Annotated in this window: 51 protein-coding genes and 1 pseudogene (1 of these 52 running past the window's edge); 30 read left to right on the top strand and 22 right to left on the bottom strand. The window is 41.6% G+C overall.

Translation table 11 applies throughout. The annotated features are described in order from the left end of the window. A protein-coding gene (locus ACLOAU_RS23465) for a TraB/GumN family protein (RefSeq protein ID WP_427864362.1) crosses the window boundary here: on the top strand, positions 1-262 show its final stretch. It extends 1,022 nt beyond the left edge of the window; only the last 262 of its 1,284 coding nucleotides appear in the window; its start codon lies beyond the left edge, outside the window; its stop codon occupies positions 260-262. 42 nt (positions 263-304) lie between these two features. Further along, the gene (locus tag ACLOAU_RS23460; protein ID WP_427864361.1) at positions 305-1,099 is read left to right on the top strand and encodes a M90 family metallopeptidase; all 795 of its coding nucleotides are present in this window, start codon (positions 305-307) and stop codon (positions 1,097-1,099) included. Positions 1,100-1,167: 68 nt separating this feature from the next. Here ACLOAU_RS23460 and ACLOAU_RS23455 read toward each other — a convergent pair whose 3' ends face one another. Next, positions 1,168-2,379 (bottom strand): family 16 glycosylhydrolase, encoded by a 1,212-nt coding sequence (locus tag ACLOAU_RS23455; RefSeq protein WP_427864360.1) that lies wholly within the window; start codon positions 2,377-2,379, stop codon positions 1,168-1,170. Positions 2,380-2,714: 335 nt separating this feature from the next. On the opposite strand from ACLOAU_RS23455, the gene ACLOAU_RS23450 reads away from it, so the two are divergent. Continuing rightward, positions 2,715-3,950 carry an MFS transporter gene (locus ACLOAU_RS23450; RefSeq protein ID WP_427864359.1) on the top strand — a complete coding sequence of 412 codons (1,236 nt, stop codon included), beginning with the start codon at positions 2,715-2,717 and terminating at the stop codon, positions 3,948-3,950. Positions 3,951-3,953: 3 nt separating this feature from the next. Here the strand turns inward: ACLOAU_RS23450 and ACLOAU_RS23445 are convergent, their stop codons facing one another. The 3 genes from ACLOAU_RS23445 to ACLOAU_RS23435 form a co-directional block, all read right to left on the bottom strand. Beyond that, positions 3,954-4,859, bottom strand: coding sequence for a lytic transglycosylase domain-containing protein (locus tag ACLOAU_RS23445; RefSeq protein WP_427864358.1), 906 nt, complete (start codon positions 4,857-4,859; stop codon positions 3,954-3,956). A 97-nt stretch (positions 4,860-4,956) separates the two neighbouring features. Further along, positions 4,957-5,499 carry a DinB family protein gene (locus ACLOAU_RS23440; protein WP_427864357.1) on the bottom strand — a complete coding sequence of 181 codons (543 nt, stop codon included), beginning with the start codon at positions 5,497-5,499 and terminating at the stop codon, positions 4,957-4,959. Between the two features lie 44 nt (positions 5,500-5,543). Next, positions 5,544-6,083 carry a Crp/Fnr family transcriptional regulator gene (locus tag ACLOAU_RS23435; protein WP_427864356.1) on the bottom strand — a complete coding sequence of 180 codons (540 nt, stop codon included), beginning with the start codon at positions 6,081-6,083 and terminating at the stop codon, positions 5,544-5,546. Between the two features lie 73 nt (positions 6,084-6,156). On the opposite strand from ACLOAU_RS23435, the gene ACLOAU_RS23430 reads away from it, so the two are divergent. The 5 genes from ACLOAU_RS23430 (at position 6,157) to ACLOAU_RS23410 (ending at position 11,167) form a co-directional block, all read left to right on the top strand. Next, a complete protein-coding gene (locus ACLOAU_RS23430; protein WP_427864355.1) occupies positions 6,157-6,849 on the top strand; it encodes a Bax inhibitor-1/YccA family protein in 693 nt (230 codons plus the stop codon). A gap of 192 nt (positions 6,850-7,041) precedes the next feature. Next, positions 7,042-8,850 carry a translational GTPase TypA gene (gene typA / locus ACLOAU_RS23425; protein WP_427864354.1) on the top strand — a complete coding sequence of 603 codons (1,809 nt, stop codon included), beginning with the start codon at positions 7,042-7,044 and terminating at the stop codon, positions 8,848-8,850. A gap of 226 nt (positions 8,851-9,076) precedes the next feature. Further along, positions 9,077-10,204 (top strand): ATP-binding protein, encoded by a 1,128-nt coding sequence (locus ACLOAU_RS23420; RefSeq protein ID WP_427864353.1) that lies wholly within the window; start codon positions 9,077-9,079, stop codon positions 10,202-10,204. 19 nt (positions 10,205-10,223) lie between these two features. Beyond that, a complete protein-coding gene (locus ACLOAU_RS23415; RefSeq protein WP_427864352.1) occupies positions 10,224-10,436 on the top strand; it encodes a hypothetical protein in 213 nt (70 codons plus the stop codon). A gap of 116 nt (positions 10,437-10,552) precedes the next feature. Continuing rightward, complete coding sequence (locus tag ACLOAU_RS23410; RefSeq protein ID WP_427864351.1) at positions 10,553-11,167, top strand: hypothetical protein; 615 nt, start codon at positions 10,553-10,555, stop codon at positions 11,165-11,167. Between the two features lie 207 nt (positions 11,168-11,374). Here the strand turns inward: ACLOAU_RS23410 and ACLOAU_RS23405 are convergent, their stop codons facing one another. Next, positions 11,375-11,758: a VanZ family protein gene (locus ACLOAU_RS23405; protein ID WP_427864350.1), complete on the bottom strand. Its 384-nt coding sequence runs from the start codon at positions 11,756-11,758 to the stop codon at positions 11,375-11,377. A gap of 28 nt (positions 11,759-11,786) precedes the next feature. Beyond that, positions 11,787-12,164, bottom strand: a complete 378-nt coding sequence (gcvH, locus tag ACLOAU_RS23400) for a glycine cleavage system protein GcvH (RefSeq protein ID WP_114792445.1) — start codon at positions 12,162-12,164, stop codon at positions 11,787-11,789. Between the two features lie 256 nt (positions 12,165-12,420). Here gcvH and ACLOAU_RS23395 point away from each other — a divergent pair, with 256 nt between their 5' ends. The 4 genes from ACLOAU_RS23395 to ACLOAU_RS23380 all read left to right on the top strand — a co-directional run bounded on the left by ACLOAU_RS23395 (position 12,421) and on the right by ACLOAU_RS23380 (position 18,527). After that, positions 12,421-14,862 carry a TonB-dependent receptor domain-containing protein gene (locus ACLOAU_RS23395; RefSeq protein ID WP_427864349.1) on the top strand — a complete coding sequence of 814 codons (2,442 nt, stop codon included), beginning with the start codon at positions 12,421-12,423 and terminating at the stop codon, positions 14,860-14,862. 223 nt (positions 14,863-15,085) lie between these two features. Next, positions 15,086-17,533 carry an outer membrane beta-barrel protein gene (locus ACLOAU_RS23390; protein WP_427864348.1) on the top strand — a complete coding sequence of 816 codons (2,448 nt, stop codon included), beginning with the start codon at positions 15,086-15,088 and terminating at the stop codon, positions 17,531-17,533. A 166-nt stretch (positions 17,534-17,699) separates the two neighbouring features. Next, complete coding sequence (locus ACLOAU_RS23385) at positions 17,700-18,212, top strand: hypothetical protein (protein WP_427864347.1); 513 nt, start codon at positions 17,700-17,702, stop codon at positions 18,210-18,212. Positions 18,213-18,305: 93 nt separating this feature from the next. Next, positions 18,306-18,527 (top strand): hypothetical protein, encoded by a 222-nt coding sequence (locus ACLOAU_RS23380; RefSeq protein WP_427864346.1) that lies wholly within the window; start codon positions 18,306-18,308, stop codon positions 18,525-18,527. Positions 18,528-18,554: 27 nt separating this feature from the next. Here the strand turns inward: ACLOAU_RS23380 and ACLOAU_RS23375 are convergent, their stop codons facing one another. Further along, the gene (locus ACLOAU_RS23375) at positions 18,555-20,339 is read right to left on the bottom strand and encodes an AMP-dependent synthetase/ligase (RefSeq protein ID WP_427864345.1); all 1,785 of its coding nucleotides are present in this window, start codon (positions 20,337-20,339) and stop codon (positions 18,555-18,557) included. A gap of 230 nt (positions 20,340-20,569) precedes the next feature. Further along, positions 20,570-21,589, bottom strand: a complete 1,020-nt coding sequence (locus tag ACLOAU_RS23370; protein ID WP_427864344.1) for a tetratricopeptide repeat protein — start codon at positions 21,587-21,589, stop codon at positions 20,570-20,572. A 233-nt stretch (positions 21,590-21,822) separates the two neighbouring features. On the opposite strand from ACLOAU_RS23370, the gene ACLOAU_RS23365 reads away from it, so the two are divergent. The 9 genes from ACLOAU_RS23365 (at position 21,823) to ACLOAU_RS23325 (ending at position 36,246) form a co-directional block, all read left to right on the top strand. Then, entirely contained in the window at positions 21,823-23,523 is a 1,701-nt protein-coding gene (locus tag ACLOAU_RS23365; protein ID WP_427864343.1) for an NAD+ synthase, read from the top strand. A gap of 89 nt (positions 23,524-23,612) precedes the next feature. Then, positions 23,613-24,614 carry an AAA family ATPase gene (locus ACLOAU_RS23360; RefSeq protein WP_427864342.1) on the top strand — a complete coding sequence of 334 codons (1,002 nt, stop codon included), beginning with the start codon at positions 23,613-23,615 and terminating at the stop codon, positions 24,612-24,614. 62 nt (positions 24,615-24,676) lie between these two features. Then, positions 24,677-25,549 (top strand): DUF58 domain-containing protein, encoded by an 873-nt coding sequence (locus tag ACLOAU_RS23355; protein WP_427864341.1) that lies wholly within the window; start codon positions 24,677-24,679, stop codon positions 25,547-25,549. 24 nt (positions 25,550-25,573) lie between these two features. Beyond that, positions 25,574-26,521 carry a P-loop NTPase family protein gene (locus ACLOAU_RS23350; protein ID WP_427864340.1) on the top strand — a complete coding sequence of 316 codons (948 nt, stop codon included), beginning with the start codon at positions 25,574-25,576 and terminating at the stop codon, positions 26,519-26,521. Positions 26,522-26,556: 35 nt separating this feature from the next. Continuing rightward, entirely contained in the window at positions 26,557-27,570 is a 1,014-nt protein-coding gene (locus ACLOAU_RS23345) for a vWA domain-containing protein (RefSeq protein WP_427864339.1), read from the top strand. Between the two features lie 593 nt (positions 27,571-28,163). Then, positions 28,164-31,286 carry a SusC/RagA family TonB-linked outer membrane protein gene (locus ACLOAU_RS23340; protein WP_427864338.1) on the top strand — a complete coding sequence of 1,041 codons (3,123 nt, stop codon included), beginning with the start codon at positions 28,164-28,166 and terminating at the stop codon, positions 31,284-31,286. A 10-nt stretch (positions 31,287-31,296) separates the two neighbouring features. Next, complete coding sequence (locus ACLOAU_RS23335) at positions 31,297-33,252, top strand: RagB/SusD family nutrient uptake outer membrane protein (RefSeq protein WP_427864337.1); 1,956 nt, start codon at positions 31,297-31,299, stop codon at positions 33,250-33,252. Positions 33,253-33,292: 40 nt separating this feature from the next. Further along, positions 33,293-34,564 (top strand): DUF4959 domain-containing protein, encoded by a 1,272-nt coding sequence (locus ACLOAU_RS23330; protein ID WP_427864336.1) that lies wholly within the window; start codon positions 33,293-33,295, stop codon positions 34,562-34,564. Between the two features lie 23 nt (positions 34,565-34,587). Then, entirely contained in the window at positions 34,588-36,246 is a 1,659-nt protein-coding gene (locus tag ACLOAU_RS23325) for a DUF4998 domain-containing protein (protein WP_427864335.1), read from the top strand. 66 nt (positions 36,247-36,312) lie between these two features. Here ACLOAU_RS23325 and ACLOAU_RS23320 read toward each other — a convergent pair whose 3' ends face one another. The 3 genes and pseudogenes from ACLOAU_RS23320 to arfB form a co-directional block, all read right to left on the bottom strand. Then, a complete protein-coding gene (locus ACLOAU_RS23320) occupies positions 36,313-37,650 on the bottom strand; it encodes a Gfo/Idh/MocA family protein (RefSeq protein WP_427864334.1) in 1,338 nt (445 codons plus the stop codon). A gap of 44 nt (positions 37,651-37,694) precedes the next feature. Then, positions 37,695-38,477, bottom strand: a complete 783-nt coding sequence (locus ACLOAU_RS23315; RefSeq protein ID WP_427864333.1) for a 3-keto-disaccharide hydrolase — start codon at positions 38,475-38,477, stop codon at positions 37,695-37,697. 93 nt (positions 38,478-38,570) lie between these two features. Continuing rightward, a pseudogene (arfB, locus tag ACLOAU_RS23310) lies at positions 38,571-38,951 on the bottom strand (alternative ribosome rescue aminoacyl-tRNA hydrolase ArfB); the annotation flags it as partial. A 59-nt stretch (positions 38,952-39,010) separates the two neighbouring features. Between arfB and dtd the strand changes: the two are divergent. The 3 genes from dtd to ACLOAU_RS23295 are packed head-to-tail and all read left to right on the top strand — an operon-like array spanning position 39,011 to position 40,822. Further along, on the top strand, positions 39,011-39,463 hold the full coding sequence (dtd, locus tag ACLOAU_RS23305) for a D-aminoacyl-tRNA deacylase (RefSeq protein ID WP_427864332.1): 453 nt from the start codon (positions 39,011-39,013) through the stop codon (positions 39,461-39,463). Between the two features lies 1 nt (position 39,464). Beyond that, on the top strand, positions 39,465-39,815 hold the full coding sequence (locus tag ACLOAU_RS23300; protein WP_427864331.1) for a nucleotide pyrophosphohydrolase: 351 nt from the start codon (positions 39,465-39,467) through the stop codon (positions 39,813-39,815). Beyond that, positions 39,815-40,822 carry a YihY/virulence factor BrkB family protein gene (locus tag ACLOAU_RS23295; RefSeq protein WP_427864330.1) on the top strand — a complete coding sequence of 336 codons (1,008 nt, stop codon included), beginning with the start codon at positions 39,815-39,817 and terminating at the stop codon, positions 40,820-40,822. The genes ACLOAU_RS23300 and ACLOAU_RS23295 overlap by 1 nt, the downstream gene beginning before the upstream one ends. 309 nt (positions 40,823-41,131) lie before the next feature. On the opposite strand, the gene ACLOAU_RS23290 is transcribed toward ACLOAU_RS23295, so the two are convergent. From ACLOAU_RS23290 to ACLOAU_RS23275, 4 genes are all read right to left on the bottom strand, one after another. Beyond that, complete coding sequence (locus tag ACLOAU_RS23290) at positions 41,132-41,773, bottom strand: TetR/AcrR family transcriptional regulator (RefSeq protein WP_427864329.1); 642 nt, start codon at positions 41,771-41,773, stop codon at positions 41,132-41,134. Between the two features lie 339 nt (positions 41,774-42,112). Further along, positions 42,113-43,687, bottom strand: coding sequence for an NAD(P)/FAD-dependent oxidoreductase (locus ACLOAU_RS23285; RefSeq protein WP_427864328.1), 1,575 nt, complete (start codon positions 43,685-43,687; stop codon positions 42,113-42,115). A 105-nt stretch (positions 43,688-43,792) separates the two neighbouring features. After that, positions 43,793-44,341: a hypothetical protein gene (locus ACLOAU_RS23280; protein WP_427864327.1), complete on the bottom strand. Its 549-nt coding sequence runs from the start codon at positions 44,339-44,341 to the stop codon at positions 43,793-43,795. A 97-nt stretch (positions 44,342-44,438) separates the two neighbouring features. After that, entirely contained in the window at positions 44,439-45,611 is a 1,173-nt protein-coding gene (locus ACLOAU_RS23275) for a DUF3298 and DUF4163 domain-containing protein (RefSeq protein ID WP_427864326.1), read from the bottom strand. Between the two features lie 151 nt (positions 45,612-45,762). Here ACLOAU_RS23275 and ACLOAU_RS23270 point away from each other — a divergent pair, with 151 nt between their 5' ends. After that, positions 45,763-47,871, top strand: a complete 2,109-nt coding sequence (locus ACLOAU_RS23270; RefSeq protein WP_427864325.1) for a TonB-dependent receptor plug domain-containing protein — start codon at positions 45,763-45,765, stop codon at positions 47,869-47,871. A gap of 2 nt (positions 47,872-47,873) precedes the next feature. Here the strand turns inward: ACLOAU_RS23270 and ACLOAU_RS23265 are convergent, their stop codons facing one another. The 4 genes from ACLOAU_RS23265 to ACLOAU_RS23250 form a co-directional block, all read right to left on the bottom strand. Next, on the bottom strand, positions 47,874-48,236 hold the full coding sequence (locus ACLOAU_RS23265; RefSeq protein WP_427864324.1) for a TM2 domain-containing protein: 363 nt from the start codon (positions 48,234-48,236) through the stop codon (positions 47,874-47,876). After that, on the bottom strand, positions 48,202-48,516 hold the full coding sequence (locus ACLOAU_RS23260) for a DUF2752 domain-containing protein (protein WP_427864323.1): 315 nt from the start codon (positions 48,514-48,516) through the stop codon (positions 48,202-48,204). Before ACLOAU_RS23260 ends, ACLOAU_RS23265 begins: the two co-directional genes overlap by 35 nt. A gap of 207 nt (positions 48,517-48,723) precedes the next feature. Further along, positions 48,724-49,995 carry an ABC transporter permease gene (locus ACLOAU_RS23255; protein WP_427864322.1) on the bottom strand — a complete coding sequence of 424 codons (1,272 nt, stop codon included), beginning with the start codon at positions 49,993-49,995 and terminating at the stop codon, positions 48,724-48,726. A gap of 16 nt (positions 49,996-50,011) precedes the next feature. Continuing rightward, positions 50,012-50,947 (bottom strand): ABC transporter ATP-binding protein, encoded by a 936-nt coding sequence (locus ACLOAU_RS23250; protein ID WP_427864321.1) that lies wholly within the window; start codon positions 50,945-50,947, stop codon positions 50,012-50,014. A 186-nt stretch (positions 50,948-51,133) separates the two neighbouring features. Between ACLOAU_RS23250 and ACLOAU_RS23245 the strand changes: the two genes are divergently transcribed. Both ACLOAU_RS23245 and ACLOAU_RS23240 read left to right on the top strand, forming a co-directional pair. Continuing rightward, positions 51,134-52,123, top strand: a complete 990-nt coding sequence (locus ACLOAU_RS23245; RefSeq protein WP_427864320.1) for a zinc dependent phospholipase C family protein — start codon at positions 51,134-51,136, stop codon at positions 52,121-52,123. A 92-nt stretch (positions 52,124-52,215) separates the two neighbouring features. Continuing rightward, positions 52,216-52,710, top strand: coding sequence for a metallophosphoesterase family protein (locus ACLOAU_RS23240; RefSeq protein ID WP_427864319.1), 495 nt, complete (start codon positions 52,216-52,218; stop codon positions 52,708-52,710). A gap of 444 nt (positions 52,711-53,154) precedes the next feature. Here ACLOAU_RS23240 and ACLOAU_RS23235 read toward each other — a convergent pair whose 3' ends face one another. After that, entirely contained in the window at positions 53,155-53,613 is a 459-nt protein-coding gene (locus tag ACLOAU_RS23235) for a hypothetical protein (RefSeq protein ID WP_427864318.1), read from the bottom strand. 99 nt (positions 53,614-53,712) lie between these two features. Between ACLOAU_RS23235 and rpe the strand changes: the two genes are divergently transcribed. Continuing rightward, positions 53,713-54,360, top strand: a complete 648-nt coding sequence (gene rpe, locus ACLOAU_RS23230) for a ribulose-phosphate 3-epimerase (RefSeq protein WP_427864317.1) — start codon at positions 53,713-53,715, stop codon at positions 54,358-54,360. Between the two features lie 33 nt (positions 54,361-54,393). Here the strand turns inward: rpe and ACLOAU_RS23225 are convergent, their stop codons facing one another. Continuing rightward, positions 54,394-54,819: a DUF5684 domain-containing protein gene (locus ACLOAU_RS23225; protein WP_427864316.1), complete on the bottom strand. Its 426-nt coding sequence runs from the start codon at positions 54,817-54,819 to the stop codon at positions 54,394-54,396. A 345-nt stretch (positions 54,820-55,164) separates the two neighbouring features. Here ACLOAU_RS23225 and ACLOAU_RS23220 point away from each other — a divergent pair, with 345 nt between their 5' ends. After that, a complete protein-coding gene (locus ACLOAU_RS23220) occupies positions 55,165-56,145 on the top strand; it encodes a PhoH family protein (RefSeq protein ID WP_427864315.1) in 981 nt (326 codons plus the stop codon). Beyond that, complete coding sequence (locus ACLOAU_RS23215; protein WP_427864314.1) at positions 56,111-56,779, top strand: YiiX/YebB-like N1pC/P60 family cysteine hydrolase; 669 nt, start codon at positions 56,111-56,113, stop codon at positions 56,777-56,779. Before ACLOAU_RS23220 ends, ACLOAU_RS23215 begins: the two co-directional genes overlap by 35 nt. 52 nt (positions 56,780-56,831) lie before the next feature. Here ACLOAU_RS23215 and ACLOAU_RS23210 read toward each other — a convergent pair. After that, a partial coding sequence (locus tag ACLOAU_RS23210; RefSeq protein ID WP_427864313.1) for a maleylpyruvate isomerase N-terminal domain-containing protein occupies positions 56,832-57,671 on the bottom strand: 840 nt, incomplete at its 5' end.

Below are 57,671 nucleotides of genomic sequence, written 5' to 3'. Positions count from 1 at the left end.
ACCGTTGCCTTATTCGAACGATCAATCAAACCCGATGATGGAAAAAATGGATCGTATGGAAAGCCTGGTTGACCTCACGAAACCTTCATCTGTATACCTGTTTAAACTTAACCGGGATCATAGTCCTTTTCGAACTGAAAAAACATTTGCTGAAGTGAAAGGTATAATGGGACTAAAACTGAGCGATTCTTCAAATAGCACTACAGATGCATTCCAGTATCTTCTTTTATTCAGAAACCCCCAGGCTGCACCTCCTAAGTAATTATCAAACTGCACTTCCACCAGCTGAAATTTGTTCACCTTTATGATCGTTCAATTTATAATATTCCTGTTAGCTATTGGTTTTTTTGTGTATTTGACTTTGTCTGTACGTAAAAAAAAGAAAAAACCGTCCGAAGAGCCATTGACAATAAATTACAAAGAATTACTGCAGGAGCATGTAGCTTTTTACAAAGCACTGAGCGATGATGAGAAAGTTGCCTTTGAAAAGCGGGTGCAGCATTTTCTGGCCACTACTACAATCACAGGAGCCGGCACCAACGTAGAAGATCTGGACAGGGTACTTATCGGCGCCAGTGCTGTTATACCCATTTTTGCTTTTCCCGATTGGGAATACGTGAACCTGAGCGAAGTATTGCTGTATCCTGAAACCTTTAATGAGTCTTTTGAGCAACAAGGCGGAGGCAGAAATATATTAGGAATGGTAGGTACAGGAGTTATGAATAATACTATGATTCTTTCGAAGCATGCTTTACGTGAGGGATTCAGCAATAAAACCGACAAAAGCAATACGGCTATTCACGAGTTTGTGCATTTAATTGATAAAACAGATGGCGCTACAGATGGTGTTCCCGAGATACTGCTTCAGCATCAATATGTGGTGCCCTGGCTAAAACTGATGCATGAAAATATAAAAGAAATACGGGCTGATAAATCAGATATCAATCCTTACGCCAGCACTAATCAGCAGGAATTTTTCGCCGTGGCAGCAGAATATTTTTTTGAGCGCCCACAGTTAATGAAAACAAAACATCCCGAGCTTTATGCCATGCTGGAAAAAATTTTCAGGAAACCATTAGATGGTAAGGATTTAAAATAATTAAAACAGGGCAGCCTTGAGGTAGGCGGTTAAGCCCTGTTTAATTACCCGGCGGTTAAGCCGTTGATCTATTGTTCATATAAGAAAAAGTCGTCGCCGTAAGCCGTGCCTGAAGCAGGTTTGAAGAAAAAGATTCTTGATGAGGTATGGGTAGCCCCGGTGGTAAATGTAATAGTATTTTTTACGTAAGAGGTGCTGGTTACATCTTTTCTTAATTCCGTGCCGGCAGCGTCAAAAGCTTTTACACCCAATTTTACAGCCTGCCCACTACTGCTTACTTTAGCCGAAGCTCCGAACACATAAGTAGTGTTAGGCTTTAACCCGGAAATCACCTGTTCGGCAGCTGTTGAGGCATTGCCGGTGGCCTTCACTGCTTTTGAGCCACTTAAAGCATTCCCGTCTGCTACTACACTAATACCACCTCCCCAAGAGGTCCAGGGAGATAAGCTGCTGCTTTCAAACCCGGCATTGCTTACCAAAGATTTTTGATAGGCACGTACATAATCTACCTCGAGGAAATCGGGGTAAGTTCCATTGAACCTGTTGCCACCAAATCCCGTAATCTCCATGCTTAATAACATGAACTCACTACGTTGAGACACCGCGGAACTGGTTCTCCATCGCTCTACTCCATCAACATAAAAGATGTATTCCTGGGGCGTCCATTCTACACCAAATAAATGAAAACCGGTTCCCGACCCTGGAATAGTATTGATAGCTCCGGTAGATTGATGGTCAGCGCCGTAACCGTTCCAATGGAGATTATGCCTGATGATGTTGGCCCCGTTATTTAAATGATATTCAAAAACATCGATCTCTGTTCCATCTACCGCCGGGTTAAGGGTTTGTCCCATTGTAGGAGACTGAAGCCAGAAAGAACTATGGGGGCCTAAGCTTCCGTTCACCTTGCATCGGGCTTCAAAGTAACCATACTTTTGCAGGTAAGTAGCGTGCGTAGCTATCTGGCTGGCCGTAAAGTTATCGCCATTTCTCCTGGCTGCCAGTAGTACGGTTCCGGAGTCGCTCATTGTTACGTTGGATCGCAGGATGGTGGCATATCCCCTTACTGTATTCTCCGCCCGGTATCGCCATTTACTGGTGTCCAGAAACGCACCGTCAAACTGGTCCTCCCATAGCAATACATAGTTATTGCCATTGGGTATAGAGGGCGTCACCGCTCTGTTAACTGTTTTTATTGATGGAGTCTCCTGTAGTGTATGGCTTTTGGTGCACGACAATAATATGTATCCCGTAAAAGTAATGAGCAAGTAATGTTTCATGATGGTAGTTTTTATGTTTATAGATAGTATGTAGGCCCGTATAAAAATGGAAGCAGCGTAAATTGGGTTGACATAGACATACACTAATCAGCAATCATTAATGGGCGCGACCTCAACTCGTCATACCGCTTAAACAAATATAGACCGGGAAAGAATCGATCTGGGGCGAAAAGATCGACAAAAAGGGGTGAAAATTCTGAAGGAAAAAATCTTTTAAAGAAAATCATTTCTTTATAAATAAAGAAAAACGGTAATGCAGCTACCCGTTTGGTAACTGAAAGTTAAGGAAATTTCAAACTATTATAGATTTGCGTTGTTATACTGTTTCCAGATTTATGAATACCGCAGAAACTATTATCCGGCCCCGCACGTTTGAAAATGTAAAACAACTACCCGAAGCGAATAAGAAGATAGCCACCTGGTTGTCCTTTTTATTGATACCACTTTCAGGACTGATTACAGATATCTATATCCCTTCGATGCCGCACATGGCGCAGGACCTGCACCAGCCGGAGCATAGCATCCAGTTAACATTGACTTTATTTCTTATCAGTTATGGAGCATCACAGTTTATTACAGGAAGCCTGATTGACAGTTTTGGCCGCTTCCGGCTCACTTTGTTCTCGTTGGTGGTATTTATTTTGAGTAACCTGGTAATTGTATCTACAAGGCAAATTGAAATGATTTATGCCATGCGTATTGTGCAGGGCATAACCACAGGTTTTATAGTGGTAGCAAAACGGGCCTTTTTTGTAGATGTATATGAAGGGGAGAAGCGTAAGCACTACCTGAGTATTATGTCCATTGTGTGGTCCTCTGCCCCTGTTATCGCGCCTTTTATCGGAGGCTATCTCGAGAAGTATTTTAACTGGCAGGCTAACTTTTATGCATTAGCGGTTTATGCATTGGTAATGCTGGTACTGGAGTGGATCTTCTCAGGCGAAACCTTACAGAATAAGCGTCTTTTTAAAGGCGTTCAGATTGTGAAAGATTACAGGTTCATGCTAAAAGACAAAAGCTTTGCCTGGGGTATAGCCATGTGTGGTTTATCTTATGGAGCAACAATGGTTTTCAGCTTATCCGGGGCATTCATTATCGAACATCGGTTGCATTTTTCAGCTGTAGTAGCGGGCTACGCAGCATTGTTAATGGGACTGGCATGGATGGCCGGTGGTTTTATAGGTAAGGCATTACTTAATAAAGCATTCTTACCCAAACTAAAGGTCAGTAATGGCCTTCAGCTCATTTTTGCAATAGCTATGATTGGCATGGCTACCATCTCTTACAATATCTACACCTTACTGGCCTTTGCCTTTTTAGTGCATATCTGCGTTGGCTTTATTTTTAATAATTATTTTGCCTTTTGCTTAGGACGCTTTCCCGCTATGGCCGGGATGGCCAGCGGACTTACAGGCGGCGGAGTATATATTGTAACCTCAATAGTTAGCTATAGCCTAGCAGGGGCGTTGCAGCCGCAAAATCAGCAGGGGCTGGGCTATAGCTACCTGATCACCGGTGTCATCTCTTTCTTCGTCCTTCATTTTCTTTTAAGAAAAGTGAAAGCAAAGTAGCTCTTATTCAGGTAAAACCAATTGATAAGATTTACCTGCTTTTGGTGATAAAGAGTTGCCGCGTAGCCAGGGATTCAAAGTTTTTAGCACTTTATAGCTGGTGCCATTGTTGCGTGCAAAGCTTACCAGGTTAGGAATATTTTGGCTAACATTTATTGTACGCGTTTTAAGATCGGTATAACGGTAGCTGCCTGTTATATCGTACCCCAGTTCATCTGCATTGGACAGCAAATGTTTGAAAGTGAGAATCCGGAATATGTATCGGTTGGTCTCTTCCGGTAACACGAGGTCGTAATAAATATTAGATCCCTGTTGCGTAGCCCTTTGATTGTAACCGCCCATACCACAATTGTAAGAAGCGGCAGCAGCCGTCCAGTTGCCGAATTTATTATAAGCCTGTTTTAAATATTGGCAGGCGGCTTCTGTAGACTTAACAACATGATAGCGTTCATCCACCGTACCGGTTACTTCCAGGTTATAACCCGGAGCCGTACCGGCCATAAACTGCCAGAAGCCCGTTGCGCCCACTTTTGAAATAAGATTTTGCAGGTTGCTTTCGGCTACACATAAATACTTAAAATCATCAGGAATATTGTTGGCTTTTAGTATGGGTTCTATTTGTGGAAAGAAACGTTCAGCCAGCTTAATGATGTACACTACATTTTGTGGCTGGAAGTAATTATAGGTAAGCTCTCTGTCCAGTTGTTCCTTTACTTCCCAACGGTCCAACGGAACTGCTTCACCCGCAAAGCTTATACTTTCAGGAAGTGCGGGGGATTTATATAGTCCGGGCACAGCTATTTTTTCAATCCTTTCGGGTTTGCCTTTAAAGCCCAGCATACTCATTACGGTAAAGCAAACACCAACGCCTGCGAAGAATACCAAGCCGGCAACAGCAACTTTTTTCATTAGTTTATATTAAAGAATGATTGAATGAACCCGGACGGCCGTATAGGATGTCCCTCTTTCAAATATAAACATTCGCAAAGAATATGCCTTTCTGGCGCTATTGTATAGCTCTTGCTATTTGCTTTACATGTCTTTCGTTGTGGTAGATCACCACTCTTAATGTGTCTCCCAGCTTTAGTTTAATCAGGGAGGAGATACTGATAGAAGTTTTTATTGTATTGAGATTGACGCTCCGGCATTGTTGCAGTAAATCCAACATGGTTTGCAGCTGAAGCATAAAAGTGTCAATCACCGTCCGGTCGATAGGGCTATTCAAAGGATTCATTGCCGCGAATGTTTTCATTTTATTCAGCTTCTCTTTGGGTAGCATACTGTTGGCGAAATAGTTGCCCAGCCACCCGCTTTTGAATACAGGGACAGCCTCAGTCCTGGTTTCGGCTATCTGTCGGCTTATCTCCGGCAAATAAAAATGGCCATACCGGTTCAGATGTTCAATGCACTCCAATGCGCTCCAGCTGGTTGCATCGGCCTTTTGTGTTAACGCCTGATCCGGCAACGCTTTTAATTGTTGGATATAAGAAAGATGCTGCTTGGTTAAGTCGGTTAATTCATTTAATAATTGGGGTGACGCTATTTTCATACTGCAAAGATGAATGAGGCCGGGGAGGAAAACATTGACGGATATCAACGTTTTTTCAATCGGGATAATGTTTCAGGGCTCATGCGCAGGTAGGCAGCAATATATTTATTCGCTACCTCCTGGAATAGCTGCGGACTTCTCTTCAATACCCGCTCATAGCGTTCGCGGGGCGATTGTATCAGCAAATCCTTTTCGCGCTCCATCTGCTGAACCACCAGGTTCTCCAGCATTTTGGTCCATAATGCAGCTCCCTTTTCATTTTGCTCTATAAAGCGTATAAAAGATTTTTTGGTTACAATTTTAACCCTGCACTTTTTTATAGCCTGGATATAAAATTCAGAGGGGCTTTCTGTTAAAAATGAATCCAGCGATACAATGATATTGCCCTTATAGCCAAACCGAACAATACGTTCCTCTTCGCCATCTACAATATAGGCATATACAGTTCCTTCTTCTATATAATAAATATGAGTATCCGTAGAGCCTGCTTTCTTTAGGAAATCGCCCCTTTCCAGCATAATCGTCTTTTCGAATAAACCATTGGCATCCAATAATGCTGCTATATCGGCAGGAGAAAGTGACATCAGCAATCTTTTAATAATTAGTCTATTGTTGAATGAAATGTATTTTCTAATTTCACCAGCAAAATACTAATTTATGAATGAAGATGTAATGTTGGTATCAGAAGTCAGTGATGTAGAAAGAGCCGTTTTTTACAAAAAAACCTACCTGCATGTAGCAATGGCTATTCTATCTTTTATAGTGGTAGAAGGTTTTCTGTTAAGAGCCGTGCCTGAAGCACTTATTATGCAAATGATATCCGGTAAATTTATCTGGCTGTTTATTATCGGCCTGTTTTGGTTAGGTAGTATGCTGGCTGATAAGCTTGCTTTTTCTGTCAGCCGTAATACACAGTACCTCGGCCTTGGGCTATTTGTGCTGCTCGAAGCAGTTATCTTTCTTCCTATTCTCTATATCGCACTGGTGATGACTGATAGTGGCGCTATAGTTCAACAGGCAGCTGTAATTACCCTTTTTATGTTTGGCGGACTTACCGCGGTGGTTTTTATAACCAAAAAGGATTTCTCATTTTTAAGATCAGCACTGGTAATTGGCGGTTTTGTAGCTCTGGGGTTAATTGTTGCAGGCGCTATTTTTGGTTTTAACCTTGGTTTGTGGTTTTCTGTGGCAATGGTAGCGCTGGCTGCAGGTAGCATTTTATACCAAACCAGCGAGATAAAAAATAAATATGCTACGGGGCAATATGTAGGAGCCGCCTTACAACTTTTCTCCTCTGTAATGCTGCTGTTTTGGTATATTTTAAGAATTTTAATGTCTCGAAGAGACTAGCCGCCGGTTTTAAAATAACACAATGAAGCCCCGTTAGTTACGCTGGCGGGGCTTTAGCATTTAAAGTTATTTGTATATTAATAATGGGCTGTTTTAGGTTTAGCTCAATAAAAGCCGTACCTTTGCGGTTTTTTTGGGGGAGGTCTGTTTTTTCAATAGTTCTTTAAAACCCCCGAATTTCAACCCCAAGGCATGAATTTAAGAAACATAGCTATTATAGCACACGTAGACCACGGTAAAACTACCCTGGTAGATAAAATATTACACGCTACCAAGGTGTTCCGCGATAACCAGGATACAGGCGAGCTGATCATGGACAGCAACGACCTGGAACGCGAACGTGGTATTACTATTTTTAGTAAAAATGCGTCGGTTACTTATAAAGACATGAAAATCAATGTCATAGATACACCTGGTCACGCCGATTTCGGTGGTGAGGTTGAACGTGTATTGAAAATGGCTGATGGTGTAATTCTGTTAGTAGATGCTTTTGAGGGGCCTATGCCGCAAACTCGTTTCGTACTGCAAAAAGCTTTAGCCCTTGGATTAAAACCAATTGTAGTAATTAATAAAGTTGATAAACCTAACTGTCGTCCAGACGAAGTACATGATGCGGTTTTCGACCTGTTTTTCCACCTGGATGCTACAGAAGAACAGCTGGATTTTCCAACCTACTATGGTTCGGGTAAAAATGGCTGGTTCAACGACTCTTTAACAGAAATCGATAATATCAATCCTTTGTTGGATGGTATCATTAAATATGTACCACCTCCCCAAATTCATCACGGAACCCTGCAAATGCAGATCACTTCCCTGGATTATTCATCTTTCCTGGGGCGAATTGCTATTGGTAAAGTAGCCCGTGGTTCTATAAAAGAAAGTCAGCAGGTAGCTTTGGTACAGGCCGATGGAACTGTGAAAAAGATTCGTGTGAAAGAGTTGTATGTGTTTGAAGGAATGGGTAAGAAAAAAGTAGCTGAAGTACATGCAGGTGATCTGTGTGCTGTAGTTGGTATAGAAGATTTCAATATCGGTGATACCATTGCAGATGTTGAAAATCCGGAAGCATTACCGGTTATCAGCGTTGATGAACCAACAATGAACATGTTGTTTGGTATCAATAACTCTCCATTTTATGGTAAAGATGGTAAATTCGTTACCAGCCGTCACCTGCGTGACAGGTTAACTAAAGAAATGGAGAAAAACCTGGCATTGCGCGTTGAAGAAAGTGAAGGTGGTGAGAGTTTCCTGGTGTATGGCCGTGGTATCCTGCACCTGGGTGTATTGATCGAGACTATGCGTCGTGAAGGATATGAGTTAACCGTAGGTCAGCCGCAGGTATTGGTAAAAACAATAGATGGTAAAAAATACGAGCCATACGAAACTTTGGTAGTTGACGTGCCTGAAGAGTTTGCAAGTAAGGTAATCGACTTGGTTACACGGCGTAAAGGCGAAATGCTGATCATGGAAACCAAAGGTGAAATGCAGCATTTGGAGTTTGATATTCCTTCACGCGGATTGATTGGTTTACGTACACAAATGTTGACAGCTACCACAGGTGAAGCTGTAATGGCACACCGTTTTAACGACTATCAACCCTGGAAAGGTGCAATCCCAGGCAGAAACAATGGTGTATTGATCTCTAAGAACCAAGGTAAAACTACCGGATATTCTATCGATAAATTGCAGGATCGCGGTACCTTCTTTGTAGATCCGGGTGAAGAAGTTTATGCAGGTCAGATATTGGCAGAGAACATTAAGCCTGGCGATCTGATCGTTAATGCTACAGAAGAAAAGAAATTAACCAACCACCGCGCCAGCGGTAGCGATGATGCTACACGTATTGCTCCTAAAACATTACTTACTTTGGAAGAGTGTATGGAGTACATCCAGCATGATGAGTGTATTGAAGTTACACCTAACTTTATACGCATGCGTAAAGTAATACTGGATGAGATTGAGCGTAACAGGCAGGCGAAAAAAATGGCTGCTGAAGCATAATATTGTAATTCAAACTTTTATAAGTGAAATCCTGGCATTGGCCGGGATTTTTTTATGTTGTAAGATGTAAATTCCGTCAGTATGTTGACTGAATTAATGTAAATTCCGTCAGTTTGTTAACTGGATTAATGTAAATTCCGTCAGTTTGTTAACTGGATTAATGTAAATTCCGTCAGTATGTTGACTAAATTAATGTAAATTCCGTCAGTTGTGTTATCTTTGAATAATGTTACAACGTGCTTTGTTCGAGAAAATATTGTCTGACTGTTCCCGGCAAAAAGTGTCTTTGCTGGTGGGCGCCCGGCGTGTTGGCAAAACAGAGTTGTTATTAAAAATAAAAGAACATCTTTCCGGTGACTGTATCTGGCTGAACGGCGAAGATGAGGATACTGAACTTATTTTAAAGGAAAGGACAGTTGCCAATTACAGGCGACTTTTAATGAACAAAAAGTTGCTGATCATTGATGAAGCACAATATATACCCGATATAGGGAGGAAGGTAAAGCTAATGATCGATGAAATAAAACCCCTGCACATTATCATTACCGGCTCCAGCAGTTTTGATTTGCAGCAAACAGCCGGCGAGCCGCTGGTGGGGCGTACTATAACGAATATTATGTACCCGGTTGCACAAATGGAGTTGAGTGCAACGGAAAATGCCTTGCAAACCAAACAAAATCTTGCAGATCGATTGATTTTCGGCAGCTATCCCGAGGTGTTGGGTCTTTCATCCATCCCCGAAAAGCAGCAATACCTCAAAGAGTTGGTGAATACCTACCTGCTAAAAGATATTTTAGCTTTCGAAGATATCCGGAACCCGCAAAAAATGAAGGACTTGCTGACATTACTGGCTTTCCAGATTGGTAAAGATGTATCCCTGGAAGAGCTGGGAAGAGATCTGGGGATGAGTAAAAATACAGTGGAGCGCTATCTTGATTTGTTAAGTAAAGTGTTTGTTATTTACAAACGGGGCGGGTATAGCAAAAATCTCCGTAAGGAAATCGTGAAAAGTAACCGCTGGTATTTTACAGACAACGGCGTGCGCAACGCCCTCCTGAACAATTTTAATTTATTGCCTTTGCGGCAGGACATTGGTTTGCTTTGGGAGAATTATATTTTAAGCGAGCGAATGAAATATAACAGCTACCAATCGCGGATCGTGAACAGTTATTATTGGAGAACTTACGATCAGCAGGAGATTGATTTAATTGAAGAGGAGAATAATATGATAGAAGCTTTTGAAACAAAATGGAAGGAGAAGCCGGTTAAAATACCAGCTGCATTTGCTAAGGCTTATGCGGGCTCCGGCTTCCAGGTTATTCATCAAAATAATTACCTGTCATACATTACATAAAGCGTAATTTTGCCTCCTGATGAAAAGAATTGTTGTAATTTTTATTTTTTTGCTATCAGCTTTAGGTGTTTTTGCACAATGTTCTATTTGTACCAAAACGGCACAGCAGTTAGGTGATGGACCAGCACATGGCATGAACAGCGGCATCATTTACCTCGCTTTTATTCCTCTTTTAGTTATTGGCATTGTAGGATACCGTTGGTGGAAAAGTGAGAAGGCTTCCCGCAAATAGCCGTTCGTGGAATAAAAGATAGCATTAGTCGATTTTTTCAAAGTGGTACAGGAAATAGTTGCAAATTGCCCTGCAATAGATCAACCCGTTTTTTAATCATTTTAAAATATCATCCAATGCTTGAGCAAATCCTGGACCTCGTTAAGCAACAAGGTCAACAATCTGTGGTACAAAACACCGAAGTACCTAACGAAAAAAATAATGAGGTTATGATGGAAGCTGCCAGCACCATAACCGGCGGTCTCCAAAATATGCTGAGCGGTGGCGGTTTGCAGAACATTATTTCGATGTTTTCCGGCGACCAGTCGCAAGGGCGCAATGGCATACTGGGTAATCCTGTTACCAGTATGATGGTAGGGCACCTTGCTAATAACCTGATGAAAAAAATGAACCTTAGTCCTGCAGTTGCCAACACGGTTGCTAACAATATTATTCCAGGTGTATTAAACAGTTTGGTAAGCAATACCCGCAGCAGCGATCCTGCTAATGCCGGATTCAATCTCAATAATCTGATCGGTGAGTTAACTGGTGGCAGCAAAGCGGCTCCTCAAACAAGCGGTGTTGATTTCCAGGGACTCATAGGGCAATTAGGAGCTGATACTAATGGCGATGGTAAAGTAGATCTGTCCGATATCATAGGCGCCGTAAGTCGTCAGTCTCAAAACCAGCAACAAGCGCAACGTCAGAGTGGTGGCGGTATTGCAGATTTAATTCAGGGATTTTTCAAATAGACTTATTTTATAAGAAATTGGCATAGTTTCTGCTATTATTTATGTAGTTCTTTATTCACAGAAATTATTAAAAAAGGCTTTTAAATTACTTTAACAAGTCTTACAAAATAAAAAATAGTCTTGTGCGTTTTTAATGTATAAGATTTAAGATAGTCAATTTTCTCATAAGCAGTTAGTTTTGGTTGCGACCCCTGTTTCCACAGGGGTCTATTTTTTTGCAAATACTTTAAGGCTGAAGAGTAAACCGATGATAGCACCGGCAGCGTCGGCAACCACATCCCACAAATCATAGTCGCGATTAGGTACCAGGTATTTTTGAACCAGTTCCATCGCGTAACCCAGCAGGATGCCTCCCAGGGTTACCCATATAAAGCTCCGGGCCAGGTTAGCGTGGTTCTTTTTTAAACTAAGAGCCCAGCACCATAATATCACGAATAGCGCAAAAATGCCCATATGCACCCATTTATCAAAATGGGGAATACTCAAAAAAGATGATTCCTCCGGGAGGTCAGAGCCTGGTATCGATAGCAGTAAAATAACAATGGCCGACCAAAAAAGGGCCGGCCAAAAACTATTCAGTAATTTTTTCAAAACTGTTGTATTTAATAAAATGAGCAGGTTATCCCGTAACGGCTTCATAGCCTGCCGCATCCAGCAAGCCATCTACATCAGCAGGATTGTCTACAGTCATTTTTATCATCCATCCTTCACCATAGGGATCTGTATTCACCAATTCAGGGGCGTTGCCTAAAGCAGGATTTAACTCGTTAATAGTTCCGTCTACAGGCAGATATAAGTCGGATACTGTTTTAACCGCTTCTACAGTGCCAAAAACTTCGTTTGCTTTTAGCGCTTTTCCTATTGTTTCTACTTCAACAAAAACAATGTCGCCCAACTCACGCTGCGCAAAGTCTGTAATGCCTATAGTTGCAATATTGCCTTCCAGCTTAATCCATTCGTGGTCTTTTGTGTAGCGCAATGTATCAGGATAACTCATAGCTATTTAATTATTTAATTTTTGAAATACAAATATGGGTAAAAGCTTTGAATTTATATTTAATAAAAGGGTATAAATGTCTTAATTTTTTTATTTGTAACATTTAAGCTTTTCATCCGAATTATACTAAATGTGAAATACTGCCAAACCATTTAAATGTTGTTTCATCACTTTTAACGGGCGTTTTATACCATTTACCGTAAAATGCTTTGCGACGGATAGGGGTGAGGATAGTTTTGCTGCACAAACCAATTTTATGCGATCATTATTTTTATCACTGTTTTTTACTGGTACCGCCTATTTTGCCAACGCGCAAACGGTAGCCGGAAAAATCACTGATGCTGAAGCCAAACCATTACCTAATGTTTCTGTATCCCTTTTAAAGGCGGCTGATTCCGCGTTGGTAAAAATGAGTCTTACAGACAAAGATGGCGGATATCAGTTCGAAAAAACCGGAGAAGGCCAATACCTGGTCATGGCCACCAATGTGGGATATGTACCTGTGTATTCCCCACTTATTGCACATAAAACGACTCAGGACAGTAAACAGGATATCATATTGGAAAAAAACAGTACACAGATGGCGGGGGTGGTTGTTACGGCCAAACGTCCGATGGTAGAAGTGAAGGCAGGTAAAACAATTGTGAATGTAGATGCATCGCCCACCAATGCAGGTTTGAATGTTCTGGAGATCCTGGAAAAATCCCCTGGAGTGTCGGTAGATAACGACGGAAATATCAGTGTGAAAGGTAAAGGAGGTGTTTTGGTATTGATTGATGATAAGCCTACTTACATGAGTGCTACACAGCTGGCTACTTTTTTGAGGAGTTTGCAGGCGAGCGGACTGGATAAGATCGAAATTATGACGAATCCGCCGGCTAAATATGATGCGGCGGGGAACTCGGGTATTATCAATATTAAAACGAAGAAAGGCACCATTAAGGGTATGAACGGGAATGCCAACCTGAATTATGCCAGTGGTTTCTATTCCCGCTACAACGGCGGTTTGAATCTTAATTACCGGAATAATAAGGTGAATCTTTTTGGTAGTTATAATGGCGGGCACTGGGCTAATAAGAGCACACTAACGCTTGACAGGAAGTTTTTAGCAGAAGATAACACCACGCTTAAAGGCTCTTCAGACCAGGTTTCTGAAAGAAATAATGGTGGAGATTATCATAATGCTAAACTAGGTATGGATTACTACTTCAATAATAAAAACGTAGCAGGCGTAGTAATAAACGGGAATTTTGGTAACTGGAAAGAAACGCAAAACAGCAACTCTAATTTGCGTGATGAAGTGGGAGACATAGAGTCCAGGATCAAATCCCTGGCGATCAACAAAACGAATTCCAATAATATTTCCACCAATCTTAATTATAAACATACTTTCGATTCCGCCGGTCATGAGCTGAGTGTGGACTTTGACCAGGCTTATTATAAAAACCAGGGTAATACCTATTTACTAACAAAACCACTTGATGCAGCAGGGAAGCAATCCTATATAGATATTTTTCTTTTAGGAGATATTCCCTCTGAGATCAATATCTATAGCGGTAAAATAGATTATGTAAAATCTTTATCTAAATTTTTAAAGGTTGAAGCAGGACTTAAATCAAGCTTTGTAAATACTGATAACAGGGTAATGTACACCCGCAAAGACAGTATGGACTGGATGAATGATGTCAAACGAAGCAATCACTTTATATATAAAGAGAATATCAATGCGGCTTATGCAATCTTTTCTTCGACCATTAAGAAGTGGGAATTAACTGCAGGATTAAGGGTGGAGAATACAGTTGCTAAAGGGCATCAAATGCAAAATGATTCGTCTTTCTCAAGAAATTATACAAACCTTTTCCCAAATGCCGGTGTAACATTTAATGCAAGTGAAGCACACCAGCTGAGCCTGAGCTATAGCCGCCGCATTACCCGGCCCGACTATGATGATCTGAACCCATTCGTGTTTTTTCTGGACTCTTTAACCTATGGCCAGGGTAATCCTTATCTGCAACCACAGTTTACAAACAACCTGGAGTTGAGCCATACTTTTAAAAGAGTATTGACTACTACGATCAATTATACACAAACCAATGACATTATAGCCGAAATGCTGAAGCAGGATACGGAGAACAAGATCACTTTTCAAACCAAAGAAAATTTCAGTAAAATGAAACAGCTTGGGTTAGCGGTTTCATTGAATATGCCGGTAGTAAAATGGTGGACATTAAATTTATATGCAAACGTATTCAATAATCATTATACGGGTATCTATAGCAACGGCAAACGCAATGATCCTGTAGATATTCAGCTAACCGGATTTACGGGTAATATGGCCAATACATTTACATACGGAAAGGGATGGTCTTCTGAGATCAGCGGATGGTATGGTACCCGGTTTATGGAAGGGTTAATGGTAAGCGGACAGATGGGCGCGTTAAATGCTGCCCTGGCGAAGGAAGTGCTGAAAAAGAAAGGAACCGTAAAGCTGGGTGTAAGAGATATTTTCAGAACGCAGATTTTTAACGGGTACGCCAAGTATAGTGACGTGGATGTGGATATCCAGAATAAGCGGGATAGCCGGCAGTTTACGCTCACCTTCAATTACAGGTTTGGAAACAATAAAGTAGCGCCTACCAGAAGACGCACGGGCGGTGCCGGTGACGAGCAGAACCGGGTAAAAAGCGGAGGAAATTAAAATTTCGTTATATGTTTTTCTTAAGCTGCTGCATTGCCGGCAGCTTTTTTATTTATAATCAGATTTTTAAACAACTACGGTGTTTGCTATAGTTGTTTTAGATGTTTAACCGGTAAGTATTGCCATTTAACCGAGTTTTTTTACCATTTATCGGCAACTGCTTTTACAGGTTCTTTTTTACAGATAGGTTTGCAGATCGAAATTATCAAATCAAAGTTTTTTTATGAGAATTCTAGTGTTGGTCTTATGTTTCAGTATACTACAAACTACTGCGAACGCACAAAAAATATCCGGAACAGTTAAGGATGCGGATAACAAACCTTTAAATGCAGCTACCGTTACTTTGCTGAAAGCGGCAGACAGCTCCATTACAAAGCTCAATGCTTCAGACAAAAGCGGCAGCTATTCGTTTGAGCACATCGAACCGGGAAAATATAGGGTATTGGCAACAGCCGTGGGGTACACAAAGGCCTACAGCGCTGCTTTTGAGCTTACCGGGACTGATAAAATTGTACCAGACATTACCCTGGCTAAGGTTGCCACTGAAATGTCGGCTGTGGTGGTTACTGCAAGACGGCCGCTGATAGAAGTTAAAGCAGACAAAATGGTAGTGAATGTAGAAGGTACCGTAAATGCCACCGGTAATGACGGTATTGATCTTTTAAGAAGATCGCCGGGCGTTTTGGTAGACAAAGATGATAATATCAGCATGTCTGGCAAAAACGGTGTAGAGGTTTATATTGATGGTAAACCCAGTCCTTTAAAAGGCAGTGATCTTGCTAATTATCTTCGTTCCTTGCAGTCATCAAGCATTGAGAGTATCGAGCTGATCACTAATCCCGGTGCACGTTACGAGGCATCTGGTAATGCGGGTATTATTAATATCAAATTGAAAAAAGACAAAGCGCTGGGTACCAACGGAACGGTTAACGCCGGTTACAATATAGGTGTATTTGGTAAATACAATGGAGGCATATCACTCAACCATCGTAGCAAAAAGGCAAACTATTTTGGTAATTATAACTATAGCACCGGGCTCAATTATAACAAGCTGACACTGTACCGGGAGATTAAAGGTATTAGCCCGGCTAAGGATACAATTTTCGATCAGGTGTCCAATATGAAAAGCGAAAGGCAGGCACATGGTTTCAAAGCGGGCGTGGATTATTATTTGAATACCAAAAATACTTTAGGTGTTATTTTAAGTGGTAATATTTCTGATAACACAAACAGAACTACGGGGCCTATGACAATAACACCTAGAGGTGAGTCGACATACCGTATTCTCGAAGCAAACCCTGTAATGAAAGGCGACCGGAAGAACTACAATGCAAACGTGAACTATAAATATGCGGACACCGCCGGCCGTCAATTGAATATAGATTTAGATTATGGCCGTTATGAAAACTATACCAACCAGTATATTCCTAATATCTACTATAGTGGAGACCATGCTACAGAAGAATCAAGAAATATATACCGACTGGTTACGCCAACCGATATCAATATTTACTCGTTTAAGGCCGATTGGGAACAGAATTTTAAAAAAGGTAAATTGAGCTATGGTACTAAAATAGGGTTTGTAGAAACCTTCAATAACTTTAACCGTTTTGATGCTAACGGACCACAGGAGTTGCTGGACATCAAAGCATCTAATGTATTTGACTATACTGAAAATGTGAACGCGTTGTATGTAAATTACAATCGCCAGTTTAAAGGCTTTATGATACAGGTGGGATTAAGAGGAGAGAATACAAACTCTAACGGTGTGTCGAGCAGCCAGGTGTCAGCAGATTCTTCGGTAAAAAGAAGTTATACCGATCTGTTCCCCAGTGCAGCAATCACTTTCAATAAAAACCCGATGAGCCAGTGGAACTTTACTTTCAGTCGCCGTATTGACAGACCTAATTATAGTAACCTGAATCCTTTCAGGTTTGCGTTAAATGATTATACCTACCAGCAGGGTAATCCCTACCTGAGACCTCAATACACGAATAGCTTTGGTATTACGCATACGTTCAAATACAAACTGAATACTACGTTGAACTATAGTCATATCAAAGACATGTTTGCGCAGATACTGGATACGACAGAGGCAAGTAAATCTTTCCAGATTACCCGTAACCTGGCTACACAGGATGTGATCAGCCTGAATGTTAGCTATCCTTTTAGCTATAAAGCATTTACTCTTTTCTCTAATCTTAATTCCAATTATTCTATTTATAAAGCCAACTTCGGAGGCGGAGCCAGGGATATCCGTGAGGAAGTGTTTAGTTACACAGTCTATACACAGGGATCTTATAAGTTTGCCAAAACATGGACTGCCGAACTTACCGGTCTTTATATTTCTCCTTCTATCTGGCAGGGTATCTTCAGAAGTAAGGCAATGGGCTTTGTGGATGCAGGTATGCAAAAAACGATACTGCAGGGTAAGGGAACTGTTAAAGCAAGTGTGAGTGATATTTTCAGAACCATGCGTTTCAGGGGTGATGCTAATTATGCAGGTGCCATAAACAGGGTTGGTGCTAATTGGGAAGCACGCCAGTTTAAAATTAACTTCACTTACAGGTTTGGTAGCGCACAGGTTAAAACAGCCAGACAACGTAAAACAGGTTTGGAAGAAGAAAACAAACGTACAGGCGATGGTGGTGGAACACCAGGCCAGCAGTAATAAAAGCTTAGTTTTGTTGGTTTAGTAAAAAGTTGCCGGCTATTGTTGGCAACTTTTTTGCATTATAGAGGGTATGAAATGAGCCTTGGAAATTTTTGATACTCCCAATGAATGTTTATAGGGCGAATCACATCTGGCCATTAAAAAATAACAAAATGATAAACAGATGAAATACCCTTTATTTTTTTTAATAGCAGCGGGTTGGTTATTGGGCTGTAACAATGCATCCAACCTGGGCAAAACGGGAGAAGATAGTGATTCCGTTGGCAGTGTGGCTGCTGCAAGAGATTCTATTGTAGTGCTGGATAGTATTACTTCGGCTGATACCACCTCTGCTATGTTACCGGGGGATGATCCTGTGATACAGGTGACTGTTCCTGCAGAAACTTTGCCTGTCACCCGCCTGCAACGAACTATTACCTCCGATATGCAATCCATTCGTTTGTCAGTAACCGATTTGGATGTGGGGCAGTTGAGAGTTAGCATTACACATAGTAAGCCAGACGCTAATATCCGTATCAGTCAGGTTATAAGACCCGATGGAAGTATGGATGGCCCGTATGGGCAGCAGTTGGTATACGATATTAAGCAAAGAGGTACCTACACTATCATTATTAACAAAAGCAATATGGCGTCAGGAACGCAGGTGGGTGATGTTTTTATTACGCTAGAGCGGTAGTTAATTAGGTATGATAATTGTTTTATTGATATATGAAGGGTTGGTCTTGAATAGTTTAACCCGCTTTATTTTATAATATAAAATTTAAAAAATATGGAAGACAAGAATTTAAAGGACGAGGAGCTGAAAAAGAATAAAAAAACAGATGAGCATGCAGATGCAGCAGTAAAGCCCGATCCTGAAACATTAGGTAAAACAGACCCCCAGGAGGATATGGAGGGACCCGTATCTTCTTTGATGCAAAAGGGAAGTAAGGTAATGGAAAGTAAAGAAAATAAGGAAGATGCCAGCAAAAGGCACGACGATAACATGTAGCATGCGATAATGCATAGAGCTAGTGCTCTATGCATATATATCTTCAATATTGTTTTTATATTTTTCCATAATTACTTTGCGCTTCAGGCTCATTTTCGGAGTCATTTCTCCGCCATCTACGCTCCAGTCGGTAGATAGTAAGGCAAATTTTTTAATTTGCTCAACGTGATTGAAATTGACATTATGATGATCGATCACGGACCTGAAAAGGTCATGTACTTTTTGATCTTTAACAATTTCGGCGTTGCTCATGTCCTGTATACCATTTTCCCTCATCCAATCCCTCACAGCCGTAAAAGAAGGAATGATCAAGGCACTTACAAATTTTCTTTCACTACCTAAAACAATAATCTGCTCAATAAATTTGCTTTCCTTCATTTTGTTTTCGATAGGTTGCGGTGCTACATATTTGCCGCCACTTGTTTTAAACAGTTCTTTCTTGCGATCTGTTATTTTGTAGAAGCGATCTTCAATGATAGTGCCGATATCGCCCGTATGCAGCCACCCGTCTATAATAACTTCTGCTGTTAACTCGGGATGTTTATAGTAGCCCTGCATAACACTGGCGCCTCTTACCAGGATCTCGCTATCTTCTGCCAATCTCACCTCGATGCCGTCAATAGGCGGACCTACTGTACCAAAAAAGGTTTCATTGTTTTGCTTGCGGTTTACACATATCACCGGACTGTTTTCTGTTGGTCCATAACCTTCGTATATAGGAATGCCTGCTGCATTAAAGATGCGTAACAATTTTTCGGAGGCAGCAGCACCGCCTGTGATGATAAAGCTGATATTTCCTCCAAGGGCTTCCCGCCATTTGCTGAATACCAGCTTCCTGGCAATACTTAGCTTCAACGAATACAGGCCTCCCGGCGGTGTCCGGTTATCATACTTTAAACCCAGCGCCACGCTCCAGGCAAATAAAGATTTTTTAATACCGCTTAGTTCATTGCCCTTGGCCATTATCTTCTCATATACCTTTTCCAATAAGCGGGGTACTGTTGTAAAACCATCAGGTTGTATTTCTCTTAAATTATCTGCAATGGTTTCCAGGCTTTCTGCGTAATAAATAGATATACCACTGAAGAGGTAGATGTAGCTCACCATTTTTTCAAAAATATGGTTCAGTGGCAGAAAGCTCAGCACCTTGGTCTGCGGCTGATCAGGAAAAGGAAAACTGGCTTTTGAGAAAAAAACATTGCTAACAATATTGCTGTGGCTCAGCATAACCCCCTTTGGTGTGCCGGTAGTGCCACTGGTATATATAATTGTAGCTGTATGTGTGTTGGGGATTTCCTGTTTGATCGCTTTCACCTGTTGCAATAGCTGTTCGGAAGCCAGGTTGAGTAGCTCAGAATAATGCGCCGCTCCCTCAATTTTATCGAAAGTATAAATGCCTTTTAAGTAGTCACTTTTTAGTGATTGTATCTTAGTGAGCAGCTCTTCACTGCTGACAAAAATGTATTTGGCCTCCGACTCATTCAGGATATATTCCAATTCTTGTGCACTGGTAGTGGGATACATCGGAATAAGTATAGCGCCAATTTGCTGAACGGCCAGATCGGTAAAGATCCACTCAGGCCGGTTATTGCTGATAATGGCTATTTTATCGCTGCCCTCCGCCGTGAAATTATTACCGCTTACACCTTTTGCCAGAAGCCCTGCTGATAGCCGATCCGCGATGCCTGCTACATCCCGGGTGGAATAGGCTTTCCACTGGCCGTTTTCCTTTGCGTTGAGCATATCATTTTTAGGAAAATTTTTCAACTGGTGGCCTACGGCGTCAAACAATCGGTATTCTGGATAATTCATTCAAATGTTTTTTTACTTTTCTTACGGCTAACGATAGGTACATGATGAGTTTTCTTTCACAATCCGCGACATTCTCACATGGCAATTAACATGACAAAAATCAAACTATTTAACAGACAAGTTAAGAAAAATAGTTTAAAATAAATCGGTTTACCCGCTCAATATCTGGTGATAAAACATAAAAAAACCACCTGCTGGCCAGGTGGTTCCTATTTATTCATTTAAGCATTTTATTTCAACGCGTAACTTTGTCCTGCAGGCATTTTAAATATCCTGGAGGTGTGAAAAGCAGTAAACTTATCATACTCTTCTTTATGTGTCTGTACCCATTTTTCAAAACCGGCCTGGTTATCTACAGGACCAAACATCCATTGATTATAAGAGTCAAACAGTCCATCCTTCATCAATTGTTGGTGATAATCAAATAAACGGAAGGGAAAGCTTTTGGCATAGGATGCATTCCAGTCTAGTATAAAACGGGTACGTATCATAGCAAGGCTCTCAGGAGTAATTCCCTGTGCCGATATACCTGATTGTTTTGCGAAAGTTTCAATTACTGCTTTTGCAAAAGCATTTTTTTGATTGGCCGCATCAGCTTTCAGGTTATTAGAAATAAATAATTTCTGTTTATAAGCGTCCAGCACCATTTTCTTAATACTGTTGGATTTTGGATTTAGGCTTTCCATATTGGCATAAATCTCACCATAAATAATTGCCCATATTTTATCATCCTGTTGTTTGTAGTAATAAACAGCAGCATTATAATAGTTGCCTCCGTATGATGGTGCCACTTGTATACCTTTTAGCCATTGGTCAATAGCACCCAAAGGATTTTTTAATATGTCTAATAACTCACCATAATCGTTATGCAGCGGACCGTTGTTAGGAAAATCTTTCAAGCCCTCTTTATACATTCTTTCCGCCTCTTTATAATTTTCCTGCGCCTTATAAACATTACCAGCCAGCTGGTAAGCCGACGGGTCGCAATCAGGACTTGCAATTACCGGTTTAATAGTTTCCAGCGCTTTTGTGTAATCTTTTTTATAATAATAGGCCAGAGCAAGATCTTTCTGAAGATCAATATCGTTTATGTTGCTCTCTCTGGCTTTGGTTAACACCAAAACAGCATTATCCAGGTCGCCGGACTGCATAAAATTGCGCGCCCGCTGACGCTCGGAAGAAATAGTATTTTGAGCGGTTAATGTTATACAAGCAGATATAAATAAGCTTGTTACAAATAGTTTTTTCATTCAATACAAATTTTGATACCAAAAAAGGCAAAAAGCAAGCCGAAAAATAGCGGCTGTGCCCATTAGAGATGCAAAAGTAGGCGAAAGGGTGGCAGGTTCGGAAAATTTTCTTTGAACGGGCTTTTTTTGGGGCGATTATTGAATATACATAATCGTTTGAATGTTAAAACATTTGGAAAGCGAATGCTTTTTATAGGTAGAAAGCTACATTTGTAAGTATTAAAAAGGATCAGATGAAGATTGCATTAGCGCAACAGAATTATCATATTGGAAATTTCGAATCCAACGCAAATAAAATTATTGATGCCATTAAACTGGCCAAAGAAGCCGGCGCAGAACTGGTTGTATTTTCTGAGCTATGTATTTGTGGTTACCCGCCGAGGGATTTTTTGGAGTTTGAAGATTTTATCAACCAATCTTACGCTGCCATTGATTTAATTAAAGAACATGCTGATACAATAGGGGTATTGATAGGTGCCCCGGCCAGGAATCCTGATCCACAGGGAAAAGATCTCTTTAATGCAGCTTTTTTATTATATGATAAAAAGGTGCAGGGAGAAGTACATAAAACCTTGCTGCCTACTTACGATGTATTTGATGAAGGACGCTATTTTGAGCCGGCTTATAGCTGGAATGTACTGGAATTTAAAGGTAAAAAGCTGGCTGTTACTATATGTGAGGATATCTGGAATATGGGCAGCAACCCGCTATACAGGACTACCCCAATGGAAGAACTGATCGGCTTTGCACCTGATGTTATGATAAATCTTTCTGCTTCTCCCTATAACTATGCGCAGGATATTGTACGCAATAGTATTGTAAAGGCTCATACGTTAAAGTATCAATTGCCTATGTTGTATTGCAATACTGTTGGGTCGCAAACAGAGATTGTTTTCGACGGAGGAAGCCTCGTGTACGATGATGCGGGCAATAAGGTAGGGGAACTGAAATACTTTGCCGAGGACTTTCAGGTATTTGATCTGGAGCAACTGGTAAATAAGCAAGCAGTTGGCGAGCAGGATGTGACCGTTTACTATGCAGCTTCTGAGGTTGGTGTTGGGAGAAATGTATTGGAGTACCTGGCCGATGGAAAGAGTATTGAAGAAATATATGCCGCCCTTGTATTAGGTATTAAAGATTACTTTACTAAAATGGGTTTCAAGAAAGCCATAATTGGTTCCAGCGGTGGTATAGATAGCGCTGTTACAATTGCTTTAGCAGTAGAAGCGCTGGGTAAAGAAAATGTGCATGCAGTTTTAATGCCGTCTCACTACTCTACTTCTCATTCCGTAAGCGATGCAGAGCAGTTGAGCCGCAACCTGGATAATCCTTATAACATCATTGCTATAAAAAATATTTATGATGCTTTCTTAACGGAGCTGGACCCTTTGTTTAAAGGCCTGCCGTTCAGTGTAGCTGAAGAGAATATACAAAGTCGAACCAGGGGTAACCTGCTGATGGCTATCGCTAATAAGTTTGGTTATATTCTTCTGAATACATCGAATAAAAGTGAGCTGGCAACCGGCTATGGAACCCTTTACGGAGATATGGCAGGCGGGTTAGGCGTATTAGGCGATGTTTATAAAACACAGGTATATGCACTAGCCCGTTACATCAACAGGGATAAAGAGATCATCCCTGAACATATTATTACCAAGGCGCCGTCGGCCGAATTAAGACCTGATCAAAAAGACAGCGATAGTTTGCCGGAATATGACGAGCTGGACACCATTCTCTTTAAGTATATAGAAGAAAGAAAGGGGCCTAAGGAGCTTATTGCGCAAGGTTTTGACGAGGCCCTGGTAAAGCGCATTCTGAGAATGGTAAACATGAATGAATACAAACGTAATCAGTTTTGCCCCATCATACGGGTAAGCTATAAGGCGTTCGGTGTGGGCAGGCGTATTCCTATTGTGGCAAAATATTTGAGTTAAGCGCTACATTATTGGAGTGAAGATGGATCAAACAGGCTGGCGCCGATGCCATTACGTTCGCATACTAAGAACAATCAACACAATCAGATATGTTGAAAACAGCAGAAGATATAAAAATATTAAACGGAAAAATTGCTGAAGCAAGCAGTTTTGTCGACCGTCTTAAAGAAGAAGTAGGTCATATAATTGTTGGGCAGTCTCACATGCTGGACAGGTTATTAATTGGCCTGCTGAGTAATGGGCATGTACTGCTGGAAGGTGTACCGGGGTTAGCCAAAACATTAACGATAAAATCGCTGGCTACCGCCATACAGGCTAATTTCAGTCGTATACAATTTACTCCTGATCTTTTACCGGCAGATGTGATTGGTACACTGATCTATAATCAGCAGCAAAATGATTTTGTGGTACGTAAAGGACCCATTTTTGCCAACTTCATCCTTGCTGATGAAATTAACCGCGCGCCTGCCAAAGTGCAATCGGCATTGCTGGAGGCTATGCAGGAGCGACAGGTAACTATTGGGGATAAAACATATAAGCTGGAAGAGCCCTTTTTGGTTCTGGCTACTCAAAATCCGTTGGAACAGGAAGGTACTTACCCTTTGCCTGAGGCGCAGGTGGACCGGTTTATTATGAAGGTTATTGTGCGGTACCCTGAGATGCAGGAGGAGCAATTAATCCTGAGGTCGAATGTGCAATCGGTAAAGGCCCCGGAAATAAAGCCTGTGGTTACTATACAGGATGTGCTGTACGCAAGAGACCTGGTGCGTGATATCTACCTGGACGAAAAGGTGGAGCAATACATATTGGATATCATATTTGCTACGCGATACCCGGGCCGCTACGAATTAAAAAAGCTGGAGCCACTGATCGCGTATGGTGCATCGCCACGTGGGAGCATCAACCTGGCGCTGGCGGGAAAAGCAAGAGCCTTTTTAAACAAGAGAGGGTTTGTTATGCCGGAAGATATAAGAAGTATCGCGCATGATGTTCTACGACATCGTATCGGGCTCACTTATGAAGCGGAGGCCGAAAATATAAATGTGGAAAATATTATTGACGAGATCATAGGAAAAGTGAATGTACCGTAATTGGTTGACAAGTTGATTAGTTAACAAGTCAACCAGCAAACCAATCAACCAGTAAACAAAACATGCGGTCTACTACTGAAATATTAAAAAAAGTCCGTGAGCTGGAAATCAAAAGCAAGAAACTGGCCCGGGACCTGTTCTCGGGGGAGTATCATAGTGCTTTTAAGGGAAAGGGAATGTCTTTTAAAGAAGTGCGTGAGTACGCTGCAGGCGATGATATCCGGTTCATAGATTGGAATGTGTCGGCCAGGTTTGGCCATCCCTATAGTAAGATATTTGAAGAGGAGCGGGAGCTCACCGTAATGCTGCTGGTAGATATTAGTAATAGTTCTTTGTTTGGTACGCACTATGGGTTTAAGAGAGATCTTACTACCGAAATTGCGGCAGTGCTGGCCTTTTCAGCCGTGAGCAACGGGGATAAAGTGGGCGCTATCTTTTACAGCGATAAGATGGAATTATATATTCCTCCGAAGAAGGGACGCCAGCATGCTTTATTTATTGTTCGGGAAATATTAAGCCTGGAGGCAAAGGGTAAAGGTACCCGGTTGAATACAGCACTGAAATATTTTACCAATGCTATTAAGCAATCCAGTATCGCCTTTATATTAAGTGATTTTATCGATTCAAATTATGAAGATACCTTACGCGTTGTAGGCAAAAAGCATGATTTGATTGGTGTTAAAATATATGATCAGATGGATCAGGCTTTACCCAATGCTGGTTTGATGCAACTATTGGATGCAGAAACCGGTCAGACACAATGGTTGGATACAGGTAATGCCTATGTAAGGAAAATATATGAAGATCAGTTTTTTAATGCTACCGAATATAGTGTGAATGTATTTAAAAAGGCTGGTAGCGATTTGCTGCATATAAAAACCGGCGACGATTATGTGCGTGTATTACAACGTTTTTTTAAAAGCAGGATTAAATAGTTGATATATTAAAACAGGTAAAGTTTGAATGGTAAGTTGCTATATAATTCAGGTAATGGAAGAAGCAGGGGATGGATGGTAGCTGCTATGATTTCTTTATGTATAGTATGGTTGCCTGGTGTGGTCAATGCCCAGCCTGTAGGGGTACGTGCCTACACTGATAAAAGCAAAGTGTTGCTGGGTGAACCTTTCTGGCTAACGCTGGAAGTAAAAACATTGAATGGCGCCAAAGCGCCGGCATTTCGGGTGGATAGCATACCACATTTTGAATTTTTAGTCAGAGATAGCTCGCGTGTATTACAACAGGGAGATACTACTTTGTACCAGCAGTATTTTCAATTAACCAGTTTCGATTCGGGCCGCTGGGTTATTCCCCAATTTACATTAAGGGCTTTTGTAAAAACAAATAGTGTATTAGTTGATGTTGTTTTTACTGAAGATTTCGACCCCAAACAGCCCTATCACGATGTGCAGCCGGTGAAGGATGTTCCTTTTAAAATGGACGCCGAACTGGAGCGATGGTGGTATCTTGGTGCAGCCCTGCTGATTTTGCTGACGCTTATCATTTATTGGATGACACAGCCGCGCCGGGCGAAGCCGGTAGCAAGTTCTGTCTCGTCAGTTACAGCATACAAAAGGGCTATGCAAAGCCTTAGTGATCTGAAGGCGCAGAAGCCTGACGAGAAGCGCTTTTATGCCCAGTTGGTAGAAGTTTTCCGGGCGTATATTTTGGAAAGAACAGGTATTAGTTCTATGCAGCAAACTTCCAACAATCTGGTAGAAAAGATAAAACCGTTAATGCCTGATGAAGTGAAATATGATAGTTTGTCGCAGGTACTGTATTTATGCGACTTTGTAAAATTTGCGAAGTATCATCCCGAGGATCATGAAGCCACATCTGCATTTGAAGTGATTGAAGCATCCATCAACTACATAGAAACTGAAATGAATAAACCTGTGGCCAGGTCTTAGACTAAATAAAAAAACAATTGATTTGTTATGTTTGTATGATTTATGATTGGTTAAAAAATATTACGTTTATATGGCCGGAAAATTTCATTCTTCTGGGTATTATCTTGTTTTTAATAGGACGGTATGTTAAGAGTGAAAACAGGGATAAAGGTTCTTTTACTGTTTCGGCTATTAACATAAGAACTCCCGCTACATTTAAAACACGTTTCCGGCACTTACCTTTTATTTTTCGCATACTTGCGCTTACTTGTCTTGTGATGGCTTTGGCACGCCCCCAGCATCAAACTCAAAAAAGCCGCTCTGAAGGTGATGGTATAGATATCGTATTATGCATGGATGTAAGCGGTAGTATGGGAACTACAGATGTTCAGCCTTCCCGTTTCCAGGTGGCTAAAGAAGTAGCTATCGAGTTTGTAAAGAACAGGCCTGTAGATAGAATCGGTCTGGTGATTTTTGCCGGAGAAAGTTTTACCAAGTGTCCTATTACGCCCGATAAGAATACGGTGTTAAATCAATTACAGACATTGAAAATAATGGATGGCGGATACCTTGAAATTGGCACCTTGATTGGCGAGGGGCTGGCTATGTCGGTCAACCGCATCAGCAAGGGGAGCAGTAAAAGCAGGGTTGTCATCTTATTAACAGATGGAAAAGAAGACGCCCCTCCCACACGTATTGTTGACCCTGAAACCGCAATGGAAATAGCCAAGGCAAATAATGTAAAAGTATATTGTGTCGGCCTGGGCTCTGCTACCACTACCTCCGAGCAGATGGTTAAGGATGTAGCGGGAAATATTGTTCGCAACTATATAGATGAAGCCCTTCTTACCAGGATAGCCACCAGTACGGGTGGCAGGTATTACCGCGCTACAGATAAAGCTTCCTTACAGGCAATATACGGCCAGATAGACCAACTTGAAAAATCAAAAGTGGAGATCATCCGTTATAAAGAAATTCAGGAAATGTTTATACCACTTGTATTGGCCGCACTCGTATTTATTTTAATAGAGGTATTATTAAAATACACACTATTCAAAAAATTCCCCTAGTTAACAGAAGAATGATCTTGTGATTTAAAAAAATGCCTAATTCATTACATTGTATTTACCAGCCAACAGCGATGTGAAAGCAATCGTTCCTGCCTGAAAGTTCAGGATACAAGGACAGATAAATATATTACGTTAAGCATCAGCATTGTTAAGCGATGAAAGTCTTACTAAGCCTGCCACCAATTTGAATGAATATTCAACCAATAAAAAAGTAATAAATAGCTAACATTAAAATAAGATGAGAAAAAATTTTTGTTATTAATTTCATCTTTGTATATTCGATTTGTTAAAATGATTTAACGTTGTGCTTCGCTTGAGTGTATTTAAACCAAAAAACTTTTTTTAAAAATTTTAAACCAGACAAAATCTGAACAAAAAACAGGAGCCCTCTCAAAGCCACTGATCCCCTCTTTTTTTGATATAGCGTAACGATTGCCGGGATTTCTTTGGCTTTTTGCTAAAACGTTTTTGTAAAGCGGTTGTGCATTTCAGCACATGGGTTTGTTTTGCCTCAAAAGCAAGCGACATGGGAATGGAATGCCTCTGCATGGAACTATAGAGTTTATTATTCAAACCTTTAACTACTATTAATTATGAGGCTTATTTGGCTACTTCCATTTATGCTTTTTTGTGTCGCTGCTCAGGCACAAACCAAAACAGTTTCCGGTATTGTAAAGAATACGGAAGATGGCGCTGTGCTATCCGGGGTTACGGTCAGTGTCATTAACAAGCAACAATTAACTACCACCAATCCTAATGGTGAGTTTCAAATCGATGCTGCAGTTGGCGATACGCTGTTGTTTTCATTTGTTGGCAAGATGGATCACAAAGAAGTGGTAACTGAAAAAAGTGTGATACAGGTGCTGATGCAGGGTGCTAAAAATGACATGGATGAAGTAACTGTAGTTGCTTTTGGTAAACAAAAGAAAGCCAGCATCGTAGGATCTATTACTACGGTTAATGCGAAAGATCTGCGGGTGCCGGCATCTAACCTTACCAGCTCTTTTGCCGGTCGTATTCCAGGCGTGATCTCCTACCAGCTATCTGGTGAGCCGGGCGCAGACAATGCACAATTTTTTGTACGTGGTGTGACCACTTTTGGTTACCAGGCTGCTCCGTTGATCCTGATTGATGGATTTGAGTCCAGCACAGAAAATCTTGCCCGTCTGCAACCCGATGATATTGAGTCGTTCTCAATCATGAAAGACGCATTAGCTACAGGTATGTATGGCGCGCGCGGTGCCAATGGTATCGTTATGATTACTACCAAAGCGGGGAAGGAAGGACCTGTAGGGTTCAACGCCAGGGTGGACGTAAATGTTACTACACCGGTAAGCACGGTAAAAATGCTTGATGGGGTAACTTATATGAAGCTTTACAATGAGGCGCGCATCACCAGGGATCCTATACTCGGCCCTTTTTACTCTCAGCAAAAGATACAGTCTACGATCGATAAGGAAAACCCGATGATCTACCCTGATATCGACTGGTATAACACTATGTTTAACCGTTCGGTTACCAATATGAAAGCTAATGCCAATGTATCAGGCGGCGGCCAGGTGGCTACTTATTACGTTTCAATGGGTATGGATAAAGAATCGGGTTTGCTTAAGACAGATCAGACCAAGAACTATAGCAACAATATTAATATCGAGCGCTACTTTATCCGTTCCAATGTCATTTTCAAACTAACTCCTACTACTAAACTGGATACGCGGATACAGGGCCGTTTTATGGGGTACAATGGGCCTGCCGTTCCGGCTGCGACGCTATTTCGCATGGTAATGAACACCAATCCTGTAGATTTCCCGGCTGTATACGAACCCGATTCAGTAAACCGGTTTACCCAGCACACTTTGTTTGGGAACAGTTTTGTGGGTGGTTCGGTTAAAGTAAACCCTTATGCAGAAATGGTGAGGGGGTATGAGGATCGCAATGAAACGGATATCACTGCGCAAGCTATTTTACAACAAGACCTTGGTATGATCTTAAAAGGCTTAAAAGCACAGGTACGGGTGTCTGCAAATACTTTCGGAGCTTATTCAGGATTACGCCTGTATAGCCCTTATTATTACGACCTGGAGTCTTATGATCCCATAAGTGGCAACTACAAGCTTTTCCCACTCAATCCTACCTCAGGACAACCTTACCTCGGTAATATCATACCTGGAAGAAATTCAAGTGGCAGATATTATTACGAGGCCATTGTTAACTGGGAGCGAACTTTTGGTAAACATGCGGTGGCTCTCACAACGGTTGGTACTATGGAGAAAAATCTCCTTACATCAGGCTCCAGCACTTCTATTTTTGAAGCGCTCCCCGAAAAAAATGTAAGGAACTCCGGTCGTGCCAATTATACTTATGATCGTCGCTACCTGTTAGAGTTTGGCTATTCTTATATGGGATCTGAAAAATTCACTGGCAACCAACGCTGGGGTTTTTTCCCGACAGTAGGAGCAGGGTGGTCGGTTTCTAATGAATCATTTTGGGAGCCCTTAAAAGATGCGATCAGTACATTTAAACTGAGAGGCTCCTGGGGATTAGTAGGAAACGATGCTATTGCCGGTCGTGCCGACCGTTTTTATTTCCTGTCTGATGTTTCACTTCCCGGGGGAGCATCTTCAATTGCTTCTGGCTACAGGTGGGGAACTTCTTTCATGAATTCTTATGCAGGATACGTTATTAACCGTTACGCCAACCCTGATATTACTTGGGAGCAGTCGGAAAAAATAAATCTGGGCCTGGATGTAAATTTTATGCGGGAGTCTTTAAAGTTGATCATAGACTTTTACCAGGACAGGCGGAGCCGGATATACATGCGCAGGGAAAACTTTCCTGCCACTGCCGGCCTAGAAGCTCCCATCAGTGGTAATGTGGGAGAAGTACTGTCGAAGGGCTTTGAAAGTTCGTTGGATTATTCAAAAACTTTTGGCGATCTGTGGCTTTCTGCGAGAGCCAACTTTACTTACGCTACCAATAAGTTCGTAAAACTCGACGAGAGAAATTTTCCTGATCAATATCTAAAACGGCTGGGTGCGAACATTAATCAACAATGGGGCCTGATTGCGGAACGATTATTTGTAGACGAACAAGAGATCCGTAATTCTCCTAAACAGGATTTCGGAGGCTATTTGGCCGGTGATATCAAGTATAAGGATGTAAACGGAGATGGTATTGTCAATTCTAACGACAGGGTGCCATTAGGATTTCCACAAGTACCCGAAATTCAATACGGCTTTGGTGTTTCGTCGGCGTATAAAATGTTCGACTTCGCTTTCTTCTTTAATGGTAGTGCAAGGGTTTCATTCTTTATCGATGCAACTGCTACAAGTAGCAACGACAGGGCTGGCATTGCTCCATTTGCCAACAGGAGAAATGCACTGCAAATTATAGGTGATGATTACTGGAGCGAGACCAATCCCAATGTACATGCTTTCTGGCCCAGGCTATCTACTTTTCCGGTTGAAAATAATATTCAGCAATCGTCCTGGTGGCTTCGCGATGGATCCTTCCTGAGATTAAAATCTGTAGAACTCGGTTATAGCCTCAGAAAATTAAAGCGCTTTGGTATTAAAGAGGGAAGCCGCTTTTATCTGAGCACAGAAAATCCGTTTGTCTTCTCTGCTTTTAAGCTTTGGGATCCTGAAATGCGCGACAGGGGATTGGGCTATCCAACTAACAAAAGATTTAACGCAGGTATTCAATTGACATTTTAAAAATCGGAACATGAAACTTTTTAATACAACTGTTTTAGCCATTATACTTATTGCTGCTGTTTCTTGTAAGAAGTACCTGGATGTGGTGCCGGATAACACGCTAAAGGTGGAAGATATCTATGACACTAAAACCGATGCCTGGAATGCGCTTGCAAGAGCTTATAACTTTATTCCGAGGGATGATGATACGCATTTAAGTACCTGGACCCTGGGTGACGAGTGGCTGGGTCGTCTCGACCTGAACGACAATACCGGTAATTTACGCGCGATGCGAATTATGCGTGGCCTGCAATCGCAAACCGCTCCCCAGTTAGGATTTTGGTCTGGAACGGAAGGTGGTAAGCCCTTGTACAGGGGTATACGGCAGGCTGATGTATTCCTTGCCAATATTGACAAGGTTCGTGATATGCAGGAGGCGGAGATAAAAGAATGGAAGGCCCAGGTAAAGATGTTGAAAGCCTATTACATGTTTTTGCTGGTGAAGCATTATGGTCCTATAGTTATTCCTGATAAAATGGCCCAGCCTGAATCGCAGCCAGAAGAGTTATTTCTTCCTCGTAAAAAAGTGGAGGAGTGCTTTCAATACATCCTTGGTCTTATCAATGAAGCTATTCCCGATTTAGTGGAGCGTACCGATGCCAATAATGCTGGTCAGATCGACCAGATAGTGGCTAAAGCAATCAAAGCCAAAGTACTGTTTTTCAGGGCCAGTCCTTTCTTTAACGGTAACAGAGAGTATTTCGGCGATTTTATGGATACAGATGGCAAGCCATTTTTTGATGTGGATTACAAGCAGGAAAAGTGGAAAGAGGCCCTGGATGCTACTAACGAAGCAATAGCCATAGCCGAAGCCAATGGTAAGCGTTTGTACCAGTATACAAGAGAGCCTTACTCATACGACCGTGATGCATTTGCCCAAAATGGTGATAATATGAAAACCTTATACAACCTTAGAATGTTGGTCTGCGATCCATGGAATGAAGAGTTGGTATGGGGATACTCTAACTTGAACTATTATGATCAGGGTGAGCTGGCTCATGCTACCAATATAAGGCTGCCGGCTGGTTATGAGGGCGTGGTAAATACCGCAGCGTTTTCCTGGCAATGGCTGGGAGCATCTTACCAGATGGCCGAACGTTATTATACTAAAAACGGGCTGCCGATTGAGGAAGATCAGACATTTGATAAGAGCATCATGCATGAAATTATAACTACGCCCGGGGCAGCTGCTCCCGAATATAGACCCCTGTCGGGAATTATGCAGCCCGGTGCGCAAACCATTCGGCTATACATGAACCGTGAGCCGCGCTTTTATGCCAACCTGGGTATTACAGCCGGTTATTGGAGAGCACATATTGTTCGTGTTAATACTATGATGTTCTCGGGTACAGATGGTGGCTTTAACTCATCTGTTAACAATACCGACTATATAGCTACAGGAATAGGAGTACAGAAGTTTGTTCACCCGGAAAGCCAATCTGGTGCATGGCAGCGGACCATAAAATTTCCCTATCCCCTGATACGCATGGCTGATCTTTATTTGATGAAGGCGGAGGCGATGAATGAGTTTTCGGGACCGAGTGGCCAGGTTTATGAAGAGATCAACAAAGTAAGACGTCGTGCAGGGGTGCCGGATGTACAGGTGGTATGGGCAGACCCCAGCTTGTGCAGGAGCCCTGGCAAGCATACTTCAAAAGAAGGGTTGCGCGATATTATACTTCAGGAAAGGTCAATTGAATTTGCTTTTGAAGGCCAGTATTTCTGGGATATGATCCGCCATAAAAGGGCAGTAACAGCCTTCTCTTTGCCCATCAGAGGTTGGACACATACAGGTACCAATGCCAGTTCATTTTTCGTTCTTCAGGATAAGCAGGCGAGAAGATTTACGATTACAGACTGCCTCTGGCCAATAGATTTAAATGAGATGAATACTAATGGAAAATTAATTCAGAATCCAGGTTGGTAAAGCAGCTGGTTTTATTGAATCATAAAATAATAAAATGGATATGAAAAATAAACTGATTATATCAACGGCACTCTTTATATTACTTTTTGGCAGGTGCGGCAAAGCAGACCGTTTTGAAACCGAGAACGGGGATAGTACGCCGCCGGGAAAAGTTACCTTGAAGGAATACAAGCCATTGTTTGGGGGTGCCCGTTTTTTTTATACTATTCCAAAAGATGAGGATTTACTGGGTGTTGAGGCTGTATACACTAATAAGAGTAACCAATCTTTCACGTTTATGTCTTCGTATTTTGTTGACTCATTGGATGTGTATGGTTTCGGAAGTATGGATGAGTATACGGTGCAGTTGTATGCGGTAGACCGCTCAGGCAACAGAAGTGATGCCCTTGACGTAAAAGTTACGCCTATGGAACCGGCATATACCCGAGTTGCTAAAACAATACAGGCTAAGGCAGGATTTAGTTCATTTTTCCTCGACTGGCAAAATGAGTTAAAACAGAACATTAATGTTTATGTAGAATATGAATTTAACCAGGGAAGTGGGCCAAGAAAACTGACCAGTGTTTTCTCTTCAAACCTGCTTGCAGACAGAAGATTTATCAATAACCTTAATCTGCCATCCAACGAAAAAGTAAAAGTGAAGGTAAAAGTAGAAGATACTTATGGTAACGCAACTGAGTTCGTAGATAAGGGTGAGTTTACTTTACTGGAAGATATTAAAATTCCTAAACAGGGTTGGACGATACCTAATCCCAATGATTCGGTAGGTGGTGTGCCTATGATGTTTGGAAATGGTTTGGAAGGAAGATCGTTAAAGGTGATTGATGACATTATTGATAGGGGAGATAACCTCAATTTTCTACATACGCAGAGTCGGGGTAAAACCGGCAGGTCAGCTGACGGTAATATGCCCTGGAATTTTATTATTGACCTGGGAGGATATTACGAGATCAGCCGTATCATAACCGTGCAGCGCCACTCAGGTGGTTTAGCGAACGTAACCCGTGGGCAGTATTACCGAACAGAAAACGTGGGAATGTATAACGTGTATATTTGGGACGAGCCAACCCAGAAATGGGAGCAGGTGTTTAAAGAGTATAAAATACCGGTACCTGTTGGACTCACAGAACTGGAGTTTGTAAAATTTGGAGAGGCGGGTGATATGGCTTATATGTATCCCGATAATCCGAGATATACCAAGGCTACACGTAAGTTCCGCTTTGAGGCTGTCAAGGGCTTTTCAGGAAATTATACACTGGACGATGCTAACTGTCTTTCAGAAATAACACTGTACGGTAAAAAAGCTCAATAAGAACTCTTTCAAATATTAATATTATGAATAGCAAGATATATTTAAGCCTGCTGATCGGTCTTACCGTTGTAATGTCATGCAGTAAAATGTATGATAATATAGAGAAGTATGCCGGGGAAAAAGTATACCCTGGAAAATATGACACTATTATCGGTCGCATTGGATTTGAACGCGTTGAGATCGACCTGATGAAAGCTGGTAGAATACCAGCCGGCCAGGTTAAACTGGGGAAAGCAGTAAAAACTATAGTAGAATATGATGATAAGAAGATAGTGCTGGATACCCTGGCGTCCTGGTTGAATATAAAAGACCTTAAAGTCTCAAAGCTCTATCGTTTTAGGGTGTATACGCAAGACGATGAGGGGAATATATCTGTACCTCAACAAATTGCGCTAATACCTTATACGCAGACTGATCTGGCTAATTTAGTAATTACTTCCCCGCAGGCACTTACTTCACCATCTGCCGCTATATTTACATGGCCGGGTAGCCTTACTACAGCACTGGTTAATTACTACGGTCTCAAATATTCGTATAAAGACAAAAGCGGCGTAACCCGTGAAGGTGAGCGTGCGCAGAATCCAAGAGTCCTCATGTCTAACCTAAACGCAGGAACGGCTTCTACTATTGATTTTAACTATAAGGTTATTCCCAAGGTAAACGGTGTGGCTATATTAGATACGGTTTGGACAACGCGCACAGTGCAGGTAAATACGCCGGTAGGCTCAGCTTCATTTACACCTACCGAATTGGGAGTATTAAATGCTAACGGTCTTTCTAATTTTATTTTTGATGCGGCTGCTGCTGTTCAAAAACTGACCTTCCCTATACATACGACAACGCTGCAGGATCTTTTCTATTTCCCGGGAGTGAAAGAGATCGATTTAACGGGCGGATCTGTTTTTCAAATGACCACCAATAGTTATAATCGGAATGGTGTTATAGATACAATAGGTAGAGGTCCGTTTGTACCGTTTGCGCGCCGTGTTGGAGATATGCCTGCCACCAGTACGCAGTTCCTGTTAGATCTGTTGGACCTGGGCACACTTACCAAGGTGAAATATGTAGCTAATTCGATGGGTATTGATGCCCAGCTGGCGCCTTATGTAAGCCGGGGGCTGGTGGAAATTGTAGGTAAGCCTGATGAAGCATTAATTCCGTTGTCGCCATTTTTATTAGATGGAGTTGTACAAGATGCTAACTGGAAGCTGGATGTAGAAATTTCACCCGCAACATTTCCAGCCGGAACGGGCTTGCAAAACGTATTGAAAGCTACAATGAGAGCTAAGAATGGTACTTTAGTGATACAAATTCCAAAAGAATATGAGTTTGATGTTGCTCAGTATAAATCTTTGAAGTTTAAAGTATATGGTCCCCCAAAATCTGTGATCTCGGGTACTTACGCGCCCTATAACAGGCTATGGATGAGAATTATGAATTATTCGTTTGCATTTACCACGGAGAGTAGTTTTGGACAGCAATATTGGGAGTATAGCAAAGACGCTTTTACCATTAGCGATGCCAGTCTGCAAACCTGGACAGACATGACGGTTGACCTCTCACAAAGCGTGGGTAAACACAACAGGGTTATCGTAATCAATATTGGAGGAGAGCCTTCCTTGACATTTGCTCCAACCCAGGATATTGTTTACTATTTCGCCAATTTCAGATTTTCTAAATAACAGTAGCTGACTATAAAAAGAGCCCGTGATTCAAAACCACGGGCTCTTTTTATATGTATATTCTGATTAAAATTTACGGTACTGACCTTCCAGAAATTTGTTGGCCTCTGTTTCTTTGAACCGTGCATTTTTACCATCCCAATTCAAGGTTTTATTGGGGAATTGAGCAGCGATTACGCCCAGCAAAATAACTTCTGTGAGTTTGGCAGAGTACGAGAATGGAGCGCTGCATTTGGCTTTGCCCAGGCAGGCGTCTACAAATTCGTGGTAATGCTTCTGGCCCTCAACATCATAACTTACTGTTGGTTTGCCTGCTTCACTTTTGGTATCGTACTTTTTAATATCGATTGTTTGATAAGCTCCATTAACAATCAGTTTGGGAAGTTGCATGAAATGTGGCAATAAAAGACGCTGCCCGTTTTCACCGATAAACATGGCTCCCTGATCCGGTAATTTTTCACCATTGGGGAGTTTCAATTCTTCCTGTAATTCGGGAGCTCCTTTACCGTCGTACCAAACCCACTCTAATGTTTTAGCCGTATAAGGAGTGCCGGGGAAAACATATACAACATGATTTTTTTCGGGATGTCCAAAACCGTTGGGTTCGCGGCATTCGTTTGTTACCGTTAATGGAACGCCCAACTTTAACGCGTTGTAGGGGGTGTCAAAAATATGAACGCCCATATCGCCTAAAGTGCCGCACCCATAGTCAAGGTATTTGCGCCAGTTACCCGGATGATAAAATCCTTTTTTATAGGGTCTTTCTTTGGCAGTGCCCAGCCACAGGTTCCAGTCCAGGCCTTCCGGTACAGGGTCGCTTCCTTCGGGTTCGGGCCCGTCGTATCCCCATACTTTTGGCGACCATGCAATTACTTTTTTAACTTTCCCTATGATGCCTTTTTGAATAAGTATGGTAGCCAGTTTATAATCATAAAAAGAATGAACCTGTATGCCCATTTGTGTAACCAGTTTTTTCTGCGCCGCCACTTTTTCCATTTTGCGCGATTCGGAAATGTAGTGGGTAAGCGGTTTCTGGCAGTAAACGTTTTTATTCAGCTCCATGGCCAGCAGCGATACGGGTGCGTGTGCATGGTCTGGCGTTGACACTATAACAGCGTCTATCTCATTGCCAATACTTTCGAACATCTTTCTGTAGTCAGTAAAAATTTTGGCGCCGGCATAAGTACCTTTTACTGCATTTATTTTGTTCATATCTACATCGCAAAGTGCTACTACTTCTACCGCCGGGTGCGACGCAATATCTTTTAGATCGGCTGTGCCCATCATGCCTAAACCAACCTGGGCAACTCTCAGCTTTTTAGTTCCGGAGGCCATCGAAGACAACGGCAGCAAGAATGCTAAGCTACCGGCAGCTGAGGTTTTTATAAAATCAATCCTTTTCATCAGTTTGTTTTTTGTTTTTAATAATGGCTTTTCGTTATTGATACTTATTTAAGTGGTTTTATTTTTATATTTCTAAACCATAAAGAGCTGCCATGATATTGCAACCCTATATATCCCGTTTTAAATTTCCCGTAATTAGCACTTTTAGCCCATTTGCCGGCTTGTTTCCGCGCTTGCCAATCTTCCGAATCAGGATTAAAACTTACAATTTTAACGCCATTAAGCCAATGCTCAACGCGGCCGGGCGCTACAACGATCTTTGTAGTATTCCATTGGCCGGCGGGGTGCAACACTTTTTTGCTCTCGTCAGCAGGGTGCATTGCATAATCGGCCCCGGTCTTTTGCCAATCCTGCAACTGTTCAGGATTTTTGGCGCCAAACTGAGCATTGTAATCCTTTAGGTTACTATGCATCCGGGCATAATTTTCGTCATCGATCAGCTGGTATTCAGGCGAAATGTTAGATGGGCCGCCATAGCCTTCTTTTACATGATAAAAGATACCGCTGTTACCTCCCGCACCAATTTTCCAATCCAGTGTCAGTTCAAAGTACTCAAACTCCTGTCCGGAAAAAATGATGTCGCGACTGCCTTTATAAGACACATCATTAACTTTCTCGTTGATCTTGTCATTGTCTACCCAAAGCATATTATTGCTCAATATCCAGCCGGGAGGTAGTGTTGTTGCATCGTATCCTCTCCATTGGGAAGCATTTTCTTTACTGAGTAAATTAATGGTTTTAGTTTTTTGAGCGGATGCATTATAAGCGCTGCACATAAAAAGGATGAAACCCCATATTACAGGATTCGATATTGTTTTGAATTTCATATTAACTGGCACTAAATTTTAAATAGCAAAGAGGTTCAGATCGAACTTTTATTTGAAACCTGTTAAAAATAACAAACAATTTGGTTAGTACACTTAATCCCCGCGATATTTTCTTCTATTATCTTTTATAATGCTTTTTCTCTTTTTGCCCTCTATTCTTTTTTCAATAGATGCTTTTGATACCTTTGTGGCAATACGGGCCTTCTTTTTTTGAAGTGCTTTGGTAATGAGCTCATTTATTTTGCGGGCTGCATCGGCTTTGTTTTCCAGCTGTGTACGATAGTTTTCTGATTTAACCCACAAGTACCCTTCGTTATTAATACGGTTCAGTAGTTTTTCGTGTAGCAATTGCTTTTGAGTAGCTGACAGCATTGCAGAACCGTCTATGTGCAAGCTACCCAGCACTGCTGTCTCTACTTTGTTTACGTTTTGACCTCCTTTACCGCCGCTGCGGGTAGTCTTGAAAATAATTTCTTTTGATACATCCATTTTATTTAATTATCGCTCTAAATTAGATTTTATATTTTGCATACATGAAAGTAGTGATTCAAAGAGTTTTAAATGCCTCGGTAACGATTCATAATGTTGTGCATGCTGCTATTGATAGGGGATTAATGATATTGCTGGGTATCGAAGACCTGGATAGTCTCGAGGATGTTAGCTGGCTTAGCCAGAAAATAACGCAGTTAAGGATTTTTAACGATGCGGAGGGTGTGATGAACCTATCGGTAAAGGAGGTGGGAGGCGATATACTATTAGTAAGCCAGTTTACACTGCATGCATCAACCAAAAAAGGCAACCGGCCTTCCTATATTAAGGCAAGTAAACCACCTGTAGCGGTTCCGCTGTATGAGCAAATGATAGAACAACTACAGCAAGACCTTGGAAAAACCATTAAAACAGGTGTATTTGGGGCCGATATGCAGGTGCAGCTTGTTAACGATGGCCCTGTAACTATTATTATTGACACAAAGAATAAAGAATAAAATGACAATCAACGAAGCACAGCAACAGGTAGATGAATGGATCAGAACCATTGGTGTTAAGTACTTTGGAGAGCTTACCAATATGGCGATCCTCACAGAAGAGGTTGGCGAACTATCCAAACATATGGCACGTATTTATGGAGAGCAATCTTATAAGAATGATAAAGTTTATACCAAAGAAGAACAAAAGCAAATGCTGGCGGATGAAATGGCAGATGTTTTGTGGGTAGTATTGTGCCTCGCCAATCAAACCGGTATCAACCTTACCGAGGCATTAAATAAAAACTTTGATAAGAAAACTATAAGAGATACAGAACGTCATGCCAATAATGCAAAACTGAAGCAACCGTAATGAAGAAAATCTGGACCATAGTCAAACAGTCTGTCGAAGAGATTTTCGATATGCGCATTTTTAAATTAAGTGCAGCGCTGGCCTATTATACGATTTTCTCTATACCGGGCTTATTAATTGTAGTATTATGGATAGCAGATATATTTTCGGGTCATGATGCATCTGTAAAGGAAAGCTTATATAGCCAGATACAAGGTCTTGTTGGTGAAAGCGCCAAGGTGCAGATACAAACAACTATACAGGAAGCGTCAAATGATATTTCCGGTAAAGGGTTTTCAACTGTAGTAGGGTTGGGAACATTAATATTTGGCGCTACCAGTGTTTTTGCGGAAATACAGGATTCAATTAATGTTATATGGCGGCTTAAAACAAGGCCTAAGAAGGGAAAGGGCTGGTTAAAGCTGATTATTGACAGGTTGCTATCATTTTCCGTGGTGATCTCTTTAGGTTTTCTGCTGCTGGTGTCCTTACTGGTAAACGGCCTAATGGACATCTTCATTGATCAACTCACTAAAAGCATACCCGAAACAGAAGTTACTATTGCATACCTCTCCAATCTTGGCATCACCTTTTTAATCACCTCTTTTTTGTTCGGGATGATTTTTAAAGTGTTGCCGGATGCCCGTATCCGGTGGAAGGCTGTTCGTGCCGGAGCGTTTGTTACCGCTATCCTTTTTATGCTGGGAAAGTTTTTGATAAGCTATTACCTGGGGCATAATAAAATGACCTCCGCCTATGGCGCTGCCGGATCAATTATTGTCATACTGCTTTGGGTATACTACTCCGCGGTTATTCTTTATTTCGGTGCCGCTTTTACAAGGGTATTTGCCATACATAACGATATGAATATTTATCCCAATCAATATGCGGTGTGGGTAGAACAAGTAGAAGTGGAACATGAAGACTCTATACAAAACCTGCACAACGATAAAGTAGTGGCGGCCCATGAGCATGATATTGCAAAGGATACTGATCTGCAGGCTAACCATGATAAGAACCAGCAGTAAAAAATATCCTTCCTGTTACACCAATAAATAATGCTGCCTGTGTAGTGCCTGCCACTCGCCACTTTTATCTAACTAAAATATTGTTCAGGCAACCTTTGCGTGAGCAGCACCCTTTATGTATTTCAATAATTTCTTTAAAGAGCTAAGGCCAGGTGTTCAGCTGTCAGTTGGTTGGGGTAGATAATGAAATTGCTCCGGTTGTATTAATAGTTATGAGGTGGTGTAGGGTTTCTTTATAGAATAATAGTGAGGGTCGTTAAGCCGCCCAAATAAAAGCAGTACTGGTAGAGACATGCTTATAACTGATACTTATTTTTCCACTTCTGCATAGCATAGCTCTATTATTTTCTTAAATGTATTTAAATATCGTTCCTTGCCTTCTTTTTTCGTGATATCTATTTCGCAGACGGTGGTGCCCAGCATTTTGCCATGCAGGATCAGGTAATAAATGGCTGCTACAATAGTACCTGAAACCGCCCGGAAGTCAATGTCGGTATCTTTAAAAGTAAGATCAGCTTTTTTGAAAACCGGTTTCCCAAATCGTTCGCGATTATTGGCAATAGCTTTGAGTGTTTTATTTTTTTCGCTGATACCCCAAAGGATAATTTTTTGCATTTCCGGCGATTTCTCAAAAAAACGGAAATCATCTTCGAGGACGGAGCAGATCTCGTCTTTTTCCAGGGGAGTAGTAGTGTCATATGAACTGCCTTCCATTTGTTTGATCTGGATGTTCCAGAAGTCTCTTTGTTCCAGGTAGTCCTGGATCAATCCTTCAAGTCCTCCAAAATACCGGTAAATCAACTTTTTAGACACACCGGAAACGGCTTCGATTCTGTTGACCTTAATATTTTGGAAGCCCTCTTTGACCAATATACTTCCAACTGCTTTGATCAGCTTTTGTTTGGTTTTCTCCTTGTCGTATATTTTACCCTGATGTATTTTCCTTTTCATGTGTACTACTTTATATACCAAATATCAACTCATTTTTCAAGCTCTGCAAAAGAATTGCAGTATAAGCGTATTCTTCTTTTGTGGTGTAACGGCGTATATTTGTCCCTGATTGGTGAAAAATATTTTGAAAATTCTTTTTCGAGTTGTATTTTAGTTAGTCTCAGATTACAATTCCTGAGCTTTTCTGTGCCGTTACTAAATTCTATGAAAAGATGTTGTGCAGGTAGCCTTCTTAGCGCTACCGCACATATGGGAAAATTGGATTGGTACATTATGATATCGGGCGACCAGCTATTTTATATGGGCGCAGTTGTTAAAAGGCCATCATTTAAAATAATGCTAACCCGCAGCAATTTTTTGAGTTATACTTCTTGCTACCCGTTCTCCATCCATGGCGGCACTTACAATGCCGCCTGCATAGCCAGCCCCTTCGCCGCAGGGATAAAGGTTTTTAACCTGTGGATGCTGCAATGTTGCTGTATCTCTGGGTATTCTTACCGGCGACGAAGTTCTTGATTCCGTTGCTACGAGAACGGCTTCATTGGTATAGTATCCCCTCATTTTTTTACCAAATTCTACAAAGGCTTTTTGCAGCGCACCATGTATAAACGACGGCAATACCTCACTCAGATCGGCGCTGCTGATACCTGGCAGGTAAGAGCAATCGGGCAGGGTAGATGAGAACTTGTTAGTGCAAAAATCAACCATACGCTGTGCAGGTGCCTTTAACGCGCCGCCGCCTGATTGAAACGCCTTGTATTCTACTTCCTGCTGAAAATTTAACAGGGCCAGCGGATCTGCTTCCCCGGATTTTGAATTGTTAATTACATCAGCCAATTGCACCTGTACAACAATGCCGGAATTGGCATAAGGGTTATTTCGTTTTGAAGGAGACCAGCCATTGACTACAATTTCGTTTGGTGCAGTAGCCGCAGGTGCAATGATGCCCCCCGGACACATACAGAAGCTGAATACCCCAATATGATTAACCTGTTGTACCAGGCTGTAAGATGCAGGAGGTAAGTAGGCTCCCCGGGTATCGCATTTATATTGTGCCTTATCGATCAGGCTTTGCGGATGCTCTGCGCGAACTCCTAAAGCAAAAGGCTTTGCTTCTATTAAAATATTTTTCTTGTGTAACAAATGAAATATATCGCGGGCAGAATGGCCGGTAGCCAGAATAGTAGCTTCGGCTTCTATTGAAGTGCCGTCCTGCGTTATAACACCTTTGAGAATATGGTTGTCAATAATAAAGTCAACTACTTTTTGATCAAACAATACCTTTCCTCCGCAATCAATTACCTGGTCGCGCATAGCCGTAATGATCTTGGGGAGCTTGTTCGTGCCGATATGAGGATGTGCTTCGTAGAGTATTTTTTCTTCCGCGCCAAATCGTACGAAAAGGTTTAGTATCCGGTCAATATCCCCTCTTTTGTTGCTTCTTGTATACAGTTTTCCGTCGCTATAAGTACCGGCACCCCCTTCTCCAAAACAGTAATTACTTTCGGGGTTAACAATTCCTTCCTTGTTCATTGCTGCAAGGTCGCGCCTGCGCGATTTTACATCTTTACCACGCTCCAGTACAATAGGTTGTATCCCATTCTCAATTAACTGAAGAGCTGCAAATAATCCGGCCGGACCGGCACCTATTACAATAACTTTCTTTTCTGCTTTGCTTACATCTTTAAACTGAAAGGACTGTAGTTCACGTTGCTGGTAAGGCTCATTAATAAAAGCGTTTACTTTTAAATTGAACCAGGGCTGCCTGGACCGTGCATCAATTGAATGCTTTAATATAGTAAACCCTGTAACGTTGGCGGGATCCGTATTTTCGATGGCTGCTATTTGCTGATGAATAAAAGCATGATCCGATGCCTCCTGCGGAGATAATTTGAGTTGGATAGTTTTTTGCATGTTTTGTCAGGTTTTTATCCTGAAGAATTTCTGCAAAGAAAAGAAGAAAATCGGAATCATGTATTTGTGGTAAAAATAGAAGGAGGGCAGGCCCGGGAAATAGCATTATGGCTTGTCAACACTCATATCAACATAAACGATCTTATACCGGTTACCCTTCTTCGAGCTTCGAAAAATCCGGTTGATCAGTAACCCGGTTCCGCCGATGCCTGTCGCAATAGCTACATTTCGTGCATTTCGTTTGTCAAGTAAGGGATCGGCTTTTTCTATCAGGCCGTTAACAATATTCAAAACACTGTAGCCCAGTCCGCCAATGGCTGCAATTCCTCCCAGCTTACCCAGGTAATGGTTCCGGTAGCTGGCTTTAGGGGTATTGATATATTTAATCCCTTTATAATGAAGCTGTAAAATATAAGTAGTTACCGTATCATAGCTCACCGTTCCAAAAATATTGGTATAGGGAGCTGTTGTAAAATACCGGAGGTAAATACTGTCGTTAGCAATTTTATGAATTAACGCATCATATCGTCTGCCATCTGTAGCCTGGAAGGATATATTGGTGCCGGCATAGTAATTTTTTACAGGTACACCATTTTTCTTTCTTACGGAAATGAAATCAGGCACCTGTGCAGCGCCCACAAAGGTAGCAGTCAAAAAGCATGAAATCAACAGCAGCCGTAACATTTGCGCTAAAGATAGCAGGATTACGCCAATCCGAATCTATCCGAATTGTTAAAGCATTAAAAAAGTTCTACAATTGCATTCGCTTCACAAAGTCGGCATTAAGGTAAGGTTTCAACTCGGCAAATGGTATCCAAACCTTTATTTCACCGTCGGCGTAAGATGCTATTTCGTAGGGTGCGTAGGAGAAGCCCAGCCCCTTAGGCGAGAAGTAGAAATTATTATTGGGTTCCAGCTTTTTTACAAATAACCGCGTATTCAATGGGGTAGAAGCCGGTACCGCATACTGCTTCCTGTAATGTTGCTCCAACAGTTGTTGCATGGTTGTAGAATCGATGGATAGCAAATCCCCAAGCGATAATTGTTTTTTGGCGGTAACATCGAAACAATACATGCTTGTTCCATAGTTGCCATGCGCGCCACCGGTATAAGCGTAGCTATACATGCTTAGCACCAGGTAACCATTCTGGTTAAATAGCACATTACCTATTGCTTCATATTCCCTGTTTAAGAAATAGTGCGGCCCATCGTCAGCAATACCAACAATGCTGCTATCAACTTCCGCCCCATAACCGTCAACCGCCTGCTTCACCTTGTTGTTAACTACCTGTTGCATCGGTAGGCCCGGACTGTCCCCTTTGCTACCGGCTCCTAAAAATCCTTTTACCTTCTCATTCAGCCAGGCCTGGTTTTCGTCGGCGGCAGCTATAACACTTACGGCAGTTTTGAGCGTTGGCGTATCTTTTTTGAATTTGAGGTATTGTGCCGAATCCACCGCTCCTATCGCCACAACATTTATAGATGGTTGAATAGCGGATTCCTTTAAATCGATGGGATAAGATGTTGTTGCATCACCACTCGTCCAGGTGCCTTTGATGCCATCGGCTGAAATGGCCATAGCCAGAGAGGGCGATTTTCCTGAGGTTATATTGGTGATCTCTATCAGGTACACGCTATCTCCCGATGTTTTTTCCCAGTTCCTGGTAAGGAAGATCGTCTGCCCCTGTTCTACATAATAATAATTCGCGTCGATACGATCGGCTGCTTTTACTATATGCATGACCACAGGTTTTCCTGCTATCGTGCCTTCCATGGTTTTAAAAAAGTAAGTGTCGGTCAAACTTTGTTTTTCTGATAGGCTGTCTTTCGTGGAAGCACCTGTGTCGGCAGGCTTCTTGTCTTCATTCTTACACGCAAAAAGAATCAGCAGTAACAGGCAGCTGATAAAAATACGGTTATACATATAATAAGGTTTGGATAGTTCTGAAAATCATTATTCTCCTACAAAAATTCATGCCACAAATAGCACCAGCATAAATGTTGGAAACCTGAACGAAATTACAACGGGCTATCTTAATTTTAGTCCTCTAAATCGTTTTTTGTTAATCAATTTCATGAAGTATAGCTTTTCCCGTAAATTAAATTTGAGGCTGGTTCCTTTACTCGATTTTCATTTGGTTATTTGTTACCTGGTAATTGGGGCGTTGCTGTGGACGCCTGTTTCAGCAGGTGCACAGGTGGCAGCTTTAGACTCAGGTAGAAGGTTAGCTGAGGATACCGTTTTTACCGAAGGACGATTTCAAAGCGCTACAACTGCTGCGGTGGTTAAAAAGCGCCTGTTAGAGCCACCTGCTAATAAGAGCGCCATGCTAAATGCTATCAATACAGTGGCTGGTGTACGAATGGAGGAGCGGTCTCCCGGCAGTTACAGGCTTAATATGCGGGGAAGCTCCCTGCGATCTCCTTTTGGCGTACGAAATATAAAAATTTACTGGAATGATATTCCCTTAACTGATCCCGGAGGTAATACCTATTTTAACCAGCTTACATTGAATAGCTTTTCGGAAATGACATTTGTTAAAAGTACCGCGAACACCGGTTATGGCGCAGGAACGGGCGGACAGGTGCTGATCAAAAATATTCCAGCAAAGACAACAGAAGCATCAGTAGAGTTGTTTGGAGGCAGTTACCAGCTAAGAGGGGTATTGGCTTCCGGTAATATTGCAGGCGCGAAAAGTGCTTCACGTATGAGTTATTCGCATAATGAAACGGAAGGATACCGCGAACAATCGGCAATGCGCCGGGATAATTTTTCCTGGACGAGTGAGTTCAAGATATCTGATAAACAGCAAATAAGCGCCAATGTTTTATTTGCTGATATGTATTACCAAACTCCCGGAGGGCTTACTCTTAAAGAGTTTCAGGCCAACCCAAGATCTGCGCGGCCGGCTGCGGGTATTTTCCCCTCGGCACTGGATGCTAAAGCTGCCATATTTCAGCGAAACTTCACTGCCGGCCTGGGATATAAAAATAAAATCAGCGCAGCATTCTCTAACAGTACAACGGTGTATGGATCTTATAACCGTGTTGAAAACAGCGCTGTCAGGAATTATGAAATGCGTAATGAACCTCATTTTGGAGCCAGGACCATTTTTAAACTGGATAAGAAAATTGGTAATGGTAACCGCATCGATTGGCAGAACGGTGCAGAATTACAATCGGGTAACTTTAATGTAAAAGTACTGGGCAATAGAAATGGGACTGCAGATACACTGCAAACCAACGACGATGTGCAAACTACGGTGTATACAATTTTTTCCCAGCTAGTGTTTGATATGGCTAATAAGTGGAGCTATAGCGCCGGACTAAGTTATAATAAAAGCAGGATCGCCTTCGAGAGACTAAGCGATCACCCTGTTTTAAACCAGCCGTTTTCCTTCAGCACAGAGCTAATACCCCGGTTTGCTATTTCCAGGGCTTTTGGGTATAATAACAGCATTGGTGTATTAGTATCTAAATCATTTTCTCCGCCTACAGTAGCAGAATTGTTACCTTCTACAGGAGTTATTAATACCGGGTTAGAGGCTGAAAAGGGCTGGAATTACGAATTGATGGGAAAAATTAATTCTTTGCCCCGTTTACAAATTGAAACCAGTGTTTTTACTTTTCGTTTAAAGGATGCATTGGTGCAGCGGCGTGATGAAGCTGGTGCAGATTATTTTACAAATGCAGGCGGCACCCGGCAAAGTGGGATAGAACTGTTTACCCGGTTTAATTATATCCGGCGCAGTTCATTTATTGAAACAGGATGGCTAACTGCAGCATATACTTACAGCCATTTCAGGTATAACGAGTTTGAAAAAGACGGAAATGATTTTTCGGGTAAAGTGCTGCCCGGCGTACCATCCAACACTATTTCCATTTGGGGTGATGCCTATTTAAAAAATGGTTTGTACCTGGTCGGGTCTTATTATGGAGCCTCATCTATTTTTCTGAATGACGCTAATACAGTTACCGCCCACCCTTACCACTTAGCTGCCGCAAAAATTGGGTATACTACTGCTATAAAAAAGATACAGGTTAATGTTTATACAGGAGTTGACAACCTGTTCAACGAAACCTATAGCCTGGGAAATGATATTAATGCTGCGGCAGGCAGATATTACAATGCCGCCCCACGCAGAAATTATTATGCAGGAGCGGCATTCTCTTTTGCTAAATAAAATTACCTGAAAGTAGCAACCGCCATATTAGCGGCTTCATATGCCATTTTCTGATTATAGGTAAGGGTAATGCTTTTAATGTTGATAAGGTCTACTATAGTACCTACAAAGCAAAGACCTGCTGTAAAGAAGTATAAAATACCCAGCCCGATATCACCGGTGATGATCCTGTGTATACCGGCAAAGCCAACGAACCCTACCAGTGCAAGTACCAGCATTAAGGTGCGGTCTCTTCTTTTACCCTGGAATATTGCCAGGAAGGTTTGTTGCTGTTGTTCGGTCATATTTTGAGAAAGTTGCATGATCGTTGCCATTTCATCGTATTCCATATCAGGAAACATTCTTAAAAGTTGTTGCTGGTCCATAGTTGTTTGTTTTGTTGATTGTATATATTGCTTTGCAGCTTTGATAAAAAATGATCAGGGTTGCGGGAATACCTAAAATATGTTCCTGTACCGATTTTTGAAATTCAAAATGCAGGGCATAGTGAATAGCATGACCAAGTCCGCAGCCCGGGCACCAGGTAAATCCCAGGTTTTTTAAAATGCAAAGCGAGGTAGAATTGTCTACTTTCATAACCCCCAATAGTATCAGTGCGCCGTTCCAAACAATTACCTCACTATATTTTCTTAAAAACCTGAGCATTGCGCTTAAAAATTATAACACAAAATTAGCTGCTCCGGGTCCCGCTGCATAGTGCTGGTCGGTGAATTGTGACTAAATAGCGGTGAACTGTGAATTGGAAATGGTAAGGCGAAGAGTGCAGAGAACAATTTATATGGATAGAGGACAGGCCATGAACCATGAACCATGAACTATCCTCTACTATTTATATACAATCTGTTTTCAAACTTACTTCCTGAGCGCCCATTTGATCATCTCCCGCCAGGTAGGTTTTTTGCCGTACATTAAAATACCGGTGCGGTATATTTTACTGGCAAACCATACCATAAAGAGAAAACTGGCTACCAGTAATGCCATACTTAATGTTAATTGCCAGTAGGGTACTGTGCCGGGCACGCCATATGCTACGCGTGCCATCATCACAATAGGAGAGGTGAATGGAATGATGCTCGTCCAAACCGCGACAGGACTGGTGGGGTCTTTCATGGCTATCGTGAGCATAAAAATCGCGAAAATGATAATAAGCGTTATAGGGAAAGATAAAGACTGTGCTTCCCTTACATCTTCGTTTACTGCGCTTCCTACCGCCGCGTAAATGGAAGAATAAAAGAAAAAACCGCTTAAAAAATAGAATGCAAACAGGCTCAGCAGTAATCCCATATTTACGCTGGTAAATACCTTTTGGGCACTTTGCACCATTTCCCCCATGGAAGGATTGGCTTCAACAGCGGCTTTGCTCACGTTAAAGATGATAAAAACAAATGCAATCCAAAGCAAAAACTGCGTTAAGGCTACCAATGCAATTCCTACTATTTTGCCTAACATCAGCTGAAAGGGTTTTACAGAAGATACCATTACTTCTGCAATGCGATTGGTTTTTTCCTCCATTACGCCCATCATAACCTGGGATCCGTAGATCAGCAGGATGAAATAAACCAGGAAGCCTGCGGCATAGCCGATGATCATGGCGAAAGTGCCATTCGAATTTTTGTCTTTCAGGTTTTCTGCAGATACATTTAAATGACTACCGGTAAGCGTTTGGCGTTTCTGCATATCAATACCTAACTCCTCGTACTTGATGTCATTCCAGATATTATTAAGCTTTGATTGTACTTCAGAAATTGCGCCAAGTGTTCTGTTGGATTTAACCGAAATATTACCGGGGGCTTTATCAACCATGATATTGGCTGGAATGACCACGTAGCCGTCATAACCCTGCGTTTCAAAATTTTCTGATAATTTCCTGGGATCATCCTTTACCAGGGTCAGCACATTGGATTTGCCTGTTTCATTGGCGCCGGCAATTTTGGCAGCTGTAAATTTTCCGGAAGAGTCAACTACCGCAATTTTAAGTTTAGTGGATGATTTGGCACCGATATAAGAAGTGCCGAATATCAATCCCAGGTATAATAGCGGGAACAGAAGGGTAGATATAATAAAGGTTTTCTTCCGTACACGGGTTAGGAACTCGCGTTGTATAATTAAGAATGTCTTGTTCATGAGTTGTGTTTGGGTATTAATTGTCAATTTCCTGGAAACGGCGGGCTAATGGAGTGCCTTCTACCTGCCGGATAAATATGTCATTCAAACTCGGTAGTATTTCATTAAAAGATTCTATCAGGATCCCCTTTGATAAAAGATATTGGAGCATTTCATTATTAGTTCTGCCATCTCTTTTTTGAACAATAATGCTGTCGCCCCTGGTGTCTTTAATGGAGAATACTTCATTGTCTTCTAATAATATTCCATTTTCAGCAAAAGCTATTTTGTACAAGTCTTCTTTAAAGTCCTGCTTTACCTGGTCTACAGTACCATCCAGTATTTTCTGCCCCCGGTTCACCAAAACAATGTGGTCACAAATTTCCTCTACCTGTTCCATGCGATGGGTACTGAATATGATGGTAGAACCATTTTTGGCCAGGTTGAAGATCTCGTCCTTGATCAGGTTACTGTTTACAGGGTCCAGGCCGCTAAAAGGCTCATCCAGGATAACCAGTTTGGGGTTGTGTAATACGGTGGTCACAAACTGCAGCTTTTGTTGCATACCTTTTGAGAGATCTTCCACTTTTTTATTCCACCAGCTTTCCATTTCAAAGCGGGCGAACCATTGCTTTATTTTTTCTGTAGCCTCCTTTTTACCAAGCCCCTTTAACTGAGCAAGATAAAGTGTCTGTTCCCCGATCTTCATTTTCTTATATAAGCCACGCTCTTCGGGCATATACCCAATTTTCGCAATGTCATTGGCCGGATCAAAAGGTTTCCCGTCGAAAATAATAGAGCCGCTATCAGGATAAAAGATACCGGTTATCATCCTGATCAGGGTGGTTTTCCCAGCTCCGTTAGGCCCCAGCAGCCCGAATATCTGGCCTTGCTCAATAGTCAGGCTGATATCGTCAACAGCTTTCTGCGTAGCGAAATATTTTTTAAGATTCTTTACTTCAAGTAGCGGCATTATAAAATTGATTTGGTAATTAGTATCAATCAAAGATAATTTGTTACAGTTGATACTGTTTTTATTTTACACGCACCAATAAGTTCCATGTTTGAAGTCAATATTTTATTTGTTATTGCTATATTAATGTTGTGACTGCGATTTGATCCGGTATTTCCCGCAACTTTGCAGCTTATTGTCAAATATATGAACAGAAAATATTTTACACTTTCAGCTTTTTTAATAATAATTATCATATCAGTTTCAGGATGGGGATTCCTCGTGCATCGTACTATTGCACAGTTAGCTATTTACGAATTACCCAAATCGATGCAGTCATTTTTCTATACTAATAAGGATTCATTGGTATATGGGGCTCCAAGACCTGATGTAAGGCGAACAAAAGACGAATCGGAAGGGAGTAAACACTATATGGATATGGAGTATTTTGGTGATTCTGCCTTTAGTGTTGTTCCCCACAAATTTGAAGATGCGGTTAGTAAATATACCTTTGATACACTAGCTAAATATGGAACTTTACCCTATGTGGTATTGGAGTATATGAATAAACTAACTGATGCTTTCCGTTCACAAAATGCAGATAGTATTGTGTTTTATGCGGCAGACCTGAGTCACTATATTGCTGATGCTCACGTGCCCTTGCATACCTCTATTAATTATGATGGTCAGCTTACGGGGCAAAACGGCATTCATGACCTATGGGAAACTACCGTGCCGGAAGTAGAAATCCTGGGTTATAAACTAAGTAGCCGCCACAAGGCTAAATACCTGGAGTCTCCGGAGCAGGAAATATGGAAGATCATCGAACATACCTTCTCTTTACTGCCCGAGATGTTTGCACAGGAGAAAGAAGTATCAAAGAATTTTACCGATTCAACCAAGTACCGTTGGGAAGTTCGCTGGGGTAAGAACAGGAGGTTTTATACCAGTGCATTTGCTAAAGAGTATTCCCGTGCATTAAAAAGCTCCATTAACGATCAATTAATAGCGTCTTCTGATGCACTGGCTGATTTCTGGTACACAGCATGGGTAAATGCAGGCCGGCCGGATCTGAATAAAATATTAAAGAAGCCTTATCATAAACGGGGTTTTAAAACTGAAAAGAAAGCTTTTCTGAAAAATCAACTGGTGGCAAAGAAAATTCTGATCTCCACACAGAGAATGACAAAGGATTAAGGAAAGTTAGAAGTACGTAAGTCGGAAAGTCCGTAAGTTTGAAGACGAACGCATGTTTTTTGTATGATCCGGACTCTTCAACTTTTTTATATATGACCCGCATTGGCCTTATATCAGATACACATGGTTTTTTAGACGAACAGGTGTTTAAACATTTTGACCAATGTGACGAGATCTGGCATGCCGGTGATTTTGGAACCGCAATCATAGCCGAGCAATTGCGTGCTTTTAAACCATTGCGGGGTGTTTATGGCAATATTGATGGAGCAGATATCCGTTTACAGTTTGGTGAGGTAGCAACGTTTACGATTGAAAACGTAAAGGTGATGATGAAGCATATAGGAGGCTACCCCCCCAAATATAATGCGGAAACCAAAAAACAGGTCATTGCCGAAAGGCCGCAGCTGTTTATCAGCGGGCACTCACATATACTAAAAGTAATGTTCGATGATGTGCTTCAGTGTTTGCACATGAACCCCGGCGCCGCAGGCAAACAAGGCTGGCAACAAGTACGTACACTGATCCGCTTCGTTATTGACGGCAGTAATTTTAAAGACTGCGAAGTAATTGAGTTGGGGAAGAAATGAGAATAGCTAGTAGGGAATGGCCAGTAGGGAATAGGAAGTAGTAAGTGTTGGGAAATGTTTAATGTTCTGCGCCTCTGCGAGAAATCAACCAGTGAATGGAATAGCGGTTAGGAAAATATTCAATACTCAATGTTCAATATTTAACACTCATTGTTCTGGGCCTCTACATCTCTGCGCGCTCTGCGAGAAATCAACCAGTGGAATGGAATAGCGGGTAGGGAAATATTCAGTAATCAATGTTCAAGATTCAACACTCATTGTTCTGCGTCTCTGCATATCTGCGCGCTCTGCGGGAAATCAACCAGTGAATGGAATACCAAGTAAGGAAAATATTCAATGCTCGATTTTCAATGGGTAATATACAATCCTTCGACAGGGGCAGGATAAGCTTTCAGCATTAAGCATCTTCAGGCCAGCATCCAGCAAACCAGTAACCAGCTTCACCTAAAACCATCCCCTTCCTTGTCCTACTTCTCTAAACGGCCATGGAATAGAAGCCAGCATGATGATAAAAGCAATAACATAAAACAGAACGGTTTTGCGATGTTTGGTAGCATCGGGAATATTCTTTTTTGCAAAGGACTTACCTACGTGAACTAAGGCAATAGCTATGATCATTCCTAAAAGATGTTCTACTGCAAAGAAGCGATAAACCGGGGCTTTCATAATATCTCCCATGGGCATTTGCTGAAAAAGCTTCAGTCCGAAGGTACCTGTAAACCACTGAACCAATCCCACCAACAAGTTGATATCACAGCAAATCATCAGCAGTAAGCCGGCAGTTGCATGCCCCTTGGTAAAAGGTTTATTGCCAGCGCCCAAACTTTTAAAAATGGCGATTAAAAAGAAAAGCACGATGGCCCAGCGTAAAAAGCTGTGTAAATGTAGTAATCCGGTTTGCATAGCTTCGAGATTTGTGTGAGCGAAAATAGGCAATTGTTATGGATTTAGTAGGGGCTTAACGCTTAAAACATTTACTTTGCAGCACTTAGACAGTAAACTATGGCTTTGATTGCTCCTTCTTTATTAGCAGCTGATTTTTTAAAACTGCAGGCAGAATGTGAAATGGTGAACAACAGTGCGGCGGATTGGTTGCACCTGGATGTAATGGATGGCATGTTCGTTCCCAATATAAGCTTCGGTCCTATGGTGATTGAGTTTGTCAGAAAAATCGTTAATAAGCCCTGCGATGTACACCTGATGATTGAGCAACCGGCGCGCTATGCAGAGCAGTTTAAAAATGCCGGGGCAGATCATCTGACTATTCATATTGAAGCCTGTCCGATGTTACACCAGGATATTACGCAGATTAAATCGTTGGGTATGAAGGCCGGAGTTGCTGTTAATCCGCATACGCCGGTGTCTTTATTAAGTGATATACTGCATGAGGTAAGCATCGTAAACCTGATGAGTGTAAACCCCGGTTTTGGCGGACAAAAATTTATCACCTATACATTAGAGAAGATCAAGCAACTCAAACAAATGATCAGGGAACGTAACCTGGATGTATTGATTGAGATTGATGGTGGCGTGACTGTAGAAAATGCCAAAGAAATTATTGATGCCGGTGCAGATGTATTAGTGGCAGGGAGCACTGTTTTCAGAGCGAGTGATCCTATAGCAGCAGTTGAAAAATTGAAAGCATTATAAAAAAACCGCCAGAGGGCGGTTTTAAAGTCGTTATTAAAATTGTTGTGCTCGCTCAAAATCGAAGCGATTTTTATCGCCATAAGTGTCGAAAGCTGCTTTATCGCCAAAAGGGCCTAAGTACTTCGCGTCTCCAAAGCCAAGAATGGGGAAGAAAATGAATGATAAAAAATATAATCCCGCAGTAAAGCCTTCGCCTTTACCAAAGCTTTTTGAAAGCATATTTAAACCCCATACGCCGAATACTATATTAACGTAAGGTATAAGGAGTACAATTACCCACCACCCTGGTTTGCCTATGATCTTGGTAAAAATATAAATGTTGTAAATAGGCACAATGGCTTCCCAGCCCTGGTATCCTGCTTTTTGATAAATCTTCCACAAGGCGATAATAACTATCACCGTTATTATCAGGAATGGAACTAAGAAGACCATTTGCCATATCCCGGAGTTTTCGTACATCGTTTTAAGTTTTAGTTTAAAAATATCGTCAAATGTACAAGGTTCGGATAAATTAAGGCATCCCTTATTCTAATGATAATAGCCATGACTGTTTGTTAAAAATACAGGCAGGCTAAACTTCATCGCCCTAAAAGTGTTACTATCTTGTATAAAGTATATAAGCCTTTGCCAATAAAAAAAGATTTAACAAAATCCACAATTGTTGATAAGTTAAATACGCTTCTTTTGATTGAAGAAAAGTATATTTGAGATAGAAGGGCAGGCGTTCTGTAAATAAGTTCAGGACGACGAAAAATAAGCCGGTTTGCTCTTTGCCGGGAGCCTTAATGATAAACTATATCCGATTTGACAGAAACAATTATTAACCTCGAAACAGTTAACCCACTGGATTTTTTTGGTGTTAACAATGCAAAGCTCGACATCCTTAAAAAGAAATTCCCTTTACTTAAAATTCTTTCGCGTGGTACGCAAATAAAACTAAGCGGTGCGCCCGAACAAATAAAGGCGGCTACGGAAAAAATTAAACTGGCTATTTCCTATCTGGAAAGAAATGGCAGTATGAGTAACAATTATTTCGACCAGATTTTGGGTGGCGACGATGTTGAAGTGATTGACAACTTCATGGAGCGTAATCCAAATGAAGTGTTGGTGTTTGGACCTAATGGTAAAAGCGTAAGAGCAAGAACAGCCAATCAGAAAAAGCTGGTACAGGAAGCCGAAAAGAACGATGTCGTTTTTGCTATTGGTCCTGCCGGTACCGGTAAAACTTACACGGCAGTAGCCTTAGCTGTACGTGCATTAAAGAACAAACAGGTTAAGAAGATTATTTTAACCAGGCCGGCTGTGGAAGCAGGCGAAAGCCTGGGTTTTTTACCCGGCGATCTGAAAGAAAAAATTGATCCTTACCTGAGGCCACTATACGACGCGTTGGACGATATGATACCCGCAGATAAGCTGGGTTATTTTATGACCACGCGAACGATTGAAATTGCGCCACTTGCTTATATGCGCGGGCGAACACTTGACAACGCCTTTATTATTCTCGATGAGGCACAGAATGCTACTGATTTACAGCTTAAAATGTTTTTAACCCGTATTGGTGCTAATGCAAAAGCCATTATTACCGGTGATATGACACAGGTAGACTTACCTAAGAACCAGCGTAGTGGTTTAAAAACCGCAGCACGCATCCTGCGTAATATTCCGGGGATTGGCTACATTGAACTGGATGAAGAAGATGTGGTAAGACACCGTTTGGTTAAAGCCATTATCAAGGCCTACAATGCAGAGCATGAAAGAAGTGCAGAGAGCCAGGATTCGAAGTAATAAAGGTAGAACCCATTTCACCTTCAGAGGTATCCGTTTAGGCGGATGCCTTTTTCTTTTTTGTATGCTGGCCTGCAACACCAGTAAAAGGTCCAACTTAGAGGAAGAGATAAAAAGGATTCAGGCACTTGTAAAGAGTGGTGATGTGATCGTAAGAAATGGCAACGATGAAGTAAGCAATGCCGCACGTAGTTTCAACAGGAAGGATAAAACCTATTCTCATTGCGGACTGGTACAGGTTGAGCAGGATACCGTATTTGTATACCATGCACTGGGGGGAAGCTATAATCCTTCCCAAAAGCTTTTGCGCCAAACGATGAAGGATTTTTGCAGCGATGAAGATATTGATAAAGTAGCGGTGTTCAGGTATCCGCTGGATGATAAAGAAAGTGCAGTACTGAGTAGCTGGACACAGCATCAGTATCGCAACGGATTGGCATTCGATCTTTTTTTCAATTTCCAAACCGATGACAAGATGTATTGCAGTGAATTTGTATTTAAGGGTTTGAACGCTGCAAAGGGTGGTGCCTTGAAAAAGATATTGCCGGAAAACGAAAAAGCTATGTATGTTACAATTGATGATCTTTATTTAAATGACTGGGCGAAGAAAATAGGGTCTGCGAAATTGGACTAAAACCTATTTGTTGCTTTCTGAAATGTCTTGCCGTTCCGGGCAATTAATCATGCTATGCCATAACCGAAACCATTCTCAGCACCTGCTCACCTAATGCCCGGTCACCCGCTATTGTAACCTTATCCATTACCTGTTCCTCGGTCCAGCTCCTGGAAAACAGTTTCCATGCAGTATCCGGATCGATAGTTACTGTTGAGTGGGAGGTCCGAGTGCTATCGCCTTTCCTCAAAACCCAGCCTGCTGCTGTTTTTGTGATGTTCCATTGTCCGCCGATATCTGTTGACACCATAACGGATACAACGGTGTTTTCTGCTGCTTCAGTATTTCTAAACGTATAAGGAAGGGCATGCATAAATGTGTCGAGGAATGGATAATATAATTCCTTTGTCATAAGACCCTGCTTATTTACTGCATCTCTTATTTGTTGTTGATGCAGGAATTTCTCAGTGTATTCCCTGGCAATATGGAACCAGTTTGGAGAGGTTTCCTGTCCGGCCCAGGCTACCGGAAATACAGCATTATTAAATGGGTTCAATTCTTCCAGATGCGCTGTATATTGTTTTCCGGTAATAGCCAAAAGTTCTATCAATACTTTAGGGCTGAGTCTTTGGGTAGCACGGGTCCAGGTCATGTTTAAATTATTTAAAAATGAAACAAGGTCCTGGTATGAATTGATATTATTGGCCGGCTCACCAAAATAATGATCCCTTGAAATAGAGAGCCCCCTCAGATTGCCGTCCATCAGGTGGGATGCTACATCTTTTACTTTCCAGAGTTTGGCAACAGTAGGTGCATTCCATTCCTCTTCGGTCAGCGATTCTAAGAGTTCGACAAGCATCCTGTCCAGTACAGGGAATAACTCCAGCGTCTTTATTTCAATTTGCTCTTTCAT

This window comes from Paraniabella aurantiaca, assembly GCF_050309965.1.
In the GTDB taxonomy this organism is placed as follows: Bacteria; Bacteroidota; Bacteroidia; order Chitinophagales; family Chitinophagaceae; genus Niabella.
The sequence above is the reverse complement of the archived record's forward strand: the minus strand, read 5'-3'. Positions and strand labels throughout refer to the sequence as shown.

Excerpts from the sequence above, each read along its gene's own strand:
- ACLOAU_RS23360 (WP_427864342.1), top strand. The coding sequence starts at position 23,613 with ATGTTGAAAACAGCAGAAGATATAAAAATATTAAACGGAAAAATTGCT.
- ACLOAU_RS23250 (WP_427864321.1), bottom strand. The coding sequence starts at position 50,947 with ATGCCGCTACTTGAAGTAAAGAATCTTAAAAAATATTTCGCTACGCAG.
- ACLOAU_RS23215 (WP_427864314.1), top strand. The coding sequence starts at position 56,111 with ATGAAAGAAGTGCAGAGAGCCAGGATTCGAAGTAATAAAGGTAGAACC.
- ACLOAU_RS23320 (WP_427864334.1), bottom strand. The coding sequence starts at position 37,650 with ATGAAAAGGATTGATTTTATAAAAACCTCAGCTGCCGGTAGCTTAGCA.
- ACLOAU_RS23395 (WP_427864349.1), top strand. The coding sequence starts at position 12,421 with ATGCGATCATTATTTTTATCACTGTTTTTTACTGGTACCGCCTATTTT.
- ACLOAU_RS23285 (WP_427864328.1), bottom strand. The coding sequence starts at position 43,687 with ATGCAAAAAACTATCCAACTCAAATTATCTCCGCAGGAGGCATCGGAT.
- ACLOAU_RS23260 (WP_427864323.1), bottom strand. The coding sequence starts at position 48,516 with ATGCTCAGGTTTTTAAGAAAATATAGTGAGGTAATTGTTTGGAACGGC.
- ACLOAU_RS23450 (WP_427864359.1), top strand. The coding sequence starts at position 2,715 with ATGAATACCGCAGAAACTATTATCCGGCCCCGCACGTTTGAAAATGTA.
- ACLOAU_RS23365 (WP_427864343.1), top strand. The coding sequence starts at position 21,823 with ATGAAGATTGCATTAGCGCAACAGAATTATCATATTGGAAATTTCGAA.
- ACLOAU_RS23330 (WP_427864336.1), top strand. The coding sequence starts at position 33,293 with ATGAAAAATAAACTGATTATATCAACGGCACTCTTTATATTACTTTTT.
- ACLOAU_RS23455 (WP_427864360.1), bottom strand. The coding sequence starts at position 2,379 with ATGAAACATTACTTGCTCATTACTTTTACGGGATACATATTATTGTCG.
- ACLOAU_RS23445 (WP_427864358.1), bottom strand. The coding sequence starts at position 4,859 with ATGAAAAAAGTTGCTGTTGCCGGCTTGGTATTCTTCGCAGGCGTTGGT.
- ACLOAU_RS23410 (WP_427864351.1), top strand. The coding sequence starts at position 10,553 with ATGCTTGAGCAAATCCTGGACCTCGTTAAGCAACAAGGTCAACAATCT.
- ACLOAU_RS23430 (WP_427864355.1), top strand. The coding sequence starts at position 6,157 with ATGAATGAAGATGTAATGTTGGTATCAGAAGTCAGTGATGTAGAAAGA.
- ACLOAU_RS23325 (WP_427864335.1), top strand. The coding sequence starts at position 34,588 with ATGAATAGCAAGATATATTTAAGCCTGCTGATCGGTCTTACCGTTGTA.
- dtd (WP_427864332.1), top strand. The coding sequence starts at position 39,011 with ATGAAAGTAGTGATTCAAAGAGTTTTAAATGCCTCGGTAACGATTCAT.
- ACLOAU_RS23335 (WP_427864337.1), top strand. The coding sequence starts at position 31,297 with ATGAAACTTTTTAATACAACTGTTTTAGCCATTATACTTATTGCTGCT.
- ACLOAU_RS23315 (WP_427864333.1), bottom strand. The coding sequence starts at position 38,477 with ATGAAATTCAAAACAATATCGAATCCTGTAATATGGGGTTTCATCCTT.
- ACLOAU_RS23270 (WP_427864325.1), top strand. The coding sequence starts at position 45,763 with ATGAAGTATAGCTTTTCCCGTAAATTAAATTTGAGGCTGGTTCCTTTA.
- gcvH (WP_114792445.1), bottom strand. The coding sequence starts at position 12,164 with ATGAGTTATCCTGATACATTGCGCTACACAAAAGACCACGAATGGATT.
- ACLOAU_RS23265 (WP_427864324.1), bottom strand. The coding sequence starts at position 48,236 with ATGGACCAGCAACAACTTTTAAGAATGTTTCCTGATATGGAATACGAT.
- ACLOAU_RS23380 (WP_427864346.1), top strand. The coding sequence starts at position 18,306 with ATGGAAGACAAGAATTTAAAGGACGAGGAGCTGAAAAAGAATAAAAAA.
- ACLOAU_RS23375 (WP_427864345.1), bottom strand. The coding sequence starts at position 20,339 with ATGAATTATCCAGAATACCGATTGTTTGACGCCGTAGGCCACCAGTTG.
- ACLOAU_RS23345 (WP_427864339.1), top strand. The coding sequence starts at position 26,557 with ATGATTTATGATTGGTTAAAAAATATTACGTTTATATGGCCGGAAAAT.
- ACLOAU_RS23355 (WP_427864341.1), top strand. The coding sequence starts at position 24,677 with ATGCGGTCTACTACTGAAATATTAAAAAAAGTCCGTGAGCTGGAAATC.
- ACLOAU_RS23340 (WP_427864338.1), top strand. The coding sequence starts at position 28,164 with ATGAGGCTTATTTGGCTACTTCCATTTATGCTTTTTTGTGTCGCTGCT.
- ACLOAU_RS23435 (WP_427864356.1), bottom strand. The coding sequence starts at position 6,083 with ATGTCACTTTCTCCTGCCGATATAGCAGCATTATTGGATGCCAATGGT.
- ACLOAU_RS23390 (WP_427864348.1), top strand. The coding sequence starts at position 15,086 with ATGAGAATTCTAGTGTTGGTCTTATGTTTCAGTATACTACAAACTACT.
- ACLOAU_RS23385 (WP_427864347.1), top strand. The coding sequence starts at position 17,700 with ATGAAATACCCTTTATTTTTTTTAATAGCAGCGGGTTGGTTATTGGGC.
- ACLOAU_RS23290 (WP_427864329.1), bottom strand. The coding sequence starts at position 41,773 with ATGAAAAGGAAAATACATCAGGGTAAAATATACGACAAGGAGAAAACC.
- ACLOAU_RS23295 (WP_427864330.1), top strand. The coding sequence starts at position 39,815 with ATGAAGAAAATCTGGACCATAGTCAAACAGTCTGTCGAAGAGATTTTC.
- ACLOAU_RS23440 (WP_427864357.1), bottom strand. The coding sequence starts at position 5,499 with ATGAAAATAGCGTCACCCCAATTATTAAATGAATTAACCGACTTAACC.
- ACLOAU_RS23460 (WP_427864361.1), top strand. The coding sequence starts at position 305 with ATGATCGTTCAATTTATAATATTCCTGTTAGCTATTGGTTTTTTTGTG.
- ACLOAU_RS23300 (WP_427864331.1), top strand. The coding sequence starts at position 39,465 with ATGACAATCAACGAAGCACAGCAACAGGTAGATGAATGGATCAGAACC.
- ACLOAU_RS23245 (WP_427864320.1), top strand. The coding sequence starts at position 51,134 with ATGAACAGAAAATATTTTACACTTTCAGCTTTTTTAATAATAATTATC.
- ACLOAU_RS23415 (WP_427864352.1), top strand. The coding sequence starts at position 10,224 with ATGAAAAGAATTGTTGTAATTTTTATTTTTTTGCTATCAGCTTTAGGT.
- ACLOAU_RS23225 (WP_427864316.1), bottom strand. The coding sequence starts at position 54,819 with ATGTACGAAAACTCCGGGATATGGCAAATGGTCTTCTTAGTTCCATTC.
- ACLOAU_RS23240 (WP_427864319.1), top strand. The coding sequence starts at position 52,216 with ATGACCCGCATTGGCCTTATATCAGATACACATGGTTTTTTAGACGAA.
- ACLOAU_RS23420 (WP_427864353.1), top strand. The coding sequence starts at position 9,077 with ATGTTACAACGTGCTTTGTTCGAGAAAATATTGTCTGACTGTTCCCGG.
- typA (WP_427864354.1), top strand. The coding sequence starts at position 7,042 with ATGAATTTAAGAAACATAGCTATTATAGCACACGTAGACCACGGTAAA.
- ACLOAU_RS23235 (WP_427864318.1), bottom strand. The coding sequence starts at position 53,613 with ATGCAAACCGGATTACTACATTTACACAGCTTTTTACGCTGGGCCATC.
- ACLOAU_RS23255 (WP_427864322.1), bottom strand. The coding sequence starts at position 49,995 with ATGAACAAGACATTCTTAATTATACAACGCGAGTTCCTAACCCGTGTA.
- rpe (WP_427864317.1), top strand. The coding sequence starts at position 53,713 with ATGGCTTTGATTGCTCCTTCTTTATTAGCAGCTGATTTTTTAAAACTG.
- ACLOAU_RS23370 (WP_427864344.1), bottom strand. The coding sequence starts at position 21,589 with ATGAAAAAACTATTTGTAACAAGCTTATTTATATCTGCTTGTATAACA.
- ACLOAU_RS23275 (WP_427864326.1), bottom strand. The coding sequence starts at position 45,611 with ATGTATAACCGTATTTTTATCAGCTGCCTGTTACTGCTGATTCTTTTT.